Annotated in this window: 48 protein-coding genes, 1 tRNA gene and 1 riboswitch (1 of these 50 running past the window's edge); of the genes, 38 read left to right on the forward strand and 11 right to left on the reverse strand. The window is 67.4% G+C overall.

Translation table 11 applies throughout. The features are described 5' to 3' along the window. From accB to PSEWESI4_RS09855, 7 genes are all read left to right on the forward strand, one after another. On the forward strand, positions 1–185 hold the final stretch of the coding sequence (gene accB, locus PSEWESI4_RS09825; protein ID WP_187671023.1) for an acetyl-CoA carboxylase biotin carboxyl carrier protein. It extends 274 nt beyond the left edge of the window; 185 of the gene's 459 nt are visible here — the last part of the coding sequence; its start codon lies beyond the left edge, outside the window; it ends in the stop codon at positions 183–185. A 17-nt stretch (positions 186–202) separates the two neighbouring features. Continuing rightward, on the forward strand, positions 203–1,555 hold the full coding sequence (accC, locus tag PSEWESI4_RS09830) for an acetyl-CoA carboxylase biotin carboxylase subunit (RefSeq protein ID WP_187671024.1): 1,353 nt from the start codon (positions 203–205) through the stop codon (positions 1,553–1,555). Between the two features lie 180 nt (positions 1,556–1,735). Then, positions 1,736–2,614 (forward strand): 50S ribosomal protein L11 methyltransferase, encoded by an 879-nt coding sequence (prmA, locus tag PSEWESI4_RS09835; protein WP_187671025.1) that lies wholly within the window; start codon positions 1,736–1,738, stop codon positions 2,612–2,614. 720 nt (positions 2,615–3,334) lie between these two features. Beyond that, positions 3,335–4,474 (forward strand): acyl-CoA dehydrogenase family protein, encoded by a 1,140-nt coding sequence (locus PSEWESI4_RS09840; protein ID WP_187671026.1) that lies wholly within the window; start codon positions 3,335–3,337, stop codon positions 4,472–4,474. A gap of 48 nt (positions 4,475–4,522) precedes the next feature. Continuing rightward, positions 4,523–5,347: an amidohydrolase family protein gene (locus tag PSEWESI4_RS09845; RefSeq protein WP_187671027.1), complete on the forward strand. Its 825-nt coding sequence runs from the start codon at positions 4,523–4,525 to the stop codon at positions 5,345–5,347. 77 nt (positions 5,348–5,424) lie between these two features. Next, positions 5,425–7,062, forward strand: a complete 1,638-nt coding sequence (locus PSEWESI4_RS09850; protein WP_187671028.1) for an AMP-binding protein — start codon at positions 5,425–5,427, stop codon at positions 7,060–7,062. Between the two features lie 38 nt (positions 7,063–7,100). Continuing rightward, entirely contained in the window at positions 7,101–8,282 is a 1,182-nt protein-coding gene (locus PSEWESI4_RS09855; RefSeq protein WP_187671029.1) for a CaiB/BaiF CoA transferase family protein, read from the forward strand. A 165-nt stretch (positions 8,283–8,447) separates the two neighbouring features. Here PSEWESI4_RS09855 and PSEWESI4_RS09860 read toward each other — a convergent pair whose 3' ends face one another. The 3 genes from PSEWESI4_RS09860 to PSEWESI4_RS09870 all read right to left on the reverse strand — a co-directional run bounded on the left by PSEWESI4_RS09860 (position 8,448) and on the right by PSEWESI4_RS09870 (position 10,398). Beyond that, positions 8,448–8,942 carry a SprT family zinc-dependent metalloprotease gene (locus PSEWESI4_RS09860; RefSeq protein ID WP_187671030.1) on the reverse strand — a complete coding sequence of 165 codons (495 nt, stop codon included), beginning with the start codon at positions 8,940–8,942 and terminating at the stop codon, positions 8,448–8,450. 94 nt (positions 8,943–9,036) lie between these two features. Continuing rightward, entirely contained in the window at positions 9,037–9,636 is a 600-nt protein-coding gene (locus PSEWESI4_RS09865; RefSeq protein WP_187671031.1) for a Yip1 family protein, read from the reverse strand. Between the two features lie 165 nt (positions 9,637–9,801). After that, the gene (locus PSEWESI4_RS09870; protein WP_187671032.1) at positions 9,802–10,398 is read right to left on the reverse strand and encodes a DNA-J related domain-containing protein; all 597 of its coding nucleotides are present in this window, start codon (positions 10,396–10,398) and stop codon (positions 9,802–9,804) included. A 90-nt stretch (positions 10,399–10,488) separates the two neighbouring features. Between PSEWESI4_RS09870 and ttcA the strand changes: the two genes are divergently transcribed. The 6 genes from ttcA (at position 10,489) to PSEWESI4_RS09900 (ending at position 14,883) form a co-directional block, all read left to right on the forward strand. Continuing rightward, positions 10,489–11,313: a tRNA 2-thiocytidine(32) synthetase TtcA gene (ttcA, locus tag PSEWESI4_RS09875; protein WP_187671033.1), complete on the forward strand. Its 825-nt coding sequence runs from the start codon at positions 10,489–10,491 to the stop codon at positions 11,311–11,313. 50 nt (positions 11,314–11,363) lie between these two features. Further along, positions 11,364–12,035, forward strand: a complete 672-nt coding sequence (locus tag PSEWESI4_RS09880; protein WP_187671034.1) for a DNA-3-methyladenine glycosylase I — start codon at positions 11,364–11,366, stop codon at positions 12,033–12,035. Between the two features lie 107 nt (positions 12,036–12,142). Further along, positions 12,143–12,910 carry an NAD-dependent deacylase gene (locus tag PSEWESI4_RS09885; protein WP_187671035.1) on the forward strand — a complete coding sequence of 256 codons (768 nt, stop codon included), beginning with the start codon at positions 12,143–12,145 and terminating at the stop codon, positions 12,908–12,910. Between the two features lie 69 nt (positions 12,911–12,979). After that, entirely contained in the window at positions 12,980–13,597 is a 618-nt protein-coding gene (locus tag PSEWESI4_RS09890) for a C40 family peptidase (protein ID WP_187671036.1), read from the forward strand. An 89-nt stretch (positions 13,598–13,686) separates the two neighbouring features. Next, entirely contained in the window at positions 13,687–14,205 is a 519-nt protein-coding gene (locus PSEWESI4_RS09895; RefSeq protein WP_187671037.1) for a C40 family peptidase, read from the forward strand. 15 nt (positions 14,206–14,220) lie between these two features. Further along, positions 14,221–14,883, forward strand: a complete 663-nt coding sequence (locus tag PSEWESI4_RS09900) for an O-methyltransferase (protein WP_187671038.1) — start codon at positions 14,221–14,223, stop codon at positions 14,881–14,883. 4 nt (positions 14,884–14,887) lie between these two features. On the opposite strand, the gene PSEWESI4_RS09905 is transcribed toward PSEWESI4_RS09900, so the two are convergent. After that, positions 14,888–15,229, reverse strand: a complete 342-nt coding sequence (locus PSEWESI4_RS09905; RefSeq protein WP_187671039.1) for a type II toxin-antitoxin system RelE/ParE family toxin — start codon at positions 15,227–15,229, stop codon at positions 14,888–14,890. Further along, positions 15,189–15,500 carry a type II toxin-antitoxin system Phd/YefM family antitoxin gene (locus PSEWESI4_RS09910; RefSeq protein ID WP_235978910.1) on the reverse strand — a complete coding sequence of 104 codons (312 nt, stop codon included), beginning with the start codon at positions 15,498–15,500 and terminating at the stop codon, positions 15,189–15,191. The genes PSEWESI4_RS09905 and PSEWESI4_RS09910 overlap by 41 nt, the downstream gene beginning before the upstream one ends. Before the next feature lie 179 nt (positions 15,501–15,679). On the opposite strand from PSEWESI4_RS09910, the gene PSEWESI4_RS09915 reads away from it, so the two are divergent. The 15 genes from PSEWESI4_RS09915 (at position 15,680) to PSEWESI4_RS09985 (ending at position 29,700) form a co-directional block, all read left to right on the forward strand. Continuing rightward, positions 15,680–15,755 (forward strand) — tRNA-Ala (locus tag PSEWESI4_RS09915). A gap of 108 nt (positions 15,756–15,863) precedes the next feature. Continuing rightward, positions 15,864–16,079, forward strand: a riboswitch (cobalamin riboswitch). A gap of 118 nt (positions 16,080–16,197) precedes the next feature. Beyond that, positions 16,198–18,072, forward strand: coding sequence for a TonB-dependent vitamin B12 receptor (btuB, locus tag PSEWESI4_RS09920; protein WP_187671040.1), 1,875 nt, complete (start codon positions 16,198–16,200; stop codon positions 18,070–18,072). Between the two features lie 15 nt (positions 18,073–18,087). Then, positions 18,088–18,660: a hypothetical protein gene (locus tag PSEWESI4_RS09925; protein ID WP_187671041.1), complete on the forward strand. Its 573-nt coding sequence runs from the start codon at positions 18,088–18,090 to the stop codon at positions 18,658–18,660. Next, complete coding sequence (gene cobO / locus PSEWESI4_RS09930) at positions 18,657–19,268, forward strand: cob(I)yrinic acid a,c-diamide adenosyltransferase (protein ID WP_187671042.1); 612 nt, start codon at positions 18,657–18,659, stop codon at positions 19,266–19,268. Before PSEWESI4_RS09925 ends, cobO begins: the two co-directional genes overlap by 4 nt. Then, positions 19,268–20,566 carry a cobyrinate a,c-diamide synthase gene (locus PSEWESI4_RS09935; protein ID WP_187671043.1) on the forward strand — a complete coding sequence of 433 codons (1,299 nt, stop codon included), beginning with the start codon at positions 19,268–19,270 and terminating at the stop codon, positions 20,564–20,566. Before cobO ends, PSEWESI4_RS09935 begins: the two co-directional genes overlap by 1 nt. Beyond that, complete coding sequence (gene bluB, locus PSEWESI4_RS09940; RefSeq protein ID WP_187671044.1) at positions 20,563–21,213, forward strand: 5,6-dimethylbenzimidazole synthase; 651 nt, start codon at positions 20,563–20,565, stop codon at positions 21,211–21,213. The genes PSEWESI4_RS09935 and bluB overlap by 4 nt, the downstream gene beginning before the upstream one ends. After that, positions 21,210–22,130: an adenosylcobinamide-phosphate synthase CbiB gene (cbiB, locus tag PSEWESI4_RS09945; RefSeq protein WP_187671045.1), complete on the forward strand. Its 921-nt coding sequence runs from the start codon at positions 21,210–21,212 to the stop codon at positions 22,128–22,130. The genes bluB and cbiB overlap by 4 nt, the downstream gene beginning before the upstream one ends. Next, positions 22,123–23,103 carry a threonine-phosphate decarboxylase CobD gene (cobD, locus tag PSEWESI4_RS09950; protein ID WP_187671046.1) on the forward strand — a complete coding sequence of 327 codons (981 nt, stop codon included), beginning with the start codon at positions 22,123–22,125 and terminating at the stop codon, positions 23,101–23,103. Before cbiB ends, cobD begins: the two co-directional genes overlap by 8 nt. Beyond that, positions 23,100–24,551 (forward strand): cobyric acid synthase, encoded by a 1,452-nt coding sequence (locus PSEWESI4_RS09955; RefSeq protein ID WP_187671047.1) that lies wholly within the window; start codon positions 23,100–23,102, stop codon positions 24,549–24,551. The genes cobD and PSEWESI4_RS09955 overlap by 4 nt, the downstream gene beginning before the upstream one ends. A 100-nt stretch (positions 24,552–24,651) precedes the next feature. After that, positions 24,652–25,173, forward strand: coding sequence for a bifunctional adenosylcobinamide kinase/adenosylcobinamide-phosphate guanylyltransferase (gene cobU, locus PSEWESI4_RS09960; protein WP_187671048.1), 522 nt, complete (start codon positions 24,652–24,654; stop codon positions 25,171–25,173). Then, positions 25,170–26,219 carry a nicotinate-nucleotide--dimethylbenzimidazole phosphoribosyltransferase gene (gene cobT, locus PSEWESI4_RS09965; protein WP_187671049.1) on the forward strand — a complete coding sequence of 350 codons (1,050 nt, stop codon included), beginning with the start codon at positions 25,170–25,172 and terminating at the stop codon, positions 26,217–26,219. Before cobU ends, cobT begins: the two co-directional genes overlap by 4 nt. Further along, entirely contained in the window at positions 26,216–26,791 is a 576-nt protein-coding gene (gene cobC, locus PSEWESI4_RS09970) for an alpha-ribazole phosphatase family protein (RefSeq protein WP_187671050.1), read from the forward strand. The genes cobT and cobC overlap by 4 nt, the downstream gene beginning before the upstream one ends. Further along, positions 26,788–27,525: an adenosylcobinamide-GDP ribazoletransferase gene (locus PSEWESI4_RS09975; protein ID WP_235978911.1), complete on the forward strand. Its 738-nt coding sequence runs from the start codon at positions 26,788–26,790 to the stop codon at positions 27,523–27,525. Before cobC ends, PSEWESI4_RS09975 begins: the two co-directional genes overlap by 4 nt. Positions 27,526–27,704: 179 nt before the next feature. Beyond that, on the forward strand, positions 27,705–28,913 hold the full coding sequence (locus tag PSEWESI4_RS09980) for an MFS transporter (RefSeq protein ID WP_187671051.1): 1,209 nt from the start codon (positions 27,705–27,707) through the stop codon (positions 28,911–28,913). Positions 28,914–29,148: 235 nt separating this feature from the next. Beyond that, complete coding sequence (locus tag PSEWESI4_RS09985) at positions 29,149–29,700, forward strand: glutathione peroxidase (protein ID WP_187671052.1); 552 nt, start codon at positions 29,149–29,151, stop codon at positions 29,698–29,700. 52 nt (positions 29,701–29,752) lie between these two features. Here PSEWESI4_RS09985 and PSEWESI4_RS09990 read toward each other — a convergent pair whose 3' ends face one another. From PSEWESI4_RS09990 to PSEWESI4_RS10000, 3 genes are all read right to left on the reverse strand, one after another. Next, positions 29,753–31,051, reverse strand: a complete 1,299-nt coding sequence (locus tag PSEWESI4_RS09990) for an outer membrane protein transport protein (protein WP_187671053.1) — start codon at positions 31,049–31,051, stop codon at positions 29,753–29,755. A gap of 164 nt (positions 31,052–31,215) precedes the next feature. Beyond that, the gene (locus PSEWESI4_RS09995; RefSeq protein ID WP_187671054.1) at positions 31,216–31,695 is read right to left on the reverse strand and encodes a hypothetical protein; all 480 of its coding nucleotides are present in this window, start codon (positions 31,693–31,695) and stop codon (positions 31,216–31,218) included. Between the two features lie 524 nt (positions 31,696–32,219). Continuing rightward, positions 32,220–33,074 carry a sulfurtransferase gene (locus PSEWESI4_RS10000; protein ID WP_187671055.1) on the reverse strand — a complete coding sequence of 285 codons (855 nt, stop codon included), beginning with the start codon at positions 33,072–33,074 and terminating at the stop codon, positions 32,220–32,222. Positions 33,075–33,148: 74 nt separating this feature from the next. Between PSEWESI4_RS10000 and PSEWESI4_RS10005 the strand changes: the two genes are divergently transcribed. Next, the gene (locus PSEWESI4_RS10005) at positions 33,149–33,952 is read left to right on the forward strand and encodes a lysophospholipid acyltransferase family protein (protein ID WP_187671056.1); all 804 of its coding nucleotides are present in this window, start codon (positions 33,149–33,151) and stop codon (positions 33,950–33,952) included. Positions 33,953–34,149: 197 nt separating this feature from the next. Here the strand turns inward: PSEWESI4_RS10005 and PSEWESI4_RS10010 are convergent, their stop codons facing one another. Beyond that, positions 34,150–35,211, reverse strand: a complete 1,062-nt coding sequence (locus tag PSEWESI4_RS10010; RefSeq protein ID WP_187671057.1) for an SMP-30/gluconolactonase/LRE family protein — start codon at positions 35,209–35,211, stop codon at positions 34,150–34,152. Between the two features lie 131 nt (positions 35,212–35,342). Between PSEWESI4_RS10010 and rnd the strand changes: the two genes are divergently transcribed. From rnd to PSEWESI4_RS10050, 8 genes are all read left to right on the forward strand, one after another. Beyond that, a complete protein-coding gene (gene rnd / locus PSEWESI4_RS10015; RefSeq protein WP_187671058.1) occupies positions 35,343–36,482 on the forward strand; it encodes a ribonuclease D in 1,140 nt (379 codons plus the stop codon). Next, positions 36,479–36,772, forward strand: a complete 294-nt coding sequence (locus tag PSEWESI4_RS10020) for a YcgL domain-containing protein (RefSeq protein WP_187671059.1) — start codon at positions 36,479–36,481, stop codon at positions 36,770–36,772. Before rnd ends, PSEWESI4_RS10020 begins: the two co-directional genes overlap by 4 nt. Positions 36,773–36,781: 9 nt before the next feature. Further along, complete coding sequence (locus tag PSEWESI4_RS10025; RefSeq protein WP_187671060.1) at positions 36,782–37,714, forward strand: D-2-hydroxyacid dehydrogenase; 933 nt, start codon at positions 36,782–36,784, stop codon at positions 37,712–37,714. Positions 37,715–37,847: 133 nt separating this feature from the next. Continuing rightward, positions 37,848–38,297: a YcgN family cysteine cluster protein gene (locus PSEWESI4_RS10030; protein WP_187671061.1), complete on the forward strand. Its 450-nt coding sequence runs from the start codon at positions 37,848–37,850 to the stop codon at positions 38,295–38,297. Positions 38,298–38,663: 366 nt separating this feature from the next. Beyond that, positions 38,664–39,929, forward strand: coding sequence for a hypothetical protein (locus PSEWESI4_RS10035; protein WP_408004296.1), 1,266 nt, complete (start codon positions 38,664–38,666; stop codon positions 39,927–39,929). A gap of 6 nt (positions 39,930–39,935) precedes the next feature. Next, complete coding sequence (locus tag PSEWESI4_RS10040) at positions 39,936–40,823, forward strand: LysR substrate-binding domain-containing protein (protein ID WP_187671062.1); 888 nt, start codon at positions 39,936–39,938, stop codon at positions 40,821–40,823. 94 nt (positions 40,824–40,917) lie between these two features. After that, positions 40,918–42,024 carry an agmatine deiminase gene (aguA, locus tag PSEWESI4_RS10045; RefSeq protein ID WP_187671063.1) on the forward strand — a complete coding sequence of 369 codons (1,107 nt, stop codon included), beginning with the start codon at positions 40,918–40,920 and terminating at the stop codon, positions 42,022–42,024. 2 nt (positions 42,025–42,026) lie between these two features. Further along, a complete protein-coding gene (locus PSEWESI4_RS10050; protein ID WP_187671064.1) occupies positions 42,027–43,121 on the forward strand; it encodes an extracellular solute-binding protein in 1,095 nt (364 codons plus the stop codon). Positions 43,122–43,202: 81 nt separating this feature from the next. Here the strand turns inward: PSEWESI4_RS10050 and PSEWESI4_RS10055 are convergent, their stop codons facing one another. Together PSEWESI4_RS10055 and PSEWESI4_RS10060 are read right to left on the reverse strand one after the other, a co-directional pair. Then, the gene (locus PSEWESI4_RS10055) at positions 43,203–43,493 is read right to left on the reverse strand and encodes a YgaP-like transmembrane domain (RefSeq protein WP_187671065.1); all 291 of its coding nucleotides are present in this window, start codon (positions 43,491–43,493) and stop codon (positions 43,203–43,205) included. A 55-nt stretch (positions 43,494–43,548) separates the two neighbouring features. Then, entirely contained in the window at positions 43,549–43,902 is a 354-nt protein-coding gene (locus tag PSEWESI4_RS10060; protein WP_187671066.1) for a YajD family HNH nuclease, read from the reverse strand. A 116-nt stretch (positions 43,903–44,018) separates the two neighbouring features. On the opposite strand from PSEWESI4_RS10060, the gene PSEWESI4_RS10065 reads away from it, so the two are divergent. Continuing rightward, on the forward strand, positions 44,019–44,309 hold the full coding sequence (locus PSEWESI4_RS10065) for a hypothetical protein (RefSeq protein WP_187671067.1): 291 nt from the start codon (positions 44,019–44,021) through the stop codon (positions 44,307–44,309). Positions 44,310–44,655 lie beyond the last annotated feature (346 nt).

The following is a 44,655-nucleotide window of genomic DNA, read 5'->3' on the forward strand; positions in this document are numbered from 1 at the left end:
CGCCGACTTCCGCCAACTTCGTCGAGATCGGCCAGACCGTGAAGAAAGGCGACATCCTGTGCATCGTCGAAGCCATGAAGATGATGAACCACATCGAGGCCGAAGCCAGCGGCGTGATCGAATCCATCCTGGTGGAAAACGGCCAGCCGGTTGAGTACGACCAGCCCCTGTTCACCATCGTCTGATGCACGGGGAGCCTGCGATGCAGCTGGAAAAAGTCCTGATCGCCAACCGTGGCGAAATCGCCCTGCGCATCCTGCGCGCCTGCAAGGAACTGGGTATCAAGACGGTGGCCGTGCACTCCACCGCCGACCGTGAACTGATGCACCTGGGCCTGGCCGACGAATCCGTCTGCATCGGCCCCGCCCCAGGCAACCTCTCGTACCTGAACATCCCGGCGATCATCAGCGCCGCGGAAGTCACCGGTGCCACCGCGATCCACCCCGGCTACGGCTTCCTCGCAGAGAACGCCGATTTCGCCGAGCAGGTGGAGAAATCCGGCTTCGCCTTCATTGGCCCGAAAGCCGAGACCATCCGCCTGATGGGCGACAAGGTCTCCGCCAAGGACGCCATGAAGCGCGCCGGCGTGCCCACCGTGCCGGGCTCCGACGGCCCGCTGCCGGAAGACGAGGAGACCGCCCTGGCGATCGCCCGTGAGGTCGGCTACCCGGTGATCATCAAGGCCGCTGGCGGCGGCGGTGGTCGCGGCATGCGCGTGGTGCACAAGGAAGAAGACCTGATCAAGTCGGCCAAGCTGACCCGCACCGAGGCCGGCGCCGCGTTCGGCAACGAGATGGTCTACCTGGAGAAGTTCCTCGGCAACCCGCGCCACGTCGAAGTCCAGGTGCTGTCCGACGGCCAGGGCAACGCCATCCACCTGGGCGACCGCGACTGCTCCCTGCAGCGCCGTCACCAGAAGGTGCTGGAAGAAGCCCCCGCCCCGTACATCGACGAGCAGGCCCGCGCCGAAGTGCTGGAGCGCTGCGTGCGCGCCTGCATCGAGATCGGCTATCGCGGCGCCGGCACCTTCGAGTTCCTCTATGAAGACGGCCGTTTCTACTTCATCGAGATGAACACCCGGGTGCAGGTCGAGCACCCGGTGACCGAAATGGTCACCGGCATCGACATCGTCAAGGAGATGCTCAGCATCGCCGCCGGCAACAAGCTGTCGTACACCCAGGATGACGTGGTGATCCGCGGCCATGCCCTGGAATGCCGGATCAACGCCGAGGACCCGGACAACTTCATGCCCAGCCCCGGCAAGGTCAAGCACTTCCACGCCCCCGGCGGCTTCGGCGTACGGGTCGACTCGCACCTGTACAGCGGCTACAGCGTACCGCCGAACTACGATTCGCTGATCGGCAAGCTGATCACCTACGGCAAGGATCGCGACGAGGCCCTGGCGCGCATGCGCAACGCCCTCGACGAAATCGTCGTCGATGGGATCAAGACCAACGTGCCGCTGCACCGCGACCTGGTGGTCGACAAGGGCTTCCGCAAGGGTGGCGTGAACATCCACTACCTGGAAAAGAAACTCGGCATGGACAAGCACTGAAGCTGCAAGCTGCAAGCTGCAAGCTGCAAGCTGCAAGCTGCAAGCTGCAAGCTGCAAGCTGCAAGCTGCAAGCTGCAAGCAGTATCATGCGAAGCCCAAGGGGGAGCGGCAATGCCGCTCCCTTGTTTTTTCTTGCAGCTTGAGGCTTGAAGCTTGAGGCTGCTTACCGAAGGAAAGCGTATGCCCTGGCTGCAAGTCCGTCTCGCCATCACCCCGGAACAGGCGGAGACTTACGAGGACGCCCTGCTCGGCGTCGGCGCCGTATCGGTGACGTTCATGGACGCCGAGGACCAGCCAATCTTCGAGCCGGACCTGGGCACCACCCCGCTGTGGACGCACACCCACCTGCTCGCCCTGTTCGAGGCCGACACCGATCCCGACGACCTGGTCGCGCACCTGCAATTGCTGACCGGCGCGCCGCTGCCCGAACACCAGATCGAGCGCATCGAGGACCAGGACTGGGAACGTAGCTGGATGGACAACTTCCAGCCGATGCGCTTCGGCCGCCGCCTGTGGATCGTGCCGAGCTGGCACGCCGCACCGGAGCCGGAAGCGGTCAACCTGCTGCTCGACCCCGGCCTGGCCTTCGGCACCGGCACCCACCCGACCACCGCGCTGTGCCTGGAATGGCTGGACGGCCAGGAACTCGCCGGCTGCGACGTGCTCGACTTCGGCTGCGGCTCCGGCATCCTCGCCATCGCCGCCCTGCTCCTGGGCGCCGACAAGGCCGTGGGCACCGATATCGACCCACAGGCCCTGGAGGCCTCGCGCGACAATGCCAACCGCAACGGCATCGACCCGGCGCGCTTCCCCGTCCACCTGCCGGCCGACCTGCCGCAGCAACAGGCCGACGTGGTGGTCGCCAACATCCTCGCCGGCCCGCTGGTGCAACTGGCGCCGCAGATCAGCGCCCTGGTCAAGCCGGGCGGCCGCCTGGCGCTGTCCGGCATCCTCGCCGAACAGGCCGAGGAAGTCCGCGCCGCCTACCAGGCCGAATTCGACCTCGACCCCACCGCCGACAAGGATGGCTGGGTGCGGATCAGCGGGGTCAGGCGCTAAAGGCTGGAGGCTGGAGGCTGGAGGCTGGAGGCTGGAGGCTGGAGGCTGGAGGCTGGAGGCTGGAGGCTGGAGGCTGGAGGCTGGAGGCTGGAGGCTGGACAGGGTTCTGGCCATGCCTCTTCGCTGTCAAACCTTTTTTCGCGGCCATGGAACTGGGCGTCCCCGCCGATCCTACAGGTCAACCTCAATGCCGGCCTGTAGGAGCGCGCCATGCGCGCGATCCCCGGCAACGCCAGAGCATCGCCAGCAAGCTGGCTCCTACAACAGCGAACGAGTAGCCCGGATGAAATCCGGGGAAACCCTCCCGGATTGCATCCGGGCTACATGGCTGGCCATGCACCTTCTGCGTCAAGCCTTTTATCGCGGCCATGGACCGCTCCTACGAACACGGCCTCGATGCCGACCTGTAGGAGCGCGCCATGCGCGCGATCACCGGCAACGCAAAAGCATCGCCAGCAAGCTGGCTCCTACAACAGCGGACGAGTAGCCCGGATGAAATCCGGGGAAGCCCTCCCGGATTGCATCCGGGCTACGTGGCTGGCCATGCACCTTCTGCGTCAAGCCTTTTTTCGCGGCCATGGACCGCTCCTACCATGCTTGCCATTGCATCGGCCTGGCCGGTGAGCGAATGGGTCAATCGAGGCTGAGCGGCTGGGTCATTGAGGGGGAGGGGAGGGCTGCCTAACCTGCGGGACAAACAAAAACCGCAGAGGCCCATCCATGCAACGCATCCACTTCGAGACCGAGCACGACATGTTCCGCGACGCCTTCCGCAGCTTCCTGCAGAAGGAAGTGGTGCCTCACCAGGAAGCCTGGGAAGAGGCCGGGGTGGTCGATCGCGCGGTGTGGGAGAAGGCCGGCGAGATGGGCTTCCTGCTGCCCTGGGCGGACGAGGAATACGGTGGCGCCGGGCTCAAGGACTTCCGCTATGAGCAGATCATGTGCGAGGAGCTGGCCCACATCAACGAGCCGGGCTTCATGATCCCGCTGCACTCGGCGCTCTGCGGCCCCTACATCGCCGAGTACGGCAGCGCCGAGCAGAAGGCGCGCCTGCTGCCGGGGATCATCCGTGGCGAAACCATCCTCGCCGTGGCGATGACCGAGCCGTCCGCCGGTTCCGACCTGGCCGGCATGCGCACCACCGCGGTGGACAAGGGCGACCACTGGCTGCTCAACGGCTCCAAGGTGTTCATCTCCAACGGCTACCTGGCCGACGTGGTGATCGTCGCGGCGAAGACCGACCCGGCCAACAAGCACGCCATGGGTCTGTTCCTGGTCGAGCGCGGCATGGAAGGCTTCGAGCGCGGCAAGAACCTCAAGAAGCTGGGCATGAAGAGCCAGGACACCGCCGAACTGTTCTTCAACAACGTCAAGGTGCCCAAGGAAAACCTGCTGGGCGATGCCAAGGCCGGGTTCTTCTACCTGATGAACATGCTCGCCCAGGAACGCCTGACCAACGCCTGCGGCGCGGTGGCCGGCGCCGAGGCGGCGCTGAACACCACCGTCGACTACGTCAAGGAGCGCAAGGCCTTCGACCGCCCGATCGCGCACTTCCAGAACACCCGCTTCAAGCTGGCCGAGATGCGTACCCAGATCGACGTCGCCCAGGTGTTCGTCGACCGCTGCGTGATGGACCACAACCAAAGGAAACTCACCCCGGAAGTCGCCGCCGAGGCCAAGCTGTTCACCACCGAACTGCTCTGCAAGGTGGTCGACGAGGGCGTGCAACTGCACGGTGGTTGGGGTTACATGTGGGAATATCCGATCTGCAAGATGTACGCGAACGCGCGCATCCAGCGGATCTTCGCCGGCACGTCGGAAATCATGAAGGAGATCATCAGTCGCGGCATGAAGCTCTGAAGCCGCCCGGCGCGACCGCCAGTCACTCACACCAGCGAGGGACTCACCATGACGCTCGGTGCCATCGACGCCTGGGCCCAGCCGGCCAACGGCCGGACCCGCGAACTGATGCCGGAGGTCGTGCGGCTGTTCGAGAAATCGGGCACCGCCCACCTGCTGGATCGGCGCCTGACGCCCGAACAGACCGTCGCCGAGATGGACAAGGCCGGCGTGGACAAACTGATGCTCGCCGCCTGGTGCCGGCCGGAAGGCTGGGTGTACGGCAACGACGAGATCGCCGAATTCACCCGTGCCTTCCCGGAACGCTTCGTCGGCGTCGCCACGGTCGACCTGGGCAAGCCGGTGGCGGCGGTGCGCGAACTGGAGCGGGCGGTAACCGAGCTGGGCTGCAAGGCGCTGCGCATCGTGCCCTGGTTGTGGAAACTGCCACCCAACCACCGCCTGTACTACCCGCTGTACGTGAAGTGCATCGAGCTGGACATCCCGTTCTGCACCCAGGTCGGCCATACCGGGCCGCTGATGCCGTCGGAGACCGGCCGGCCGGTGCCTTATCTGGACGAAGTGGCGCTGGATTTCCCCGAGCTGCGCATCGTCGCCGGGCACATCGGCCACCCCTGGACCGACGAGATGATCGGCGTGGCCTGGAAACACGACAACATCTACATCGACACCTCCGCCTACCTGCCGCGCTACTACCCGGCGCAACTGCTGCAGTTCATGCGGACCTATGGCCAGGACAAGGTCATGTTCGGTAGCAATTTCCCGCAGCTCCCGCTGGACCGCTGCATGGCCCAGGTGGCGGAGCTCGACCTGGCCCCGGCGGTGCGCGAGAAGTTCCTGCGCGGCAACGCGGCGAGGGTGTTCAAGCTATAAACACAAGGTTGCCGGTTCCCGGACCGGCGGTCGCGAAGGCATCCCACTGCCAAGAACAACAAGAAGGGGATCGATCGATGACGGAACAACTGCCGCTACAGCGTTTCGCCCACTGGCTGGACGAGCAGCCCGACCGGGTATGGCTGCGCCAGCCACGCAAGCGCGTCTGGCACGAACTGACCTGGCGCCAGGTCGACGACCAGGCCCGGCGCATCGCCAGCGCGCTGCGGGCGTTGGGCTGCGAGCGGGGCGACCGGGTGGCGCTGTTTTCGAAGAACTGCGCGGAATGGTTCATCGCCGACCTGGCGATGATGTTCGCCGGCCTGGTCAGCGTGCCGCTGTACCCGACGCAGTCGTCCGAGAGCATCGACTACGTGCTGCGGCATTCGGCGTGCAAGGTGATCTTCCTCGGCAAGCTGGACGACCAGGACAAGCTCTCCGACGCCATTCCCGGAACAGTCCGGCGCATCGCCCTGCCGTACCCCACACTGCCGGCGGACTATCAATGGCGCGACCTGCTGGCGCAGCATGAGCCGCTGGCCGACGTTCACCAACAGCGCCCCGAGGAAATCCTCAGCATCCTCTACACCTCCGGCACCACCGGCCAGCCCAAGGGGGTAATGCTGAGCGCTGGCGCCATGGCCTTCGCCGCGCGGAGCGCGGTCGAGGAGATGAAGATCGACTCGACCGACCAGTGTTTCTCCTACCTGCCGCTGTCCCACGCCGCCGAGCGCTTCCTGGTGGAACTGGAAAGCCTGTATTCCGGGGCGACGGTGAGTTTCGTCGAGTCCCTGGAAACCTTCGCCGAGGACCTGCGCCACGTGCGGCCGACCATGTTCTTCGCCGTGCCCCGGCTGTGGACGCGCTTCCAGTTGGGCGTGCTGGAGAAGGTGCCGGGGCCGAAGCTGGAGCGCCTGCTGCGTATCCCGCTGCTCGGCGCCCTGGTGGCACGCAAGATCCGTCGCCAACTGGGCCTGGACCGTGCGCGGGTGCTGGTGTCCGGCGCGGCGCCGATCCCGCGCGCGCTGCTGGACTGGTACCAGCGCATCGGCCTGACCATCTGCGAGGGCTACGGGATGACCGAGAACTTCGCCTACGGCACCTTCAACCGGCCGGGCCAGGTGCGCTTCGGCTCGGTCGGCCGTCCGATGCCCGGCTGCGAGGTGCGCATCGACGACAATGGCGAGGTGCTGTTCCGCAGCCGCTCGCTGATGAGCGGCTACTACCTGGACCCGGAAAAGACCGCCGAGACCCTGCGCGACGGCTGGCTGCACACCGGCGACAAGGGCGAGATCGACGCCGATGGCTACCTGACCATCACCGGGCGCATCAAGGACATCTTCAAGACCAGCAAGGGCAAGTACATCGCCCCGGCGCCGATCGAGGGCGAGATCGCCAAGAGCACCTGGGTCGAGCAGGTCTGCCTGATGGGCAGCGGCCTGGACCAGCCGCTGGCGCTGGTCGAACTGGCGCCGGCCGCCCGCCAGGCGGTGCGCGAGCAGGTGGAGCGCGACCTGCTGGAGACCTTGCGGAGCCTGAACGAACGGCTGCTACCCTACGAGCGGGTCAGCCACCTGCTGGTGGTGCGCGACGCCTGGACCATCGACAACGGCTGCATGACGCCGACCATGAAGATCCGCCGCAACGTGCTGGAGGCGCGTTTCGCTCCAAGGGTCGCAGCCCTCGACGCCAGTCGAAAACTGCATTGGGAGTAACCGGCGGGACGTCCCGCCCCATATCGCCAGGAGTGACCATGTCAGGCCCGTTGTCTTCGCTGAAAATCCTCGATTTCTCCACCTTGCTGCCGGGGCCGTTCGCCTCGCTGCTGCTGGCGGACATGGGCGCCGAGGTGCTGCGCATCGAATCGCCGACCCGCCCCGACCTGGTGCGGGTGCTGCCGCCGCACGACGGCGAGGTCTCCGCCGCCCACGCCTATCTCAACCGCAACAAGCGCAGCATCGCCCTGGACCTCAAGCGCCCGGAGGCGATCGAAGTGGTCAGGCAGTTGCTCATCGATCACGACATCGTCCTCGAACAGTTCCGGCCCGGCGTGATGGAACGCCTGGGGCTCGGCTACGAGGCGCTCAGGGCGATCAACCCGCGGCTGATCTACGTGTCGATCACCGGCTACGGGCAGACCGGCCCCTACAAGGACCGTGCAGGCCATGACATCAATTACCTGGCGCTGTCCGGCCTGGCCGCGCAGACCGGCCGCAAGGACAGCGGCCCGCTGCCGCTGGGCGTGCAGGTGGCGGACGTGGCCGGCGGCTCCTTCCATGCCGTGATGGGACTGCTGGCGGCGGTGATCCAGCGCCAGCAGACCGGGGAAGGGCAGTACATCGACATCAGCATGACCGACTGCTCCTTCACCCTGCATGCCATGGGCGGCTCGGCCTACCTGGCCTGCGGCGAGGAGCCGTCGATGGAAAGCCAGGCGCTCAACGGCGGCAGTTTCTACGACTACTACCGCACCCGCGACGGCCGCTGGCTGTCGGTGGGCAGCCTGGAGCCGCAGTTCATGCAGCAACTGTGCGCCGCGCTCGGCCGGCCGGAACTGGCGGCGCGCGGCCTGTCACCCAGGCCCGAGGACCAGCGGGCGCTCAAGCGCGAGTTGCAGGTGGCCTTCGAGCTGCGCGACTTCGACGAGTGGTGCGAACTGTTCGCCGGCCTGGATGCCTGCGTCGAGCCGATGCTGAGCCTTTCCGAAGCGGTCGAGCACCCTCAGCTCAAGGCCCGCGAGCTGGTGGTGGAAGTGCCGCGCGAGGGCGGGGACGGGCAGCGGCAGATCGCTTGCCCGATCAAGTTCTCCGACGGCATCCCGGCGCCCCGCCATATCGGCGCGAAGGTGGGGGCGCATACCGTGGATGTGCTGCGCGAGCTTGGCTACGACGACGAACGGATCGCCGGGTTGAAGGCCGGGAAGGTCATTGGGTAAGGGCGCTCGAAAAGCCGATAAGAGCGCTGGAGGCTGGAAGGCTGGACGAAAAAGCAGTCGGAGCAGCGTTCGTAGGGTGGGCTGAGTCGCGCTATTCCACCCTACGTGACGAAGACCTCGATCGCTCCCCGTCATCCCCGCGAACGCGGGGAACCAATGAAACCGTCATTCCACCCGATGTTCGCCGCTGAACACCAGTGTCGTCCGGCAGCGCCGGCAGTAGTAGCGCCGTCCCTTGGCCACCATGGCGTGGCGTTGGGCGGAGAAGGGGAATTCGCCGTCCGGGCAACCGCACAGGTAGATGAAGCGACTGACCCGGCGGCGCTTGACCTCGTAGCTGTGGCAGCGATGCGGCGGCAGTTCGTAGACGCCGCGCATGATCAGTTGCCATTCCTCGCCGTGGGGCTGGATCGTCGGGCCGAACAACTGGTGGGCGATCAGGTGCGCCACCTCGTGGGCCACCGTCTGCCTGAGAAAATCTTCCTGATTTTCGCGGTAAAGCTGCGGGTTGAAGCGCAGCTTGTTCTCGTCCAGGTGCGCCACGCCGGCCTTCTGCCCGCGCAGCTTGAAACTCACCTCGGGGCGGGGGAAACGGCGTTTGAAGAAGGCTTCCGCCTGCTGGTAGCAGGCTTCGACGCGGGCGTTGAGCAATTCGGGCATGGCGCGATTATGCCGTAATCCGCCAGCGGGCCGCATCGCCATCCGCCGGACAGCAAAAGGCCGCCCGCAGGCGGCCCGGGTTCGACGAATGTGCTCAGTACCTGTAGACCGGGCCGACGCCCGAGCCCCAGAGCACCACCGACAGGGCGATCATCGCCACCAGCACCACCAGGCCCACCGCCAGCACCGAGCTGGAGAACAGGAAGCCTTCGTCCTTGGGAATGTTCATGAAGGTCGGTATGCCAACGTAGAGCAGGTACACCGTGTAGCAGATCGCCGCGGTGCCGACGATCATCGCCAGCCACAGGTTGGGATAGAGCGCGGCGAGCCCGCCGATGAACAGCGGAGTGGCGGTGTAGGCGGCGAACACCACGCACTGGGTCATGCTCGGGTTGGCGTCGTAGGTGCGCGCCATCCAGTGGATGAAGGCGCCCATCACCGCGACGCCGGCCAGCATCGCCAGGTAGGACATGATGGTCATGACCAGGGCGCTGCTCTCGGTGAGCATGACCGGCGCGCCGCCGCCGATGCTCCAGCCGACCTGGGTCGTGCCGATATAGGCGGAAACCGCGGGGATCGCGGCCAGGATCAGCACATGGGTCAGGTACATGTGACTGATGGATTCTTCCTCGCCACGGATTTCTTGCCACTCTTGGTCGGGATGGGTGAAAAGCCCCAGAACGTGATGGATCATGCCAAACACTCCTCTTGTTATGGCGATCGCCCCCCAGCGATGCGCCCGGCGCGCGTGACAGCGCTACCGGGTGCACAGGCCGAATCTCTGCGACCGTATGTCGCAGTATAGGTGGGGCTGGAGGCCGCGCTGTCCGTGGCTTTAGAGCGAATAGCCCTATAAAGCTCAGGAGTAATAGCGTTCCAGAATTTCCATGGCGAGGTTGAGGGATTGCAGCCGCGTGGTGCTGCCGCCCCGGTCCGGGTGATGCTCGCTGACCAGTTGCCGGTAGCGGCGCTTGATCACGGCCAGGTCGAGCCGCTGGGTGCCGCCGTCCAGGCCGAGCAGTTCCAGCGCCGCGCGCTTCTCCTCGCCACCCTGCATGCGTGTCCAGAAACTGGTCAGCAGTTTCTCCACGTCTTCCTCGCTGGTGTCGCGCAGGTTGCTCATGTCCAGGTAGTAGTCGCGCAGCGGGTCATGCTCGCTGAGCGCGGCCACGCCGGCCTGGTAGGGCAGGAGCTGGATATGCAGGGCGCCGATCTGCAGGTGCCCGGACCGCTCGCCCCAGAGCCGGTCGCGCAGTCGGTAGAGGGCGTTGAACACCAGGAAGTGGGTGCGGAACAGCACCAGCCTGTCGGTCAGCGGCAGGTTGGGGACATGGGTGGAATGGTGCGTCTTGAGCCGCTGGATCAGTTGGTACTCGCTGCAGCCGCCGGCCTCCTCGCGCAGCAGGATCAGCAGTTGGTCGGCCAGGTCGAGGTCGCAGGCGAGATCGTTGTTCATCGCCCGAGCCTAGCACGGGGGTGGGGCGGCAATCGGTTTACGCGTAAAATGCCCGGCTTTCAGCTTTCGTTTCGTGGACTCCGACACACCATGGGCACCCTTTCGGTCAACCAGAACAAACTGCAGAAGCGCCTGCGCCGCCTGGCCGGCGAAGCCGTCACCGACTTCAACATGATCGAGGACGGCGACAAGGTGATGGTCTGCCTGTCCGGCGGCAAGGACAGCTACACCATGCTCGACATCCTGCTCTATCTGCAGAAGGTGGCGCCGATCCGCTTCGAGATCGTCGCGGTGAACATGGACCAGAAGCAGCCGGGCTTCCCCGAGCACGTGCTGCCGCAGTACCTGGAGTCCATCGGCGTGCCGTACCACATCATCGAGAAGGACACCTACTCGGTGGTCAAGGAGAAGATTCCCGAGGGCAAGACCACCTGCTCGCTGTGCTCGCGCCTGCGGCGTGGCACCCTGTACACCTACGCGGACGAGATCGGCGCGACCAAGATGGCCCTGGGGCACCACCGCGACGACATCCTCGAGACCTTCTTCCTCAACATGTTCTACGGCGGCACCCTCAAGGCCATGCCGCCCAAGCTGCTCTCCGACGACGGCCGCAACGTGGTGATCCGCCCGCTGGCCTATTGCGGCGAGAAGGACATCGAGGCCTATTCGCGCCTCAAGGAATTCCCGATCATCCCCTGCAACCTCTGCGGCTCGCAGGAGAACCTGCAGCGCCAGGTGGTCAAGGAGATGCTGCTGGAGTGGGAGCGCAAGTCTCCGGGCCGCACCGAGATCATGTTCCGCGCCCTGCAGAACGTGCAGCCCTCGCAACTGGCCGACCGCAACCTGTTCGACTTCGCCAGCCTGCGCGTCGACGACGCCGCCACGCCGCGTTTCCTCGACGTGATGAATCTTTGAACGGCTGCGGCAAGCTGTAAGTAGAAATCGGCAAGGGAAAAGCGAAAGCGATGCGCGACTACCAATGGCTTCACGAATACTGCCTGAACCGCTTCGGCTCGGCCGAGGCACTGGAAGCACTGCTGCCGCAGCCGAAGTCGGCCGATGAGCTGCGCGCCCTGGGCGACGACCGCTACCTGTCGACCATCGCCCTGCGGGTGTTCCGCGCCGGCCTCAAGCACAGCCTGGTGGACGCCAAGTGGCCGGCCTTCGAGGAAGTGTTCTTCGGCTTCGACCCGCACAAGGTGGTGCTGATGGGCGCCGAGCATCTGGAGCGGCTGATGCACGACGAGCGCCTGATCCGCCACCTGGCCAAGCTCAGGAGCGTGCCGCGCAATGCCCAGTTCATCCTCGACGTGGCGCGGGAGAAGGGCAGTTTCGGGGCGCTGATCGCCGACTGGCCGGTGACCGAGATCGTCGGCCTGTGGAAATACCTGGCCAGGCACGGCAACCAGCTCGGCGGGCTGTCCGCGCCGCGCTTCCTGCGCATGGTCGGCAAGGATACCTTCATCCCCACCGACGACATGGTCGCCGCCCTCAAGGCCCAGGAGGTCATCGACAAGGCGCCGACCAGCCAGAAGGACCTCGCCGCCGTGCAGGCCGCCTTCAATGAATGGCACGCCCAGAGCGGCCGTCCGCTGTGCCAGCTATCGGTGATGCTGGCGTACACGGTCAACCACTGAATGCCCGCCTGTAGGAGCCAGCTTGCTGGCGATCCGATCGATACCGTGACACCGTGATCGCCAGCAAGGACTAGGCGTCCCCCAGGCTCCTGCAGAAGAGGTGCGAGATGGATGAAGCGATCGCCCGTACCGCCCGGACGCTACGCCAGGCCGAGCGCATCCTGATCATCACCGGCGCCGGGCTGTCCGCCGATTCCGGCCTGCCGACCTATCGCGGCCTCGGCGGGCTGTACAACGGGCGTACCGCCGAGGGATTGCCGATCGAGGAGGCGTTGTCCGGACCGATGCTGCGCCGCGACCCGGCGCTGTGCTGGAAATACCTCGCCGAACTGGGCAAGGCCTGCCTGGGCGCGCAGCCCAACGCCGGTCACCTGGCCATCGCCGAACTGCAGCGGCGCAAGCCGGAATGCTGGGTGCTGACCCAGAACATCGATGGCTACCACCGCGCCGCCGGCAGCCCGCCGGAGCGGCTGATCGAGATCCATGGCGAACTGGCGCCGCTCTACTGCCAGTCCTGCGGCGCGGAAAGCGTCGAGCTGGCCGAGCACCTGCACCGGCCGTTGCCGCCATTGTGCGTGGAATGCGGTGGTGTCCTGCGGCCGCCGGTGGTGCTATTCGGGGAAATGCTTCCCGAGGAGGCCATCGACCGGCTCTACGCGGAAATGCGCAAGGGCTTCGAGGCGGTGCTCAGCGTCGGCACCACGGCGAGCTTCCCCTACATCATCGAGCCGGTGCTGCATGCTCGCGCTGCCGGCGGCTTCACTGTCGAGATCAATCCGTCGCACACCGAGCTCAGCTCGTACGTGGACGTTCATCTGCAGGGGCGGGCCTTAGACATTTTGTCGCGGCTACTGAGTCACAATGGCGGCGATTAAAATTTGCAATCGAAATTCCATGAAGGCATAGTCGCGTCTTCCATAAGAATTCCAGACACGGTCGTGCCCATGCTCAGACGCTTCGCACCCCTCGTGCCACTCGCATTGACATTCATCCTGGGGGCCTGCGCCGGCCATTCGCCGAGCGCACTGAACACCGCTGCCAATGACCGCCCGACTCCCGCACCGATCGCGGTGGAAGAAGAGTCCGTGGAAGAGCGGCTGCCGGATTTCTCCAAGGACAAGCCCTACGAACTGCCGAGCTTCGCCGACAGCATCCTGGCCCACGGCCTGTCGCTGGTCGGCACCCGCTACCGCTACGGCGGCAGCTCGGTGGCCACCGGTTTCGATTGCAGCGGCTTCATCGGTTACCTGTTCAAGGAAGAGGCTGGCGTGAAGCTGCCGCGCTCCACCCGCGAGATGATCGACCTCGACGCCCCGCAGGTCGCACGCAGCGACCTGCAACCGGGCGACCTGCTGTTCTTCAACAACAACGGTCGCGGCCGTGTCAGCCATGCGGGCATCTACCTGGGCGACGACCAGTTCATCCATTCCTCCAGCACCCGCAGCGGCGGGGTGCGGGTCGACAGCCTCGGCGATAAATACTGGAGTCGCAGCTTCATCAAGGCCAAGCGCGCCCTGGTCATGGCTTCCAACAGCCAGGACGGCGCCACCAGCCAGCGCTGATAGTACCTCCGCGCGCATACCCTCGGGGTTGCGCGCGGCCATCCATCCGGGCAGAGTAGGGCGCATCTCAGGAACAGGACTGTCCGCCCATGCCCTTGCCGGCTCGTCTCGCCCTGTTGCTCCTCGCCGCGTTGCTGACCGCCTGCGCCAGCAGCCCTCCCCCGAAATCCCCCGTCTATCTCGTGTCACCAGGCGCCGTCGGCAGCGCCGAGGACGTGCTGTTCCGCGCCCTCGGCCTGGTCGGCACGCCCTATCGCTACGGCGGCAACACGCCGGAAGGCGGTTTCGATTGCAGTGGCCTGATCGGCTACGTCTACCGCGACGCGGCCGGCGTGGCGCTGCCGCGCTCGACCCGCGAACTGCTCGCCATGCACGCGCCGAAGGTGTCGCGCGACGCATTGCGTTCGGGCGACCTGGTGTTCTTCGCCACCAATGGCGGCAGCCAGGTCAGCCACGCCGGCATCTACGTCGGTGAGGGTCGCTTCGTCCATGCGCCGTCCAGTGGTGGCACCGTGCGGCTCGACAGCCTGGGGGCTACCTACTGGCTGAACAGCTACCTGGGCGCCAAACGCGTGCTGGCGGCGCCCAGCCTGGCCGGTCATCCCTGATCGCGGGAGCTGCCCATGACCGGCCGAACCCTGAGCCTGGACGACGACCTCTACCGCTACCTGCTCGACGTCTCCCTGCGCGAGACGCCGCTGCTCACCCGCCTGCGCGCGGAAACCCAGGCCATGCCCATGGCGCGCTGGCAGATCGCCCCGGAGCAGGGGCAGTTCATGGGGCTGCTGGTCAGGCTGACCGGCGCCAGGCGCATCCTCGAAGTGGGCACCTTCACCGGCTACAGTGCGCTGGTCATGGCCGAGGCGATGGGCGAGGGCGGTTCGCTGCTGTGCTGCGACCTGCCCGGCGACTACAACGCCGTCGCCCGCCGCTACTGGCGCGAGGCGGGCGTCGAGGAACGCATCGAACTGCGCCTGGCGCCGGCGCTGGACACCCTCGCCGCCTTGCTGGGCGAAGGGCAGGGCGAGCGCTTCGACCTGATCTTCATCGACGCCGACAAGGCCAACTACCCGCGCTACCTGGAACTCGCCCTGGCGCTGACCCGGCCCGGTGGCTTGGTGCTGTTCGACAACACTTTGTGGAGCGGCCGGGTGCTCGAAGCGGAGCCGGCCGACGACGACACCCGGGCGATCCAGCGGCTCAACCGCCAGCTCAAGGACGACCCGCGCGTCGAATTGTCGCTGTTGCCGCTGGGAGACGGGCTGACGCTCTGCCGCAAGCGCTGAGCCGTCAGCGCATGAGGCAATAGTCGATCAGTTGCTTTTCGATGCTTTGTCGCTGGCGCAGGACCAACGCGACCATCACCAGGCTTGCGGCTTCGTCGTACTGGTAGAGGATGCGGAACTCTTCCAGATTCAGTTCCCGGTAGTGCAAGACCCCCAGCAGGGCGGCCTGCTCGCAGACCGGTGCGGCGAGGGGATGCGCCTTGAGGCGTTCTTCGAGGGTATGGATCAGTGCCGCCAGCCTGGCCTGGGCCAGTTCGACGCCGTGGTAAGGGACCAGATGATGGAGCTGCGAAACCAGGCTTTCTTCAGCGGTTGTGGCGTAGGCGATCTTGATCGTCTTGCTCATCGGTGGAATTTCCTCCCAATCCCTGGGCTGCCGGGCTGCGTTGCTTCAGGCGTTCGAGCAGGGTCTCTCCGGAGATCAGGCGGTCTTCGGCCTTGTCACGCTCGGCGAAGGACAACAGCTTGATCAGCGCCAGTGCCTCGTCCCGGCGCTTGCGCTCGGCGTAGGACTCGACCACGTAGGCCGGTACGCCATTCTGGGTGATGACCATGGGTTCGCTGAGATCCAGCGACGCGGCATGCTGCTTCAGGTAGCTGATGGTCTGGACTTTCATGGCTGTCTCCTAGTGGTGGCAGAGAGTCAGCAGCTTGGTGTGCTGTGCCGGACTCTTTATAGACTGAATTCGGACTGGCGACAATTGGCCTGCATGAAATGACTGTCTGCACGGGGTGTTTCCGTCTCTGTCCGGGCTTGCCCGGAGCCGCCTCGTCGAGTTACCTTCTGCACCGCCTCGGGCCGATAGCTCAGCTGGGAGAGCGCCGCGTTCGCAATGCGGAGGTCGGGAGTTCGATCCTCCTTCGGTCCACCAGTCCCCCAAGGCCAGCACTCTTCGATGCTGGCCTTTTTCTTTCCGTCTTCATGAATCCCCTTCATGTGGCCTCTGCCGCGCGTTGACGCGCGCGGCGCCTGGCTCTACCCTGCGCGCCTTGCTTCAGGTGCCCCGGCCATTGGCCAGGGGTGAAACAGGGAAGCCGGTCCATTCAGCCATGAAGATTCCGGCGCTGCCCCCGCAACGGTAGACGAGTAGACGACCGCATTCCGCCACTGTGCTTCGGCATGGGAAGGCGCGGCCGGGAATCCCCGCAGGGATTCGCTCGTGAGCCCGGAGACCGGCCTGTCGCAGTCCACGGCATCGCGGAGGGCGTTGTCTGGCGCGCGGGCGGTCGGCGGCGGCCCGTGCGTGTGTGCTCTCCAGGTGTCATTGATTGGCCTGAGTCGTGCGGGTGAGCACGATGGAGCACATAACTCGAATGAGCAAGTCCCTTTTCGCGTCGACAGCGGCCCTGCTGTGCGGCGTTTCCAGCTTTTCTCCCCTGGCCCTGGCAGCCTCCGGCTCCCTGGAGCTCGACCAGCAGGTGGTGACCGCCACCCGTCTCGAGCAGGCGGTGCCGAATCTCGCCGCCACCACGGTGATCGGGCGCGACGAGATCGAGCGCAGCCAGGCGCAGTCGGTGCCGGAACTGCTGCGCAAGGTGCCGGGCGTGTCGATCGCCAACAACGGCGGGCCGGGCAAGTCCACCTCGCTGTTCATGCGCGGCACCAACTCCAACCACGTGCTGGTGCTGATCGACGGCGTCAAGGCCGGCTCGGTGACCAGCGGCGGCAGCGCCTTGCAGGACCTGCCGGTGGAGCTGATCGAGCGCATCGAGGTGGTTCGCGGCCCGCGCTCCAGCCTGTACGGCTCGGAAGCCATCGGCGGGGTGATCCAGATCTTCACCCGCAAGGGCGGCGGCGAGGGCGCCAAGCCGTTCTTCTCCGCCGGCTACGGCACCCATGACACCTACGAAGGCAGCGTCGGGGTGTCCGGTGGCGACGGCAAGGGCTGGTACAGCCTGGGCATCAGCGGCTCGGATACCGACGGCATCAACGTCAAGCCGGCCGGCGCCAGCGGCTACGAGGACGACAGCGACGGCTACCGCAACCTGTCCGGCTCGCTGAACGCCGGCTACCGCTTCGACAACGGCCTGGAGCTGGACGGCAACCTCCTGCAGACCAAGTCGCACAACGACTACGACTCGGTGAGCAGCCGCCGCACCTCCGGCTTCAACGCCTATGCCGATGGCCAGACCAGGGTGGTCGGCGGCCGCGCGCGCTTCAATCCGCTGGCCCCCTGGCGCGTGACCGTGCAGGCCGGGCGCAGCGAGGACAAGTCCGACGCCTATCAGGACGGCGCCTTCTATTCGCGCTTCGATAGCCGCCGCGACTCGATCTCCTGGCAGAACGACCTGACCCTGGCCGAGGGCCACATCCTGACCCTGGGCGCCGACTACCAGCGCGACGAGGTCAACGGCAACACCGCCTACGCCGAGGATTCGCGCGACAACAAGGGCGCCTTCGTCCAGTACCTCGGCCAGGCCGGCCGCCACGACTGGCAACTGAGCCTGCGCCACGACGACGATGAACAGTTCGGCAACCATGACACCGGCAACATCGGCTGGGGTTACCTGCTGACCGAGGAGCTGCGCTTCACCGCCAACTACGGCACCGCGTTCAAGGCGCCGACCTTCAACCAGCTCTACTACCCGGGCTTCGGCAACCCCGACCTGGATGCCGAGAAGTCCCACAGCGTCGAAGTCGGCCTGAACGGCGAGCATGCCTGGGGCCACTGGGCGGCCAACGCCTACCGCACCAAGATCGAGGACCTGATCAGCACCATCACCGTCAACGGCATGAGCCAGGCCGAAGGCGTCGACTCGGCGCGCATCCGTGGCCTCGAACTGGTGCTCGGTAGCGATCTGCTGGGCTGGCAGTGGAACGCCAACTACAGCCTGATGGACGCGGAAAACCGCTCCAAGCGCTCCAGCCGCACCGGCATCGCCTACTACGGCAAGGACCTCAACCGCCGTCCCGGCCAGACCTTCAACCTCGATGTCGACCGCGCCTTCGGCGCCTTCAGCGTCGGCGCCACGCTGAGCGCCCAGGACTCGGCCTACGACGACCTGGAGAACCAGAAGGAGCTGTCCGGCTTTGCCACCCTCGATCTGCGCGGCGAATACCGGATCACCCCGGAATGGCGCCTGCAGACCCGCGTCGCCAACCTGCTGGATGCGGACTACGAGACCGCCGACGGCTTCAACCAGCCGGGGCAGGCGGTGTATTTCACCGTGCGCTACCAGGCGCTCTAAGAGAGGAGTCCCACCATGCCCATCCTGTCCACCCGCAGCCAACTGGCCATCGGCCTAGTCCTCGCCTTGCTGATGGCGGTGACCCGCGGCCAGCACTTCGCCACGGTCAACCTGCCCAGCGCGTCCTGGGCGGTGTTCTTCCTCGCCGGCGTGTTCCTCCGGTCGCGCTGGGTGTTCCCGGCACTGTTCGTCGAAGCCACGGTGCTGGACTTCAGCATGGTGGCGCTGGGTACGGTGGGCGACTGGTGCACCTCGCCGGCCTACTGGATTCTGGTGCCGGCCTATGGCGCGCTATGGCTGGCCGGCCGCCTGTACGCCGGCTGGCACCGTGACCAGGCACTCAGCCTTGTCGTGCTGGCGCTGACCGTGGTGGTCGGCGCCTTCGCCTGCCACTTGCTGTCCAGCGGCGGTTTCTACTTCCTTTCCGGCCGCTATCCGGAGCCGACCCTGGCCGGCTTCCTGCCGCGCATCGCCCACTACTATCCGCGCTTCCTCGCCAACCTGGCACTCTACGTCGGGGTGGCGGCGGCGCTGTACGTCGGCCTGCGCGCCTATTTCAATGCCCGGACGATGGAGGTCGGACGATGAGCGAATCCCCCGAGCGGGATGCCCGCCACAAGGCGCGCATGCAACGCAAGAAAGCCGTGGTCGACGACAAGATCGCCCTGGCCACGGACGAGTACGGCCTGCTGCTGGTGCACAGCGGCAACGGCAAGGGCAAGAGCAGCTCGGCCTTCGGCATGGTGGCGCGGGCGCTGGGCCATGGCATGAAGGTCGGCGTGGTGCAGTTCATCAAGGGCGCGGCGACCACCGGCGAAGAGGCGTTCTTCCGCCGCTTTCCGGAGGAAGTCAGCTTCCACGTGATGGGCGAGGGCTTCACCTGGGAGACCCAGGACCGCCAGCGCGACATCGCCAAGGCCCGCGAGGCCTGGGCCGTCGCCCGGCGCCTGCTCGATGACGACGAGATCGGCCTGGTGGTGCTCGACGAACTGAACATCGCCCTGAAATACGGCTACCTGGAGCTGGACGAAGTGCTCGCCGACATCGAGGCGCGCCCGGTGTTGCAGCACGTGGTGGTCACCGGTCGCGGCGCCTTGCCGGGCATGATCGGGGCGGCGGACACCGTCACCGAGATGAACCTGGTCAAGCACGCCTTCAAGGCCGGGGTGAAGGCGCAAAAGGGGATCGAGTTCTGATGGGCCGGGCCCCGCGCCAGTGTCCCGCCCTGCTGGTGGCCGCGCCGGCCTCCGGTCAGGGGAAGACCACGGTCACCGCCGCGCTGGCCCGCCTGCATGCGCGGCAGGGGCGGCGGGTGCGGGTGTTCAAGTGCGGACCGGATTTCCTCGACCCGATGGTCCTCGCCCGAGCCAGTGGCCAGCCGGTGTACCAGCTCGACCTGTGGATGGTCGGCGAGGCCGCCTGCCGGCGCCTGCTCTGGGAGGCGGCGGGGGAGGCCGAACTGATCGTCATCGAAGGGGTGATGGGCCTGTTCGACGGCTCGCCCTCGGCCGCCGACCTGGCGCAGCGCTTCGGCGTGCCGGTGCTCGGCGTGATCGACGGCTCCGGCATGGCGCAGACTTTCGGCGCCATGGCCCACGGCCTGGCCAGCTACCGGGCGGGCCTGCCGTTCGCCGGCGTGCTCGGCAACAAGGTCGGCAGCGTGCGGCACGGCGAGATCCTCAGCGACAGCCTGCCGGCGTCGATGCGCTGGTTCGGTGCCTTGCCGCGCAGCGTCTCCGTCGAGCTGCCGAGCCGTCACCTGGGCCTGGTGCAGGCCGGGGAGCTGGCCGATCTCGACGCCCGCCTGGATGCCGCCGCCGATGCCCTGGCGGCCAGCGCCGATACCGCCTTGCCGGCGCCGGTCGCCTTCGCCGCGCCCGAGGAGGACAGGCCGGAGTCGTTGCTGGCCGGCGTGCGCATCGGCGTGGCCCGCGACGCGGCCTTCGCCTTCCTCTACCAGGCCAACCTCGACCTGCTGCGCGCGCTGGGCGCCGAGCTGGCGTTCTTCTCGCCGCTGGCGGATGAGCGGTTGCCGGAAGTGGACAGCCTCTACCTGCCCGGCGGCTACCCCGAACTGCACCTGCAACGCCTGGCCGGGAACCACGCGCTGGGCGAGGCGATCCGCGCCCACCACGCGGCCGGCAAGCCGATCCTCGCCGAATGCGGCGGCATGCTCTATCTGCTGGAAAGGCTCACCGACAAGGATGGCCAGGGCGCCGACCTGCTCGGCCTGCTGCCGGGCCGCGCGACCTTGCAACCGCGCCTGGCCGCGCTGGCCCTGCAAGCCGTCGAGCTGCCGGAAGGCCGCCTGCGCGGCCATACCTACCACCACTCGACCCTGGACTGCGCCCTCGAGCCCATCGCCCGTGGCGAGTGCCCGAACTACCGGCGCACCGCCGAGGCGGTCTATCGAGTGGGCCGGCTGACCGCCTCCTATATCCACTTCTACCTGCCGTCCAACCCCGAGGCGGCGGCACGGTTGCTGCGGCCATGAGCGAGCAGGCCTTCAGCCCGGCCGAGCGCGCGGCGGTCTACCGGGCCATCGCCGAGCGCCGCGACATGCGCCATTTCAGCGGTGGTTCGGTGGCGCCGGAACTGCTCGCCCGCCTGCTGGAAGCCGCGCACCAGGCGCCGAGCGTCGGCCTGATGCAGCCCTGGCGCTTCGTCCGCATCACGTCGGCCGAACTGCGCGCGGCGATCCACAGCCTGGTGGAAGAGGAGCGGGTGCGGACCGCCGAAGCGCTGGGCGAACGCGGCGACGAATTCATGCGGCTCAAGGTGGAAGGCATCCGCGATTGCGCCGAACTGCTGGTCGTGGCGCTGATGGACGATCGCGAGCGGCATGTGTTCGGCCGTCGCACCTTGCCTGAAATGGACCTGGCTTCGCTGGCCTGCGCCATCCAGAATCTCTGGCTGGCCGCGCGCGCCGAAGGGCTGGGCCTGGGCTGGGTGTCGCTGTTCGATCCCCGGGCGCTCGGCGAACTGCTCGGCCTGCCGGCCGGCGCCAAGGCCCAGGCGGTGCTGTGCCTCGGTCCGGTGAGCGCGTTCTATGCCGAGCCGATGTTGCAGCGGGACGGCTGGGCGACGCCGCGTCCGCTGCGCGAGCTGCTGTTCGAGAATCGCTGGGGAGAAACGCAATGAGTGTGGCGCTGCTGAGCCTGGCCGGCGTGGCGCTGGATGCCCTGCTGGGTGAACCGCGCCGCTGGCACCCGCTGGTGGCCTTCGGCGTGCTGGCCGAGCGCCTGGAGCGGCGCTTCAACCGGCCTTATGGCGACGGCGCCCTGGGTTGGCGCAGTCACGGTGTCACCGCCTGGTTGCTGGCGGTGCTGCCGCTGACCCTGCTGGCCTGGGCGCTCAGCCTGCTGCCGCAGATCGGCTGGCTGGTCGAGGTGCTGGCGCTGTATGCCGCGCTAGGCCTGCGCAGCCTCGGCGAGCATGCGCTGCCGGTGGCCCGGGCCCTGCGCGATGGCGACCTGGGCGAAGCGCGGCGACGTGTCGGCATGATGGTCAGCCGGCAGACCGCCGAGCTGGACGAGGCCGGCGTCGCCCGCGCCGCCACCGAATCGGTGCTGGAGAACGGCAGCGATGCGGTGTTCGCCGCGCTGTTCTGGTTCGCCGTGCTCGGCGCGCCGGGCGTGGTGCTGTACCGGCTGAGCAACACCCTGGATGCCATGTGGGGCTACCGCAACGCGCGCTTCGAGCGTTTCGGCTGGGCCGCCGCGCGTATCGACGACCTGCTCAACTATCTGCCGGCGCGGCTGGTGGCGCTCACCTATGCGCTGCTCGGCCAGACCCGCCGCGCCCTGCGTTGCTGGCGCAGCCAGGCGCCGCAGTGGGACAGCCCCAACGCCGGCCCGGTGATGGCCGCCGGCGCCGGTGCGCTGGGCGTGCGCCTGGGCGGGCCGGCCGTCTATCACGGCAATTTGCACGCGCGGCCGGCGCTGGGCGAGGGTGACGAGGCTGGCGCCGGGTATATCGAGCGGGCCCTGGAGCTGGTGCGGCGCGGCGTCTGGCTATGGCTGCTGGTACTGGCGGTGGGGAGCTATCTGCATGCTTGAGCATGGCGGACGGTTGAAGGCGGCGGCGCGCCGCTATGGCATCGCCGAGGCGGACTGGCTGGACCTCTCCACTGGCATCGCGCCCTGGCCATTCCCGTTGCCGGCGCTCGACATCCGCGACTGGACGCGCCTGCCCGAGACCGATGACGGCCTGGAAGCCGCCGCCCGCGCCTACTACGGCACCGAACACCTGCTGCCGGTGCCCGGCTCGCAGGCCGCCATCCAGTCGTTGCCGCACCTGCGGCCGGCCGGCCGGGTCGGTGTGTTGTCGCCCTGCTACGCCGAACATGCCGAGGCCTGGTGCCGGGCCGGTCACACGCTGGTCGAACTGGACGAAGAGCAGGTCGAGCGTGCCCTGGAACGGCTCGACGTGCTGGTGCTGGTCAATCCCAACAACCCCACTGGCCGGCTCCTCGAACCGGGGCTGCTGCTCGACTGGCGGGAGCGCCTGGCCCGGCGTGGCGGCTGGCTGGTGGTGGACGAGGCTTTTATCGACTGCACGCCGGAACACAGCCTGGCCGCCAGTGCGGGGGAGGGGCTGATCGTGTTGCGTTCGTTCGGCAAGTTCTTCGGTCTGGCCGGCGCGCGGCTGGGCTTCGTGCTGGCCGATGCCGGGTTGCTGGCGACGCTGGCCGAGCGGCTCGGTCCCTGGGCGATCAGCGGGCCGGCCCGTGCGGTCGGCCGTCACTGCCTGCGCCAGCACGGCGAACAGCTTCGCCAGCGCGAATGCGCCATGGCCGCCAGCCGGCGCCTGGCCGAACTGCTCGACGGCCATGGCTGGACGCCCCACGGCGGCTGCGCATTGTTCCGGTGGCGCGCCGATCCACGGGCGGGCGAGCTGCATGAGTTCCTTGCCCGGCGCGGTATTCTCGTCCGCCTGTTCGAGCGGCCGGCCAGCCTGCGCTTCGGCCTGCCGGGGCGAGAGGCGGACTGGCAACGCCTGGAACAGGCCCTGGAGGCATTCGAGACATGACCACCCTGATGGTGCAGGGCACTACCTCCGACGCCGGCAAGAGCACCCTGGTGACCGCATTGTGCCGCTGGCTGCGGCGCCAGGGCGTGAGCGTCGCGCCGTTCAAGCCGCAGAACATGGCGCTGAACAGCGCGGTGACCGCCGACGGCGGCGAGATCGGCCGCGCCCAGGCGGTGCAGGCCCAGGCCGCCGGGCTGGCGCCGCACACCGACATGAATCCTGTGCTGCTCAAGCCGAACAGCGACACCGGCGCCCAGGTGATCATCCACGGCCGTGCCATCGGCAACATGGACGCGGTGGCCTACCACGACTACAAGCGCATCGCCCGCGAGGCGGTGCTGGAATCCCACGCCCGCCTCGCCGCGCGCCATCCGGTGGTGATGGTGGAGGGCGCCGGCTCGCCGGCGGAGATCAACCTGCGCGCCGGCGACATCGCCAACATGGGCTTCGCCGAGGCGGTGGACTGCCCGGTGATCCTGATCGCCGACATCGACAAGGGCGGCGTGTTCGCCCATCTGGTCGGCACCCTGGCGCTGCTTTCCGAGAGCGAGCAGGCGCGGGTCGCGGGCTTCGTCATCAACCGCTTCCGTGGCGATATCGCCCTGCTGCAACCGGGCCTCGACTGGCTGGAACAGCGCACCGGCAAGCCGGTGCTCGGCGTGTTGCCCTACCTGATGGATTTCCACCTGGAAGCCGAGGACGCCATCGACGCGCGCCAGTCCGCCAAGTCGGGCGAGGCGCTGCGGGTGGCGGTGCCGGTGCTGCCGCGCATCAGCAACCACACCGACTTCGACCCGCTGCGCCTGCACCCGCAGGTGGACCTGCGTTTCGTCGGCCCCGGCCAGCCGATCCCGCCGGCCGACCTGATCGTCCTGCCCGGCTCGAAGAGCGTGCGCGCCGACCTGGCGCACCTGCGCGCCCAGGGCTGGGAGGCGGCGATCCAGCGCCACCTGCGCTACGGCGGCAAGCTGCTGGGCATCTGCGGTGGGTTGCAGATGCTTGGCCAGCGCATCGACGACCCGCTCGGCCTGGAGGGGCCGGCCGGCTCGTCGCCGGGGTTGGGGCTGCTGGATTTCGCGACGCTGCTGGAGGCGGAGAAGCAACTGCGCAACGTCGCCGGCCGTCTGGTTCTGGAGGATGTGCCGGTGGCCGGCTACGAGATCCATGCCGGGGTTTGCCAGGGACCGGCGCTGGCGAACCCAGCGGTGCGGCTGGATGACGGTCGGGTTGACGGGGCGATCAGTGCGGATGGCCAGGTGCTCGGCACCTATCTGCATGGTTTGTTCGAGTCGTCGTTGGCCTGCGCCGCTCTGTTGCGCTGGGCGGGGTTGGGCGAGGTGGAGCAGGTGCACTACCACGCCCTGCGCGAGCGGGAGATCGACCGGTTGGCCGATCTGGTGGAGGCGCATCTGGATGTGGGGCGGTTGAGGGGTTTGTGTGGGTTGTGAGGGGCGGTAGTCGGCCCGAACGAAAAGGCTTCGTGAATGAAAAACATGCGTGCACACAGTAGCCCGAAGGCTGAGGGGCCAATCCCGAAAGGAACACACCATGCTTGAACTGATCCTCGGTGGCGCCCGCTCCGGCAAGAGCCGGCTGGCCGAGAAGCTGGCCGGCGAGTCCGGCCTGGCGGTCACTTATATTGCTACCAGCCAGCCGCTGGACGGCGAGATGGGCGCGCGCATCCGCGAACACCGCGCGCGGCGTCCGGCTGGCTGGGGGCTGGTGGAAGAGCCCGTCGAACTGGCTCGCGTGCTGCGCGAGCAGGCGGCGGAAGGGCGCTGCCTGCTGGTCGATTGCCTGACCCTGTGGCTGACCAACCTGCTGATGCTGGAAGACGACGCTCGCCTGGCCGCCGAGCGCGATGCGCTGCTGGAAACGCTCGGCGAGTTGCCGGGGCGGATCATCCTGGTCAGCAACGAGACCGGCCTCGGCGTGGTGCCGCTCGGCGAACTGACCCGCCGCTACGTGGACGAGGCCGGCTGGCTGCACCAGGCCATCGCCGAGCGCTGCCAGCGGGTGACCTTCACCGTCGCCGGCCTGCCGATGCTGCTCAAGGGAGAGGCGTCATGACCTGGTGGCGGCAGCCTGTCCAGCCGCTGGACGAGAACGCCCGCGCCGTTGCCCAGGCCCGCCAGCGGCAACTGACCAAGCCGGCCGGTTCTCTGGGCCGCCTGGAAAAGGCGGCGGTCGAGCTGGCCGCGATGCAGGGCCGCGCGCGGCCGGGCATCGCGCATCCGTGGATCGCGGTGTTCGCCGGCGACCACGGGGTGGTCGAGGAGGGCGTCTCGGCCTATCCGCAGGCGGTCACCGGGCAGATGCTCGGCAACTTCGTGTCCGGCGGCGCGGCGATCAGCGTGCTGGCCCGTCACCTGGGCGCGACCCTGGAGGTCGTCGACCTGGGGACTATCGATGCGTCCCTCGAACTGCCCGGCGTGCGCCATCTGCATCTCGGCCCCGGCACCGCCAACTTCGCCCGGACACCGGCGATGAGTGCGGCGCAACTGGAGGCGGCCTTGCAAGCCGGCGCCGACAGCGTGGCCCGCGCCGTGGCGACCGGCGGCGATCTGTTCATCGGCGGCGAGATGGGCATCGGCAACACCACCGCCGCCAGCGCATTGGCCTGTGCGCTGCTGGGTTGCCCGGCGCGCGAACTGGTCGGCCCCGGTACCGGGCTGGACGATGCCGGCGTGCTTCACAAGGCGGCGGTGATCGAGCGCGCGCTGCTGCTCCATGCCGGACAGCTCGACGATCCGCTGGCCGGCCTGCGTTGCCTGGGTGGTTTCGAGCTCGCCGCGCTGGCCGGCGCCTACCTGGCCTGTGCGCAACGCGGTGTGCCGGCGCTGGTGGACGGCTTCATCTGTACTGTGGCGGCGCTCTGCGCGGTACGTATCGAGCCGGCCTGCCGCGACTGGCTGCTGTTCGCCCATTGCGGCGCCGAGCCCGGCCATCGCTTGCTGCTCGCGGCGTTGCGGGCCGAGCCGCTGCTGGAGCTCGGCCTGCGCCTGGGCGAGGGCAGCGGCGCGGCCCTGGCGGTGCCTTTGCTGCAACTGGCCTGCCGGCTGCACGGCGAGATGGCCACCTTCGCCGAGGCGGCGGTGGCGGAGCGGCAGCCATGAGCGCGCGCTTCGACCTGCTGCGCCATGGCGAGACCGAACTGGGCAGCGTGTTCCGGGGCAGCCTCGACGACGCGCTGACCGAGCGCGGCTGGGAGCAGATGCGCGCGGCGGTGGTTGGCGCCGGTCCCTGGGATGCTGTGGTCAGTTCGCCGTTGAGCCGCTGTTCCGCCTTCGCCTGTGAATTGTCTGCCGAGCGAGGCGTGTCTTTGTCCTTGGAGCCTGACCTGCGCGAGTTGCATTTCGGTGCCTGGGAAGGTCGTAGTTCGGCCAGCCTGATGGACGACCAGGCCGACGGCCTGCGGCGCTTCTGGACCGATCCCTACGCCTTCACCCCGCCCGGCGGCGAACCGATGGACGCCTTCGCCGCCCGGGTATTCGCCGCGATGGAACGGCTCGACGCGCGGTTCGCCGGGGGCCGGGTGCTGGTGGTTACCCATGGCGGGGTGATCAACCTGCTGCTGGCCCGCGCCCGTGGCTTGCCGCGCGAACTGCTGATGAGTGTCGCGGTCAGCCATGGCGAGTTGCACCCGCTGCAACTGGCCGCGCCGGGCGGGCGGGTGGTGCCGCGATGAGCCGCCTGCTGCCGGCGCTGGTCGCCCTGCAGTTCCTCACCCGCCTGCCGGTGCGCTTGCCGAGCATGCCCGAGCCCGCGCAACTGGGCCGTTCGCTGCTCTGGTATCCGGCCGTGGGCCTGCTGCTCGGCGGCCTGTTGTGCGCCCTGCAACTGCTGCTCGACGGCGCGCCGGTCTTGCTCCAGGCCGCGCTGCTGCTGGTGGCCTGGGTGTTGTTGAGCGGCGCCCTGCACCTGGACGGCCTGGCCGACAGCGCCGACGCCTGGGTCGGTGGCCTGGGCGACCGCGAGCGGACCCTGGCGATCATGAAGGACCCGCGTAGCGGCCCGATTGCCGTGGTGGCGCTGGTACTGCTGCTGTTGCTGAAGTTCGCCGCCCTGGTGGCATTGATCGACCAGGGGCAATGGATAGCGCTGCTGCTGGCGCCCTGGCTGGCGCGCGGCCTGCTGCCGTTGCTGTTGCTGACCACGCCCTATGTGCGCGCCGGTGGGCTGGGGCAGGCGCTGGCGGATCATCTGCCGCGCCGCGAACTGCCCTGGGTGCTGGCCATCCATGCCGGCGCGGCCCTGTTGTTCGGCTGGCCGGCGCTGCTCGCGCTGGCGGTCGCGTTGCTGACGTTCGCCGGCCTGCGGCGTACCTTCATGGTTCGGCTCGGAGGCACCACGGGCGACACCGCCGGTGCTCTGGTGGAATTGAGCGAGTGCGCGGTGCTGCTGGCGTTGGCGCTCGGGTAGCCCACCTGTAATCCGGGAAATGCCGGCAATCCGCTCCCGGATTGCATCCGGGCTACATCTGTACCGCTCATTCGCGTGGTGGCTGTGATTGACCTGTGGCTGGCGGGGGTATCTGCTATCGATCCGGATGCTGGCGCCTTCCTCCGCCGGTCGACCTCCGATGAGCAAAGGATCGAATCTTGACTTCCGTATGGCGTACCACCGGCTGGGTCCTGCTCGGCGCTTCCCTGATCCTGGCCCTGTCACTGGGTATCCGTCATGGCTTCGGCCTGTTCCTCGCGCCGATGAGTGCGGAGTTCGGCTGGGGGCGCGAGGTGTTCGCCTTCGCCATCGCCTTGCAGAACCTGATCTGGGGCCTGGCGCAGCCGTTCGCCGGGGCGCTGGCCGATCGTTTCGGGGCGAAGCGCACGGTGATCGTCGGCGGCATTCTCTATGCCCTGGGCCTGGCGCTGATGGGGCTGGCCGATTCGCCCTGGTCGCTGTCGCTGAGCGCCGGGCTGTTGATCGGTATCGGTCTGTCCGGCACTTCGTTCTCGGTGATCCTCGGTGTGGTCGGCCGCGCGGTGCCGGTGGAAAAGCGCAGCATGGCCATGGGGATCGCCGCGGCCGCCGGCTCGTTCGGCCAGTTCGCCATGCTGCCCGGCACCCTGGGGCTGATCGGGTGGCTCGGCTGGTCGTCGGCGCTGCTGGCGCTGGGGCTGCTGGTGGCGTTGATCGTGCCGCTGGCCGGCATGATCAAGGATCGGCCATTACCGCTGCAGGGCCATGAGCAGACGCTGGCCGAGGCGCTGCGCGAGGCGGCCGGGCACTCGGGGTTCTGGCTGCTGGCGCTGGGTTTCTTCGTCTGCGGTTTCCAGGTGGTGTTCATCGGCGTGCACCTGCCGGCCTACCTGGTCGACCAGCATCTGCCGGCGCAGGTCGGCACCACGGTGCTGGCGTTGGTCGGGCTGTTCAATATCTTCGGTACCTATATCGCCGGCTGGCTGGGCGGGCGGATGGCCAAGCCGCGCCTGCTGACAGCGCTATACCTGCTGCGCACGCTGGTGATCACGGCCTTCCTGCTGCTGCCGCTGAGCCAGTGGACGGCCTATGGATTCGGCATCGCCATGGGGCTGCTGTGGCTGTCCACTGTGCCCTTGACCAACGGTACGGTGGCGACCCTGTTCGGTGTGCGCAACCTGTCGATGCTCGGTGGCATCGTGTTCCTCTTCCACCAGTTGGGCGCCTTCCTCGGCGGTTGGCTGGGCGGCTATCTGTACGACCACACCGGCAGCTACGAGCTGGTCTGGCAGATTTCCATCCTCCTCGGCCTGATGGCCGCGGCGCTCAACTGGCCGGTACGCGAGCAGCCGGTGGCCCGCCTGCAGGCGGCAGGAGGAGCGGCATGACGCTCAGGTACGCAGGGTGGCTGGTGCCGGTGTTCGGCGCGATTCTGCTGGCCCTGGGCTGGTGGGGTTGGCAGCGCGGTGGGTTGGCCCTGCTGCAACTGGGATTGGGTTGCTAGTGTGGTACGAAAAGTGCCTGCGTTCGGCGACTGTTCGTACAGACCCTAGGTGGAATGATTGCCGGTGGCGGCGAGTGGGGGTAGCGTTGTCCCACGCTCATCCGCATAGGACCCGCACCATGACTGCCCGCCTATCGTTCGCCGCGTTGCTGCTCGCCGCCCTGGCCGGTCCGGCGTTCGCCGCCGAGTGCCCGGCGCTGTTGCTGGGCGAACTGCCCAAGCTGCGCGCCAAGGAAAGCATCGACCTGTGCCAGCGGTTCGCCGGCAAACCGCTGCTGATCGTCAATACCGCGAGTTACTGCGGCTTCGCTCCGCAGTTCAAGGGACTGGAGTCGTTGTACAAGGAGTACCAGGCGCAGGGCCTGGAAGTGCTCGGCGTGCCTTCCAACGACTTCCGGCAGGAAGACGCCGATAGTGAGAAAACGGCCGAGGTCTGCTACGTCAACTATGGCGTGACCTTCACCATGACCGAGCCCCAGGTGGTCACCGGCGACCAGGCGATCCCGCTGTTCAAGGACCTGGCCGAGCAGAGCGGGCCGCCGCGCTGGAACTTCTACAAGTACGTGGTCGACCGCCAGGGCAAGGTGGTGGCCAGCTTCTCCAGCCGTACCAAGCCGGACAACGACAAGCTGCGCGAGGCTCTGGAGCAGGCCATCTCTTCGCAGCCGTAATGTTGTACAGAACCCCACGCGAGGTGGGGTTCAGGGCGGTCGCGTGGGAGCCTCAGAAGCGATAGGTCATCTGTGCGATCAGGCCGTGGGCGCTGTTTGAGTAGGTGGCCTGGTAGCCCGGCTGCAGCGACGGCAGGCCCGGAACCACAGGCTCGCGATCGCCGTGGTCGACCTTGGCGTCGCTCTCCCACAGGTAGGCGTAGGCGAAGTCGAAGGTCATGTCGGCGTTCGGCGACCAGCCCGCGCCCAGGGTGAAGATCTTGCGGTTGCCCACCGGGATGCGCACGTTGCGGTTGGAGTTGCTGGCGGGGGCTCCATCGAGGGCGAAGCCGGTACGCAGGACCCATTGCGGGTCGAGTTGGTAGGCGGCGCCGATGGAATAGGACCAGGTGTCCTTCCAGTCGAGGGTTTCCGAAACGGTGCCGAACTGGGAGGCGACCAGCGGGTTGTCGATGCCGGAGTTCCGCACCTCGATCTTGTCCAGGCGGCTCCAGCGGGTCCACAGGGCGCCGGCGTAGAGGGTCCAGTCGTCGTTCAGCTTGTGGGTGATCGAGGTGTCGACCGACTCCGGCAGGGTGATGTTCAGGCCGGCGTCGTACTTGCCGTTCGCCAGGCCGAGGACGCCGTTGCCACCCTTGATCTCGGTGTCGCCCTTGAGCTTGTAGCTGACCTTGGAGTGATAGGTCAGGCCCCAGGTGGTGTCGTCGGTCAGGTCCACCAGGATGCCGGCGTTGAAGCCGAACGCGGTGTCGTCGCCCTTGATGTTCACCTTGGCGTCGCCGCTGCCCAGGGCGCCGGCGTTGTTCAGGTTGCTCTTCAACTGGCCGTCGATGCGGTTGATGGTCGGGCCGAAGCCGAAGGAAACGCGGTCGTTGATCTTGTAGCTCACGGTGGGCTGCACGGTGATCACCTTGACCTTGCTGTAGCTGCCCTGGTAGCGGCCCTGGAAGCTGCTTTCGTAGTCGTTGATGATGCCGTACGGCACATAGATGCCGAGGCCGAAGGTCAGGTTGTCGTCGACCGGGGTGGCGAAGTAGCCGAAGGGCACTGCGGCCAGCGGCACGGAGTCGCCCTTGTTGGTGCCCTGGGCACTGCTGTTGGCGTGGCTGATGTCGACGCTGGCGTCGACCAGCGCCAGGCCGCCGCTGATTTCGGTGCGCTTGAGCTTGGACAGGCCGGCCGGGTTGCCATAGATGGTGCTGGCATCCAGGGCCGAGGAAGCGCGGCCGGCATAGGCGGTGCCGGCGCCGCTGGCGCTCTGTTCGTTGATGGCGATGCCGTTGGCCAGGCTATGGGTGGAGACGGCGCCAATGGCCAGGGCGAGCGTGGTCTTCAACCATTCTTGTTTCATTTCTTGACACTCCAGGCAGGAAAACGGGGCGAAAGCTAGCAGCATTTCGGAACGCTTTCCAGAAAGGATTTTTGTCGATTGTCGGACAAAGTGCGGCATTTTGATGGCATCTTGCGACACTTTGTCGCGATGCGAGGAGGTGTTCCGGGGGCGGGGGAGTCCGTTCAGGCGACGTGGCTGAGATGGCCTACGCAGTGTCGCCAGGCGTGCAGGAAATCGCGAACCTGGCCGTCGGGCCGGAACACCTGGCGCCAGATCTGGGCCAGCCCGACCAGGTCGTCGGCGGCCGGCAGCGGCGTTTCTTCCACCTGCACCAGCAGCCAGGCGATGGCCGTGGCATAGCGCAGGTTGACGGTGAGTTCGAGGTGCGGCGCGGACAGGAAGGCGTGCTGGCTGGCCAGGCCGCGTACCCGGCTGGCGAGGTCCGGGTCCAGGGCCAGGTGGTGGTCCCAGAGCAACTTGTGGCGAACGTCGCCGATACGGTAGAGACCATGGCCGTTCGTATCGTCCAGGGCGCTGCCGAGGGCCGACTGGCTGGCGGCGATGCCCAGCAGCAGGGCTTCGGCACTGGCCGAATGGCAGCCCAGGTAGAGGAGGGTAGGGCGGATCACGTGCTGGCGCAGTTCACTGGCGGCGATGCCCATACGAACCTCCGTCGAATAGGGTGCCGGTGAGGCCGGGGCGCATGGCAGCTTTTTCTAGTGTTCTCGGAAAGGCCCCACCGGAAGCGGGGTTAGCCGCTCACGTTGAAGTGTAGTGCGACCTTTGTGTTGTAAAGGATTGTTTTTAAATCAATTGAAGATTTAAGGCATAAGCCATATAGCGCGGGGTGCTTAGTAGGAATGTCCGTTGGGAGTGGTCGGGGGCCACGAATCGCGCGCATGGCGCGCTCCTACGGGAGGTGGCTGTGAGCGGGGCGATGCCCATCGGCGGCGATGCGATGGGTATCGTCGACCGCATCCTGCGGGCGGTTTTTTCGTTTTCTGGGTCCTCGTGTTCGCGAGGACGACGGGAGGGACACCGCGCGCTCCCCGACCCTCGTCATTACTCGCTGCGCTCGCCCTTCGGGCCGCGCTGAAGCGCGTTCAGCGCAAGCGCTGTCCCGCGAACGCGGGAATCCAGTAACGAATGCAGGAGCGGCCCATGGCCGCGATGCGAAGCCTTCGGCTCAGTCGCCGGTGGCCACCGGCCGCGACGGGTCGGTGATCCATTCGCTCCACGAGCCGGCGTAGAGCGGTGCCAGCGGATAGCCGGCGAGGCTCAGGGCGAACAGGTTGTGGCAGGCGGTGACCCCCGAACCGCAGTAGGCCACCAGGCGTTCCGGCGGCTGGCCGGCGAGCAGGGTGGAGAAGCGCTGCTGCAGTTGTGCTACCGGCAGGAAGCGGCCGTCGCTGCCGAGGTTGTCGGTAAAGGCCGCGCAGCGCGCGCCGGGAATGTGCCCGGCGACCGGGTCGAGCGGCTCCACTTCGCCACGGAAGCGTGGCAGGGCGCGGGCGTCGATCAGCGTCAGGTCTGGGGCGTTCAGGCGTTGGCGGAGTTGTTCGGCGCTCAGCACCAGGCTGGCGTCGGGCTGGCCCTGGAAGCTGCCCGGCTGGACTTCCGGCACTTCCGGGGTGAGCGGCAGGCCGGCGGCGCGCCAGGCATTGAAGCCGCCGTCGAGCAGGTGGACGCCGTCGCGCTTGCCCAGCCAGGCCAGCAGCCACCAGGCGCGCGCGGCGAAGGCGCCGGGGCCGTCATCGTAGAGGACGATCTCGCTGGTGTCGTCGATGCCCCAGGCTTGCAGGCGTTCGACCAGGCGCTGCGGGTCCGGCAGCGGGTGGCGGCCGGTCACGCCCTTGACGATCGGCCCGGAGAGATCGCGTTCGAGGTCGGCGAACCGCGCGCCGGGAATATGGCCTTCGGCATAGCTGCGTTGTCCGTGGTCGACGTCCTCCAGGGCGAAGCGGCAGTCGAGGATCACCAGCCCGGGTTGCCCGAGGCGGGCGGCCAGTTGCTCGGGGGTGAGCAGTTGCGCGAGCGGCATGACGAACTCCTGTATCGTTTCCAAGTCAGTGGGCATCATAGACTCGCACCGATAAGAAAAGATGGGGAGCATTCATGCTGCGCCTGCAACCTGTCACCGAGAGCGCGACCCTGGCCCGCCGTCTGGGCGTGGTGCTGGGGTCCTTCCTGGTGACCTTGTATTACTGCCTGGTCGTCATTTTCCGTGCCCAGTTCGGCCGTCTCACCCGCCGCGACGTGGACGGCTACACGCGGCGCTGGTCGTCGCTGTTGCTGCGCCTGGTCCGCGTGCGGCTGGACGTGCAGGGGCCGATGCCGGATTTCAACGACGGCCGCCGCTACCTGATCCTCTGCAACCACTCCAGCCACTACGACATTCCCGCCAGCTTCGTCGCGCTGCCCGGCTCGATCCGCATGCTGACCAAGAAGGAGTTGTTCCGCATTCCCTTCTTCGGCCGCGCCATGCGTGCCGCCGAGTTCCCTTCGCTGGACCGCCACAACCGCTACCAGGCCCTGAAGGATCTGGAAACCGCCCGGAAGATGATGGAAAGCGGCATCGTGCTGTGGGCCGCGCCCGAGGGGACGCGCTCCAGGGACGGGCAACTGCTGCCGTTCAAGAAGGGCTGTTTCCACCTGGCCCTGGATACCCAGGCGGTGATCATCCCGGTGGCCATCAGCGGCATCCACAAGGTGCTGCCGGCGCGCACCTGGCATTTCAATCTCGGCCAGGCGGTGCGGTTGCAGGTCGGTGAACCGTTGGACGCCAGCGTCTACAGCGTCGAGCGCCTGGACGAACTGATGGACGAGACACGGGCGCGAATGCAGGCGTTGCTGGACCAGCCCGTGGTCGAGGTGACTGCCGCCAGCGACCGGTTCGTGGCCGGGCAGAGCGCTCCATGAAAACGGGAGCGCATCGATGGGTATCGTCGCTGCGCTCCTCGACCCGTCCTACGGACTGGATCCCCGCGTTCGCGGGGATGACGAACCGCGGCCTTCACCCCCGTCATTCCCCTACGCGGGCCGCCGCGAACGCGGGAATCCAATAAACAAAATCGACGTAGCCCGGATGAAATCCGGGCTACGAGAGGTGGGCGGCCTTAGTGAATCTTCAGCTTGCCGATCCGGTCGTTGTCCAGGCTGCCCAGGTACAGGTAATCGCCCACCGGCTTCACCGAGGTGACCATCTGCAGGTGCGTGCCGCTGGTGTCGTGCAGGCTGCGGACGATCTTGCCGTTTTCGTCGAGGGCGATGGCGAAGCCGTAGGGGATCGGCTTCGGCCATAGCGCGCGCGGCAGCTTGGCGAGCTGGGCCTTGAGCCAGGGGTTGCGGTGCAGGAAGTCGGCGTCGGCCTTGCGCGGGGTGGGCAGGGCGACCCAGAAAGTGCCGGCGCGGTCGCCTTGCAGGTTGTCCGGCAGGCCCGGCAGGTTGTCGATGAACACCTCGTGGGTGCCGGCCTTGTCACCTTTCAGCCAGTAGCGCTGGATGCGGTAGCGGTAGGTCTCGTTGACCAGCACGAAGTCCTCGTCCTTCGACAGCGCCACGCCGTTGGCGAAATAGAGGTCGCCCAGCAGCGTCTCGGTCTTGCCGGTGGCCGGGTCGTGGCGCAGCAGGCGGCCATGCGGGCGGGCTTCCAGCAGGTCGAGCAGGTAGTCCGGTTGCTCGAACTTCGACGAGGCGTCGGAGAAGTAGATGCGGCCGTCGCTGGCGATGTCGAGGTCGTCGGTGAAGCGGAACGGCACGCCGTCGGCCTCGGTGGCGAGCACCGCTATGTTGCCTTGCGGATCGATGCGCAGCAGGCCCTTGTAGGCGTCGGCGACGATCAGGTTGCCCTGGGCGTCGAAGTCCATGCCCAGCGGCCGGCCGCCGGTGTCGGCGAAGGTCTGCACCGCGCCGTCCGCGCCGATGCGCACCACCCGACCGTCGTGCAGGCCGGCGTAGACGCGGCCCTGGCCGTCCACCGCGGTGTCTTCCGGGCCGTGGACCTCGCCCTTGGCGAGCAGTTCGGCCTTCATCAGCGTGTCGTTGGGTTCCAGCACGCCGGTCATGGTCGGCGCGGTGGGCGCGTCCCAGGCCAGCGGGTCGATGGGGCTGGGGGTGACCGCGAGGTAGGCGGCGCCGGCGGCGAGCAGCAGGACGACGAGCCCGAGAAGCTTTTTCATCGCATTCCCTTATTCTGAGAGTTGTCGGACAAGCGCCGGCAGCATAGTGACGCCCATGGATGCGGACAAGCCGTGAATATCCGTTAATTGCCGTGCTGGATATACTGCGCGCCTTCGCAAAGGAGAGCCCCGTGGCTATCGATATCAACTGGATCCGCGACGACGCCAGCCTGGCGCAGCATTGCGCGACCTGGCAGAAGCTGCCCTTCGTGGTGCTGGACACCGAGTTCGTGCGGGTCGACACCTTCTATCCCCTGGCCGGCCTGGTGCAGGTCGGCGACGGCAGCGCCGCCTGGCTGATCGATCCCCTGCTGATCGGCGACTGGGCGCCCTTCGCCGCGCTTCTGGAGAACCCGGCGGTGGTCAAGGTGCTGCACGCCTGCAGCGAGGACCTCGAGGTCTTCGAGCGACTGGTCGGCGCGCTGCCGACCCCGCTGTTCGACACCCAACTGGCCGCGGCCTACCTCAACCTCGGCTTCTCCATGGGCTATTCGCGGCTGGTGCAGGAGGTGCTGGGCGTCGAGTTGCCCAAGGGCGAGACCCGTTCCGACTGGCTGCAGCGCCCGCTGTCGCCGACCCAGCTCAGCTATGCCGCCGAGGACGTGCTGCATCTCGCCGAACTCTACGAGGCGCTGCTGCCCAGGCTGTCCGCCGAGAAGAACGCCTGGCTGCTGGAGGACGGTGAGGAGCTGCTCGCCAATCAGCGCCGCGTCACGCCGCCCGAGGAAGCCTACAAGGACGCCAAGCTGGCCTGGAAACTGGCGCCCCAGCAACTCGCCGTCCTGCGCGCGCTGTGCATTTGGCGCGAGCGCGAGGCGCGGGCGCGCAACCAGCCGCGCAACCGCGTGCTGCGCGAGAATTCGCTGTGGCCGCTGGCGCGTTTCCAGCCGGACAACCTGGTCAGCCTGGCGCGCATCGACGACATGCACCCGCGCACCGTGCGCCAGGACGGCGAGTTCATCCTCGCGCTGATCAAGGAGGCCGCCGCGCTGCCGCCGCAGGAGTGGCCCGAGCCGTTGCCCGAGCCGCTGCCGCCGGAGGCTTCCGGCGTGCTGAAGAAGCTGCGTGCGGTCGGCCAGCGCGAGGCCGAGCGCCTAGACATGGCGCCGGAGCTGATGCTGCGCAAGAAAACCCTCGAAGCCCTGCTGAAAAGCGGCTTTCCCGCCGGTCCCTACCAGTTGCCCGAGTCGCTGCGCGGCTGGCGGCGTGAACTGATGGGCCAGGCATTGCTGGACACCTTGGCCGGCCAGACACCGGGAGTACAGGCATGAAACGTATCTGCTCCATCTACAAGAGCCCGCGCAAGAACGAAATGTACCTCTACGTGCTCAAGGCCGACGCCCTGAGCAAGGTGCCGGAAGGCCTGATCGCCGCCTTCGGCGCGCCGCAGCATGTGTTCGACCTGGTCCTCAGCCCCGAGCGCCAACTGGCCCGCGAGGACATCGGCGTGGTGCTGGAGAACCTCGAAAAGCAGGGCTTCCACCTGCAGATGCCGCCGGCCGAAGAGGAATACATCGAGCACCTGCCGGAAGAATTGCTGCGCCGCAACGACCCGGTCTGATTTCCAACCATGCCCATCCTGATCGCCGAACACGACCACATCCGTTATGCCGAACTGCTGCGCGAGGCCGATCCCGGCCTGGAGCTGCGCGGCAGCGACGACCCCGTCGAACTGGCGGGCCTGGCCGCCGACTGCCCGATCTGGCTCGGCCAGCCGGACCTGCTGGCCAACCTGCTGCGCCGTGGCCTCAAGCCCGACTGGCTGCAATCCACCTGGGCCGGCATCACGCCGCTGCTGGCGGACGGGCTGCCACGTGACTACCGGCTGACCCGCGCGGTGGGCATCTTCGGCCAGGTGATGGCCGAGTACGTGCTCACCTACCTGCTCGCCCACGAGCGCGAGGTGCTGTCGCGGCTGACCAGCCAAGCCATGCGCCAGTGGAACAACCGAGCGCCGCAGAGCCTGGCCGGGAGGAGGGTGCTGATCGTCGGTTGCGGTGACATCGGCCAGAGCGTGGCGCGCTTCCTGGCGCCCTTCGGCATCGAACTGTACGGCATCGCCCGCGAGCCGCGCGCCATGGAGCCATTCCGCGAGGTGGCCGGGCTGGACGCACTGGGTCGGTTGGTGGGCGAGGCCGACTACGTGATCAACCTGCTGCCGGACACCCCGGCGACCCAGGATATCTACGACGCCGCGCTGTTCGCCCGCTTCCGGCCCAGCGCGCTGTTCATCAACGCCGGGCGCGGTGTGGCGGTGGTCGACGCCGATCTGGTCGAGGCGCTGAAGGAAGGGCACCTGGCCGGCGCGGTGATCGATGTCTGCCGCCAGGAGCCGCTGCCGCCGCGCCATCCGTTCTGGACCGCCTACGGCCTGCTGATCACCGGCCACAGCTCGGCGCCGACCCAGCCGCCGCTGATGGCTGACCTGTTCCTCGACAACCTGGCGCGTTACCGGGCTGGCGAGGCGTTGCGGGGGGAAGTGGAGTTTGAGCGGGGGTATTGAGTTGATTTTATTGGGTCCCCGCGTTCGCGGGGACCCATTGAAAACCCTCGCCACTCGGCACCCAACCCTTGGCCCCGGCCCCGCACAGCGCTAGACTCGCGCCCCTTCCCGCTATCCGCCCCGCCGCACCGTCATGGCCGTCAAAGTCGAACCCTTCTGGAAACGCAAGACTCTCGCCGAACTGGACCACCAGGAATGGGAGTCCCTGTGCGACGGCTGCGGCCTGTGCTGCCTGCAGAAGCTCGAGGACGAGGACGACGGCAGTGTCTACTACACGCGCATCGCCTGCAAACTGCTCGACCTCGAGACCTGCCGCTGCAGCGACTACCCGAACCGGCGCACGTTCGTCAGCGACTGCATCCAGCTCACCCCCGGCCAGGCCAGCGAGTTCCGCTGGTTGCCGCCGACCTGCGGCTACCGCCTGGTGGCCGAGGGGCTGGACCTGCCGCCCTGGCACCCGCTGGTCTGCGGCGACCCGCAGGCAGTGCACCGGGCGGGTATTTCCCAGTCCGGCAACATGCTCAGCGAAACCAGCGTGAGCGAGGACGATTGGGAAGACTACCTGATCTTCCGCGCCGGCTAGGCACACGCTGCACGTAGCCCGGATGCAATCCGGGAAAGCCGGTGACCCTCGCCCCCGGATTGCATCCGGGCTACGTCCTGGCAGTTCCGTGTGGGGCTCGATGACCCTCTCCCCCGGCCCCTCTCCCGTAAACGGGAGAGGGGTGACTATCCGTCGAACTCCGTGTGGGGTATCTGGCTTGCTTTCATGTCGGACGACTCTGGTTCCGTTATGCACGGACAGCCCCCTCTCCCATTCATGGGAGAGGGTTGGGGAGAGGGGCTTTTGGTGCCGGCCCCCACTTCTCCACTCCCGTAAAACTCGCCGCCACGTTCCTTGTCCAACGGCCTCTGGCATTATGGTCCCGGCCCGCCGTGTGGCGGGGCCATGGACAGTCGATCACCTCAAGGAGCCGTCAGCGTGAAACCCATTCGTTCCCTGTTGCCATTCGTTCTCGCCGCCGCGCTCTGCACACCGGCCTGGGCGGCCAAGAAGGTCGATCTGGATTACCGGGTGCGCCTCCTGCCGGAAAGCGACCAGGCCGAGGTCAGCCTGATCCTGGAAAGCGGCAAGGCGGTGAACAGCCTGCGTTTCAATCTCGGCGACAAGGGCTACTACAGCGATTTCGAGACCGATGGCCAGGGCCAGTGGAGCCAGGAAGAGGACGGCCGTTCCGGCACCTGGCTGCCCGGCGAGGGCAAGAGCACCCTGCGCTACCGGGTCAAGGTCAGCCATCCGCGCGACTCCGGTCGTTTCGATGCGCGGATGACCGACAAATGGGCGCTGCTGCGTGGCGACGACCTGGTGCCCAGCGCCCGGCTCGACCAGGCGCAGGGCGTGGAGCTGGTGTCGCGCCTGCAATTCGAGCTGCCCAAGGGCTGGAAGAGCGTGGAAACCGGCTGGCCGCGCATCGGCAAGAACCGTTTCCGCATCGACAACCCGGCGCGCCTGTTCGACCGTCCGACCGGCTGGATCCTGGCCGGCGAACTCGGCTCCCGGCGTGCGCGTCTCGGCGAGACCGAGGTGACGGTGGCCGCGCCGGTGGGCGAGGGCATGCGGCGAATGGATGTGCTGACCCTGCTGACCTTCGTCTGGCCGGAAGTGCAGGCGGTGTTCCCGCGCGATCCGGCCAAGCTGCTGGTGGTCGGCGCCGGCGACCCGATGTGGCGTGGCGGGCTGTCCGGGCCGAACTCGCTGTTCATGCACGCCGACCGGCCGCTGGTCAGCGAGAACGGCACCAGCTCGTTGATCCACGAACTGGTCCACGTGTTCAGCGGCATCCGCGACACCGACCGCAGCGACTGGATCACCGAGGGCCTGGCCGAGTACTACGCCATCGAACTGCTGCGCCGCGCCGGCGGCATGAGCGAGGGGCGCTACCAGCAGGTACGCAAGTCGCTGGGCAAGTGGAGCCGCAAGGTCACCAGCCTGCGCACCGAACAGGCCAGCGGCCCGGTCACCGCGCGCGCGGTGCTGCTGTTGCAGGAGCTCGACCGGGAAATCCGCCAGCGCAGCGAGAAGCGCTACTCGCTGGACGACGTCGCCCGTGGCCTGATGCGCCTGGACAAGGTCAGCACCAAGGACTTCGTGGGGATCAGCGAGAACCTGATCGGCGGGCCCTCCAAGGTCCTGAACACCCCGCTGCTGCGCTGACCGCCCATGCGCCGCCTGCCGTCCCTGACCGCCCTGCGTACTTTCGAGTGCGCGGCGCGGCATGCGCACTTCGGCCGTGCCGCCGCCGAGCTGTGCGTCACCGACAGCGCGGTCAGCCACCAGATTCGCCAGCTCGAGGAGCAGCTTGGCACGCCGCTGTTCGTCCGCGTCGGCCGCCAGGTACGGCCGACGCCCCAGGCGCGGCGCCTGTTGCACAGCCTGCAGCAGGCCTTCGAGCTGATCGGCGATGCCTGCGACGAACTGCGCGATCCCGGCTCGCAGGCACAACTGCGCATCGCGGTGACCGCCGAGCTGGCGCAGAAATGGCTGCTCGGCCGCCTGGCCGATTTCGGCGAGCGCCATCCGCAGATCACCCTGCATCTCTACGAGCAGCCGCTGGAGCAGGCGGTGCCCGGCGAGGAGATCGACCTGGCGGTCAGCTACGGCACCGGGCCGGAAGACGCCAGCACCTATTTCGTCCGTCCGTTGCCGGCGCTGGAGTTCTTCCCGGTGTGCAGCCCGGGGCTGTTCAACCAGCTACCGCTCAAGCACCCGCGCGACCTGGCCCGTCACTGCCTGCTGCACGACGACCAGGATGGCAAGACCTGGAGCGCCTGGCTCAGCACCCACGCGGCCGGTGTGCAGCCGGCGCGGCATCTCTACCTAGGCCATGCCGGGCTGACCCTGGAGGCCGCCGCGCAGGGCCAGGGCGTGGCCATCGGCGACAACCTGACCAGCGCCGAGGACCTTGCCAGCGGCCGCCTGGTACGGCCGTTCGCCGCCTCGGTGGCATCGCTCGGGCAGTACGCGCTGGTCTGCGAGCGGCTGCGCCTGGACAAGCCGGCGGTGGCGCAATTCATCGGTTGGTTCATCGATCAGTTAGAAGATCGGTGAATTCAGCTCAAGGGTTCCGCGATATTCGTCATTAGTCGCGGGGCTTCCGGCGCGGGTACTGTCGGCTCATCCCATCGAACCGACGAGGTGTCCCGTGGCACGTACCCTGACTTCCACGCCCAAGGCCGACGGCTTCCGCCTGCCCGGTGAATTCGAACCCAAGACCCGCTGCTGGCTGGGCTGGCCCGAGCGCCCGGACGTCTGGCGCAACGGCGGCAAGCCGGCGCAGAAGGTCTGGGTGGAGATCGTCAGCGCCATCGCCAGCAGCGAGCCGGTCACCGTCTGTGCCTCCGCCGCCCAGTACGCCAACGCCCGGCGCCTGTTGCCGGCGCATGTGCGGGTGGTGGAGATGACCTGCAACGACACCTGGTTCCGCGACAGCGGCCCGTGCTTCGTGGTCAACGACGACAGCGGCGAGGTGCGTGGCGTGGACTTCGAGTTCAACGCCTACGGCGGCCTCGATGGCGGCCTCTACTATCCGTGGGACAAGGACGACCAGATCGCCCAGAAGATCCTCGAGATCGAGGGCTTCGACCGCTACCGCGCGCCGCTGATCGCCGAGCTGGGCGGCATCCAGAGCGACGGCCAGGGCAGCCTGCTGACCACCGAGCAATGCCTGCTCAACCGCAATCGCAACGCCCACCTGGGCAAGGACGAGGTGACCCGCCGGCTCACCGACTACCTCGGCGCCGAGCAGGTGGTCTGGCTGCCTCGCGGCTGCAAGTTCGACGAGACCGACGGCCATGTCGACGACCTCGCCTGCTTCGTGCGTCCCGGCGAAGTGGTGCTGCAATGGACCGACGACCGCGACGACCCGCAGTGGGAAATCTACCAGGAGGCCTACGACATCCTGCGCGGCACCCGCGACGCCCGCGGCCGCGAGCTGGTGGTACACAAGCTGCCGCAGCCACGCGCGTTGGAGTGGACGGCGGAGGAGGCCGAGGGCCTCGACCAGGTCGACGGCACCCACCTGCGCCAGGCCGGCACCCGCATCTGCGCGTCCTATATCAACTACTACGCCGGCAATTCGGTGATCGTCGTGCCGCTGTTCGGCGATCCCAACGACCAGGTGGCGCTGTCGACCCTGGCCGAGCTGTTCCCGCAGCACCGCATCCTCGGCATCGAGGACTCGCGGGAAATCCTGCTCGGCGGCGGCAACGTCGCCTGCATCACCATGCCGCAGTACGCGGCCCGGAGGTAGCCATGAAGCCGTGCACGAAGCTGATCGCCCTTGGCCTGGCCTTGGGCGCCTTGAACGCCACGGCCGCCGAGGAGGCGAAGCAGGTCAACCTGTACATCTGGGGCGAGTACCTGGCCCCGGACACCCTGTCCAGTTTCGAGCGGCGCACCGGGATCAAGGTGGTGGTCGATCATTTCGACTCGCTGGAGACCGTGGAAACCAAGCTGCTCACCGGCCGCAGCGGCTACGACCTGGTGCTGACCGCCGGCCAGCACCTGACCCGCGCCATCGCCAGCGGCGCGCTGCAACCGCTGGACAAGGAGCGGCTGCCGCATTTCCAGGGGCTCGACGCGGAGTTCACCGGGCACATGGCGGCCTTCGATCCGGGCAACCGCTACGCCGGCCTGTACGTCTGGGGGACCACCGGCTTCGGCTACCAGCAGCAGGCGATCGAGGCGCGCATGGCGGATGCGCCGGTGGATAGCTGGTCGATGCTGATGGACCCGGCGGTGGTGTCGCGTTTCGCCGATTGCGGGGTGAGCTTCCTCAACGATCCCAACGAGGTGTTCGCCGCGGCCATGCGCTACCTGGGCCTGGACATCAACCAGCAGAACCTCGATGACCTGAAGGAGGCCGAGGAGCACCTGGCCAAGGTGCGGCCGTACATCCGCTACTTCGACAACGACCGCAACATCAACGACCTGGCCAATGGCGACACCTGCCTGGCGATGTCCTGGAACGGCAACGTGGCGATCGCCGCCGGCCAGGCGCAGCAGGCCGGCAAGCCCTATGCGATCCACTACAGCATCCCGCGCGAGGGGACGCTGATCTGGTTCGATGCGATGGTGATCCCCAAGGACGCGCCGCATCCCCAGGCGGGGCTGGCGCTGATGGACCACCTGATGCGCCCCGAGGTGATCGGCGCGATCACCAACAACATCCACTACGCCAACGCGGTGCCGGCGGCCGCCGCCACGGTCGCCCCGGCGATCCTCTCCGACCCGGGCACCTACCCGTCGGCGGAAGTGCGCGCCACGCTGTACACCAAGAACGACAACGGCAAGGCCTTCAACAGGGCGCTGACGCGGGCGTTCAGCCGGTTGAAGTCGGGGTTGTAGGAGTGTGGGGTCCCGCGTTCGCGGATGACGGGGACTCGGAGTTTCCTGCGTCTTCCCCGCGGACCCAATAAACAAATCTCTTCAGGCCTTCCTGGCCTCACCCAACTCCGCCAACCGCTTGCCGGCCACATCCAGTTCGCGGCGGATCTCGTCCAGTTCGGCGCGGGTTTCCGCCAGGTAGCGCTTGGCCGGGCACTGGCCGGTGATGCCTCGGGCCAGGCCGATTCCGCCGACGGCCAGTTCCAGCAGGCCGAGCAGACCGCCTCGGCGCAGGCCCTTGCCGATCAGCAGGGCGCCGCCGCCGAGGCAGGCGGCGCGCTCCCAGCCGTGCACGTTGGGGGATTGGTGGGTCGGGGTGGCGGTATCGGTCATGGTGGGGCTCCGTCAGGTCCTGGTCTTATCAGGGACCGCGTCTGTGCGCAGGCGTTCAGCCCGCGCCGTCCTTGCCCTTGAGCAGGTCGGCCAGGTTGCCGAAGGCCTTGTAGGTGGTCTTCGGCGCCTGCGGGCTGGCCGTCGAGCCTTCGGCGAAGTACTGCTGGTCGGTGTAGCGGGAGTGCTCGTTGTCGTGGCAGTAGAGGCACAGCAGCTCCCAGTTGGAGCCGTCCTCGGGGTTGTTGTCGTGGTTGTGGTCGCGGTGGTGCACGGTCAACTGGCTGAGGTTCTTGCCGGAGAACTCGCGCCCGCAGCGGCCGCAGACCCAGGGGTACATCTTCAGGGCTTTCTCGCGATAGCCTTCTTCGCGGCGGCGTTGGGCTTCGCTGGTGGTTTTCGGTGCGTTCATGGAGAGGATGGCTCGATTGATTCGTCCTGGCAGTTTAGCCCGTGGGTCGGATCGGGCGTCCCGTTGTGCCGGGTGGGATTAAGCTGGAAGCAGGTTTGCACATCCGGAGGATGACCATGCTCAGGCATTTCTGGACCGTCCTGTTCCTGGCGAGCTTGCCGGTCTATGCCGCGCAGCCCGGCTCGCCGGGCACACCGACGCCGACGCCCTTCGGCCAGCCCGTGCCGTACCAGGCTCCCCGGGGGATCTCGCCCAATCATCCGCCGCTGCTGAACAACGGCAACATCCGCCAACCGACCAGCGTCACCCCCAATCCACGCGACCAGGACCTGCCGTTGCTCAAGGAGCAGTTGCGGCGCAATAGCGAGGGCATCGAACCGGAGCGGCCGAAGAAGCGCAAGGAGTAGGTCGGGTGGAAAACCGCGAAGCGTTTTCCGCCAAGGGTTGGTGGGTAGGATGATTCGTGGTTCACGCCAGCTCCGCCCCTATCCCTAACCCTGGCTACGCGCCCCGCTCCTGAGGGAGAGGGGACTGGTCTGAGCTGGGGCAATGCTCAGGAGTAGGGTGGAAAACCGCGAAGCATTTTCCACCAAGGGCGGTGGATGTGAAGAGCGACATCCACCCTACGTGGAACGCTTGGTGGTTTATGTCAGGTCCGCCCCTATCCCTAACCCTGGCTACGCGCCCCGCTCCTGAGGGAGAGGGGACTGGTCTGAGCTGGGGCAATGCTCAGGAGTAGGGTGGAAAACCGCG

Origin of the sequence: Zestomonas carbonaria (assembly GCF_904061905.1) — a bacterium.
Lineage (GTDB): Bacteria > Pseudomonadota > Gammaproteobacteria > Pseudomonadales > Pseudomonadaceae > Aquipseudomonas > Aquipseudomonas carbonaria.

Bases quoted from the DNA above. Each gene is read 5' to 3' on its own strand.
- accC (WP_187671024.1), top strand. From the start codon at position 203: ATGCAGCTGGAAAAAGTCCTGATCGCCAACCGTGGCGAAATCGCCCTG.
- prmA (WP_187671025.1), top strand. From the start codon at position 1,736: ATGCCCTGGCTGCAAGTCCGTCTCGCCATCACCCCGGAACAGGCGGAG.
- PSEWESI4_RS09840 (WP_187671026.1), top strand. From the start codon at position 3,335: ATGCAACGCATCCACTTCGAGACCGAGCACGACATGTTCCGCGACGCC.
- PSEWESI4_RS09845 (WP_187671027.1), top strand. From the start codon at position 4,523: ATGACGCTCGGTGCCATCGACGCCTGGGCCCAGCCGGCCAACGGCCGG.
- PSEWESI4_RS09850 (WP_187671028.1), top strand. From the start codon at position 5,425: ATGACGGAACAACTGCCGCTACAGCGTTTCGCCCACTGGCTGGACGAG.
- PSEWESI4_RS09855 (WP_187671029.1), top strand. From the start codon at position 7,101: ATGTCAGGCCCGTTGTCTTCGCTGAAAATCCTCGATTTCTCCACCTTG.
- PSEWESI4_RS09860 (WP_187671030.1), bottom strand. From the start codon at position 8,942: ATGCCCGAATTGCTCAACGCCCGCGTCGAAGCCTGCTACCAGCAGGCG.
- PSEWESI4_RS09865 (WP_187671031.1), bottom strand. From the start codon at position 9,636: ATGATCCATCACGTTCTGGGGCTTTTCACCCATCCCGACCAAGAGTGG.
- PSEWESI4_RS09870 (WP_187671032.1), bottom strand. From the start codon at position 10,398: ATGAACAACGATCTCGCCTGCGACCTCGACCTGGCCGACCAACTGCTG.
- ttcA (WP_187671033.1), top strand. From the start codon at position 10,489: ATGGGCACCCTTTCGGTCAACCAGAACAAACTGCAGAAGCGCCTGCGC.
- PSEWESI4_RS09880 (WP_187671034.1), top strand. From the start codon at position 11,364: ATGCGCGACTACCAATGGCTTCACGAATACTGCCTGAACCGCTTCGGC.
- PSEWESI4_RS09885 (WP_187671035.1), top strand. From the start codon at position 12,143: ATGGATGAAGCGATCGCCCGTACCGCCCGGACGCTACGCCAGGCCGAG.
- PSEWESI4_RS09890 (WP_187671036.1), top strand. From the start codon at position 12,980: ATGCTCAGACGCTTCGCACCCCTCGTGCCACTCGCATTGACATTCATC.
- PSEWESI4_RS09895 (WP_187671037.1), top strand. From the start codon at position 13,687: ATGCCCTTGCCGGCTCGTCTCGCCCTGTTGCTCCTCGCCGCGTTGCTG.
- PSEWESI4_RS09900 (WP_187671038.1), top strand. From the start codon at position 14,221: ATGACCGGCCGAACCCTGAGCCTGGACGACGACCTCTACCGCTACCTG.
- PSEWESI4_RS09905 (WP_187671039.1), bottom strand. From the start codon at position 15,229: ATGAGCAAGACGATCAAGATCGCCTACGCCACAACCGCTGAAGAAAGC.
- PSEWESI4_RS09910 (WP_235978910.1), bottom strand. From the start codon at position 15,500: ATGAAAGTCCAGACCATCAGCTACCTGAAGCAGCATGCCGCGTCGCTG.
- btuB (WP_187671040.1), top strand. From the start codon at position 16,198: ATGAGCAAGTCCCTTTTCGCGTCGACAGCGGCCCTGCTGTGCGGCGTT.
- PSEWESI4_RS09925 (WP_187671041.1), top strand. From the start codon at position 18,088: ATGCCCATCCTGTCCACCCGCAGCCAACTGGCCATCGGCCTAGTCCTC.
- cobO (WP_187671042.1), top strand. From the start codon at position 18,657: ATGAGCGAATCCCCCGAGCGGGATGCCCGCCACAAGGCGCGCATGCAA.
- PSEWESI4_RS09935 (WP_187671043.1), top strand. From the start codon at position 19,268: ATGGGCCGGGCCCCGCGCCAGTGTCCCGCCCTGCTGGTGGCCGCGCCG.
- bluB (WP_187671044.1), top strand. From the start codon at position 20,563: ATGAGCGAGCAGGCCTTCAGCCCGGCCGAGCGCGCGGCGGTCTACCGG.
- cbiB (WP_187671045.1), top strand. From the start codon at position 21,210: ATGAGTGTGGCGCTGCTGAGCCTGGCCGGCGTGGCGCTGGATGCCCTG.
- cobD (WP_187671046.1), top strand. From the start codon at position 22,123: ATGCTTGAGCATGGCGGACGGTTGAAGGCGGCGGCGCGCCGCTATGGC.
- PSEWESI4_RS09955 (WP_187671047.1), top strand. From the start codon at position 23,100: ATGACCACCCTGATGGTGCAGGGCACTACCTCCGACGCCGGCAAGAGC.
- cobU (WP_187671048.1), top strand. From the start codon at position 24,652: ATGCTTGAACTGATCCTCGGTGGCGCCCGCTCCGGCAAGAGCCGGCTG.
- cobT (WP_187671049.1), top strand. From the start codon at position 25,170: ATGACCTGGTGGCGGCAGCCTGTCCAGCCGCTGGACGAGAACGCCCGC.
- cobC (WP_187671050.1), top strand. From the start codon at position 26,216: ATGAGCGCGCGCTTCGACCTGCTGCGCCATGGCGAGACCGAACTGGGC.
- PSEWESI4_RS09975 (WP_235978911.1), top strand. From the start codon at position 26,788: ATGAGCCGCCTGCTGCCGGCGCTGGTCGCCCTGCAGTTCCTCACCCGC.
- PSEWESI4_RS09985 (WP_187671052.1), top strand. From the start codon at position 29,149: ATGACTGCCCGCCTATCGTTCGCCGCGTTGCTGCTCGCCGCCCTGGCC.
- PSEWESI4_RS09990 (WP_187671053.1), bottom strand. From the start codon at position 31,051: ATGAAACAAGAATGGTTGAAGACCACGCTCGCCCTGGCCATTGGCGCC.
- PSEWESI4_RS09995 (WP_187671054.1), bottom strand. From the start codon at position 31,695: ATGGGCATCGCCGCCAGTGAACTGCGCCAGCACGTGATCCGCCCTACC.
- PSEWESI4_RS10000 (WP_187671055.1), bottom strand. From the start codon at position 33,074: ATGCCGCTCGCGCAACTGCTCACCCCCGAGCAACTGGCCGCCCGCCTC.
- PSEWESI4_RS10005 (WP_187671056.1), top strand. From the start codon at position 33,149: ATGCTGCGCCTGCAACCTGTCACCGAGAGCGCGACCCTGGCCCGCCGT.
- PSEWESI4_RS10010 (WP_187671057.1), bottom strand. From the start codon at position 35,211: ATGAAAAAGCTTCTCGGGCTCGTCGTCCTGCTGCTCGCCGCCGGCGCC.
- PSEWESI4_RS10020 (WP_187671059.1), top strand. From the start codon at position 36,479: ATGAAACGTATCTGCTCCATCTACAAGAGCCCGCGCAAGAACGAAATG.
- PSEWESI4_RS10025 (WP_187671060.1), top strand. From the start codon at position 36,782: ATGCCCATCCTGATCGCCGAACACGACCACATCCGTTATGCCGAACTG.
- PSEWESI4_RS10030 (WP_187671061.1), top strand. From the start codon at position 37,848: ATGGCCGTCAAAGTCGAACCCTTCTGGAAACGCAAGACTCTCGCCGAA.
- PSEWESI4_RS10035 (WP_408004296.1), top strand. From the start codon at position 38,664: ATGGACAGTCGATCACCTCAAGGAGCCGTCAGCGTGAAACCCATTCGT.
- PSEWESI4_RS10040 (WP_187671062.1), top strand. From the start codon at position 39,936: ATGCGCCGCCTGCCGTCCCTGACCGCCCTGCGTACTTTCGAGTGCGCG.
- PSEWESI4_RS10050 (WP_187671064.1), top strand. From the start codon at position 42,027: ATGAAGCCGTGCACGAAGCTGATCGCCCTTGGCCTGGCCTTGGGCGCC.
- PSEWESI4_RS10055 (WP_187671065.1), bottom strand. From the start codon at position 43,493: ATGACCGATACCGCCACCCCGACCCACCAATCCCCCAACGTGCACGGC.
- PSEWESI4_RS10060 (WP_187671066.1), bottom strand. From the start codon at position 43,902: ATGAACGCACCGAAAACCACCAGCGAAGCCCAACGCCGCCGCGAAGAA.
- PSEWESI4_RS10065 (WP_187671067.1), top strand. From the start codon at position 44,019: ATGCTCAGGCATTTCTGGACCGTCCTGTTCCTGGCGAGCTTGCCGGTC.